Annotated in this window: 50 protein-coding genes (1 of these 50 running past the window's edge); 32 read left to right on the forward strand and 18 right to left on the reverse strand. The window is 42.1% G+C overall.

The genetic code is table 11. The annotated features are described in order from the left end of the window. Positions 1-301: 301 nt before the first annotated feature. The 3 genes from K358_RS0101610 to aceB form a co-directional block, all read right to left on the reverse strand. The gene (locus K358_RS0101610; protein WP_027695186.1) at positions 302-1036 is read right to left on the reverse strand and encodes a GntR family transcriptional regulator; all 735 of its coding nucleotides are present in this window, start codon (positions 1034-1036) and stop codon (positions 302-304) included. 85 nt (positions 1037-1121) lie between these two features. Continuing rightward, complete coding sequence (locus K358_RS0101615; RefSeq protein WP_027695187.1) at positions 1122-1553, reverse strand: GlcG/HbpS family heme-binding protein; 432 nt, start codon at positions 1551-1553, stop codon at positions 1122-1124. Between the two features lie 81 nt (positions 1554-1634). Then, positions 1635-3239 (reverse strand): malate synthase A, encoded by a 1605-nt coding sequence (gene aceB / locus K358_RS0101620; RefSeq protein ID WP_156888670.1) that lies wholly within the window; start codon positions 3237-3239, stop codon positions 1635-1637. 448 nt (positions 3240-3687) lie between these two features. Between aceB and gcl the strand changes: the two genes are divergently transcribed. The 10 genes from gcl (at position 3688) to guaD (ending at position 17244) form a co-directional block, all read left to right on the forward strand. Further along, entirely contained in the window at positions 3688-5463 is a 1776-nt protein-coding gene (gene gcl / locus K358_RS0101625) for a glyoxylate carboligase (RefSeq protein ID WP_027695189.1), read from the forward strand. 82 nt (positions 5464-5545) lie between these two features. Beyond that, positions 5546-6322: a hydroxypyruvate isomerase gene (gene hyi, locus K358_RS0101630; RefSeq protein WP_027695190.1), complete on the forward strand. Its 777-nt coding sequence runs from the start codon at positions 5546-5548 to the stop codon at positions 6320-6322. A 57-nt stretch (positions 6323-6379) separates the two neighbouring features. Continuing rightward, positions 6380-7276: a 2-hydroxy-3-oxopropionate reductase gene (locus K358_RS0101635; protein WP_027695191.1), complete on the forward strand. Its 897-nt coding sequence runs from the start codon at positions 6380-6382 to the stop codon at positions 7274-7276. A gap of 519 nt (positions 7277-7795) precedes the next feature. Then, positions 7796-8413 (forward strand): TetR/AcrR family transcriptional regulator, encoded by a 618-nt coding sequence (locus K358_RS0101640; protein ID WP_027695192.1) that lies wholly within the window; start codon positions 7796-7798, stop codon positions 8411-8413. 36 nt (positions 8414-8449) lie between these two features. Continuing rightward, positions 8450-9055, forward strand: a complete 606-nt coding sequence (locus K358_RS0101645) for a MarC family protein (protein WP_027695193.1) — start codon at positions 8450-8452, stop codon at positions 9053-9055. Between the two features lie 410 nt (positions 9056-9465). After that, complete coding sequence (locus tag K358_RS0101650; protein ID WP_027695194.1) at positions 9466-10665, forward strand: amino acid permease; 1200 nt, start codon at positions 9466-9468, stop codon at positions 10663-10665. A 264-nt stretch (positions 10666-10929) separates the two neighbouring features. After that, positions 10930-12426 carry a xanthine dehydrogenase small subunit gene (gene xdhA, locus K358_RS0101655; RefSeq protein WP_038149486.1) on the forward strand — a complete coding sequence of 499 codons (1497 nt, stop codon included), beginning with the start codon at positions 10930-10932 and terminating at the stop codon, positions 12424-12426. Then, positions 12419-14836: a xanthine dehydrogenase molybdopterin binding subunit gene (gene xdhB, locus K358_RS0101660; RefSeq protein ID WP_027695196.1), complete on the forward strand. Its 2418-nt coding sequence runs from the start codon at positions 12419-12421 to the stop codon at positions 14834-14836. The genes xdhA and xdhB overlap by 8 nt, the downstream gene beginning before the upstream one ends. Before the next feature lie 160 nt (positions 14837-14996). Further along, positions 14997-15878 carry a xanthine dehydrogenase accessory protein XdhC gene (gene xdhC, locus K358_RS0101665; RefSeq protein WP_051241129.1) on the forward strand — a complete coding sequence of 294 codons (882 nt, stop codon included), beginning with the start codon at positions 14997-14999 and terminating at the stop codon, positions 15876-15878. Positions 15879-15933: 55 nt separating this feature from the next. Further along, positions 15934-17244, forward strand: coding sequence for a guanine deaminase (guaD, locus tag K358_RS0101670; protein ID WP_027695198.1), 1311 nt, complete (start codon positions 15934-15936; stop codon positions 17242-17244). A 37-nt stretch (positions 17245-17281) separates the two neighbouring features. Here the strand turns inward: guaD and K358_RS0101675 are convergent, their stop codons facing one another. Beyond that, complete coding sequence (locus K358_RS0101675; RefSeq protein WP_027695199.1) at positions 17282-17872, reverse strand: outer membrane beta-barrel protein; 591 nt, start codon at positions 17870-17872, stop codon at positions 17282-17284. Between the two features lie 224 nt (positions 17873-18096). On the opposite strand from K358_RS0101675, the gene K358_RS0101680 reads away from it, so the two are divergent. From K358_RS0101680 to K358_RS0101705, 6 genes are all read left to right on the forward strand, one after another. Continuing rightward, positions 18097-19140 (forward strand): phospholipase A, encoded by a 1044-nt coding sequence (locus K358_RS0101680; protein WP_027695200.1) that lies wholly within the window; start codon positions 18097-18099, stop codon positions 19138-19140. A 190-nt stretch (positions 19141-19330) separates the two neighbouring features. Continuing rightward, positions 19331-19741 (forward strand): DUF7282 domain-containing protein, encoded by a 411-nt coding sequence (locus tag K358_RS0101685; RefSeq protein ID WP_027695201.1) that lies wholly within the window; start codon positions 19331-19333, stop codon positions 19739-19741. A 139-nt stretch (positions 19742-19880) separates the two neighbouring features. Then, the gene (locus K358_RS0101690; RefSeq protein ID WP_027695202.1) at positions 19881-20363 is read left to right on the forward strand and encodes a YehS family protein; all 483 of its coding nucleotides are present in this window, start codon (positions 19881-19883) and stop codon (positions 20361-20363) included. A gap of 107 nt (positions 20364-20470) precedes the next feature. Then, positions 20471-21415, forward strand: coding sequence for a hypothetical protein (locus tag K358_RS0101695; RefSeq protein ID WP_027695203.1), 945 nt, complete (start codon positions 20471-20473; stop codon positions 21413-21415). A gap of 158 nt (positions 21416-21573) precedes the next feature. Continuing rightward, positions 21574-22104, forward strand: coding sequence for a GNAT family N-acetyltransferase (locus K358_RS0101700; RefSeq protein ID WP_027695204.1), 531 nt, complete (start codon positions 21574-21576; stop codon positions 22102-22104). 105 nt (positions 22105-22209) lie between these two features. Continuing rightward, positions 22210-23415 (forward strand): HPP family protein, encoded by a 1206-nt coding sequence (locus K358_RS0101705; RefSeq protein WP_038149489.1) that lies wholly within the window; start codon positions 22210-22212, stop codon positions 23413-23415. 70 nt (positions 23416-23485) lie between these two features. Here the strand turns inward: K358_RS0101705 and K358_RS0101710 are convergent, their stop codons facing one another. Both K358_RS0101710 and K358_RS0101715 read right to left on the reverse strand, forming a co-directional pair. Then, positions 23486-24574, reverse strand: coding sequence for an AbrB family transcriptional regulator (locus K358_RS0101710; protein WP_342341424.1), 1089 nt, complete (start codon positions 24572-24574; stop codon positions 23486-23488). Beyond that, positions 24567-25424, reverse strand: a complete 858-nt coding sequence (locus tag K358_RS0101715) for an NAD-dependent epimerase/dehydratase family protein (protein ID WP_027695207.1) — start codon at positions 25422-25424, stop codon at positions 24567-24569. Before K358_RS0101715 ends, K358_RS0101710 begins: the two co-directional genes overlap by 8 nt. A gap of 34 nt (positions 25425-25458) precedes the next feature. Here K358_RS0101715 and K358_RS0101720 point away from each other — a divergent pair, with 34 nt between their 5' ends. After that, positions 25459-26040 carry a sugar O-acetyltransferase gene (locus tag K358_RS0101720; RefSeq protein ID WP_027695208.1) on the forward strand — a complete coding sequence of 194 codons (582 nt, stop codon included), beginning with the start codon at positions 25459-25461 and terminating at the stop codon, positions 26038-26040. Positions 26041-26076: 36 nt separating this feature from the next. Beyond that, positions 26077-26478, forward strand: a complete 402-nt coding sequence (locus tag K358_RS0101725; RefSeq protein WP_027695209.1) for a P-loop nucleotide/nucleoside kinase family protein — start codon at positions 26077-26079, stop codon at positions 26476-26478. Positions 26479-26486: 8 nt separating this feature from the next. Here K358_RS0101725 and K358_RS0101730 read toward each other — a convergent pair whose 3' ends face one another. Then, complete coding sequence (locus K358_RS0101730) at positions 26487-27494, reverse strand: AraC family transcriptional regulator (RefSeq protein ID WP_027695210.1); 1008 nt, start codon at positions 27492-27494, stop codon at positions 26487-26489. A gap of 184 nt (positions 27495-27678) precedes the next feature. On the opposite strand from K358_RS0101730, the gene K358_RS0101735 reads away from it, so the two are divergent. Then, entirely contained in the window at positions 27679-29127 is a 1449-nt protein-coding gene (locus tag K358_RS0101735) for a coniferyl aldehyde dehydrogenase (RefSeq protein WP_027695211.1), read from the forward strand. Positions 29128-29190: 63 nt separating this feature from the next. Further along, complete coding sequence (locus K358_RS0101740) at positions 29191-30912, forward strand: GMC family oxidoreductase (protein WP_211232222.1); 1722 nt, start codon at positions 29191-29193, stop codon at positions 30910-30912. An 84-nt stretch (positions 30913-30996) separates the two neighbouring features. Here the strand turns inward: K358_RS0101740 and K358_RS0101745 are convergent, their stop codons facing one another. After that, the gene (locus tag K358_RS0101745; RefSeq protein ID WP_027695213.1) at positions 30997-31659 is read right to left on the reverse strand and encodes a DsbA family oxidoreductase; all 663 of its coding nucleotides are present in this window, start codon (positions 31657-31659) and stop codon (positions 30997-30999) included. A gap of 109 nt (positions 31660-31768) precedes the next feature. Here K358_RS0101745 and pxpB point away from each other — a divergent pair, with 109 nt between their 5' ends. After that, a complete protein-coding gene (pxpB, locus tag K358_RS17885; protein WP_051241130.1) occupies positions 31769-32521 on the forward strand; it encodes a 5-oxoprolinase subunit PxpB in 753 nt (250 codons plus the stop codon). Then, positions 32518-33471: a 5-oxoprolinase subunit C family protein gene (locus K358_RS0101755; protein ID WP_027695214.1), complete on the forward strand. Its 954-nt coding sequence runs from the start codon at positions 32518-32520 to the stop codon at positions 33469-33471. The genes pxpB and K358_RS0101755 overlap by 4 nt, the downstream gene beginning before the upstream one ends. A 131-nt stretch (positions 33472-33602) precedes the next feature. Here K358_RS0101755 and K358_RS0101760 read toward each other — a convergent pair whose 3' ends face one another. The 3 genes from K358_RS0101760 to yccS all read right to left on the reverse strand — a co-directional run bounded on the left by K358_RS0101760 (position 33603) and on the right by yccS (position 38055). Next, positions 33603-34466, reverse strand: coding sequence for a DMT family transporter (locus K358_RS0101760; RefSeq protein WP_027695215.1), 864 nt, complete (start codon positions 34464-34466; stop codon positions 33603-33605). A 511-nt stretch (positions 34467-34977) separates the two neighbouring features. Continuing rightward, positions 34978-35367 carry a GreA/GreB family elongation factor gene (locus K358_RS0101770; RefSeq protein ID WP_051241131.1) on the reverse strand — a complete coding sequence of 130 codons (390 nt, stop codon included), beginning with the start codon at positions 35365-35367 and terminating at the stop codon, positions 34978-34980. A 486-nt stretch (positions 35368-35853) separates the two neighbouring features. Continuing rightward, entirely contained in the window at positions 35854-38055 is a 2202-nt protein-coding gene (gene yccS, locus K358_RS0101775; RefSeq protein WP_027695217.1) for a YccS family putative transporter, read from the reverse strand. Between the two features lie 308 nt (positions 38056-38363). Between yccS and helD the strand changes: the two genes are divergently transcribed. The 3 genes from helD (at position 38364) to K358_RS0101790 (ending at position 42679) form a co-directional block, all read left to right on the forward strand. After that, complete coding sequence (helD, locus tag K358_RS0101780; protein ID WP_027695218.1) at positions 38364-40514, forward strand: DNA helicase IV; 2151 nt, start codon at positions 38364-38366, stop codon at positions 40512-40514. 661 nt (positions 40515-41175) lie between these two features. Further along, positions 41176-41913, forward strand: coding sequence for an AbaSI family restriction endonuclease (locus K358_RS0101785; RefSeq protein WP_027695219.1), 738 nt, complete (start codon positions 41176-41178; stop codon positions 41911-41913). A gap of 130 nt (positions 41914-42043) precedes the next feature. Then, entirely contained in the window at positions 42044-42679 is a 636-nt protein-coding gene (locus K358_RS0101790; protein WP_027695220.1) for an HD domain-containing protein, read from the forward strand. Between the two features lie 274 nt (positions 42680-42953). On the opposite strand, the gene K358_RS0101795 is transcribed toward K358_RS0101790, so the two are convergent. Continuing rightward, positions 42954-44171: an NnrS family protein gene (locus K358_RS0101795; protein ID WP_027695221.1), complete on the reverse strand. Its 1218-nt coding sequence runs from the start codon at positions 44169-44171 to the stop codon at positions 42954-42956. 192 nt (positions 44172-44363) lie between these two features. Between K358_RS0101795 and norR the strand changes: the two genes are divergently transcribed. The 6 genes from norR (at position 44364) to K358_RS0101820 (ending at position 52662) form a co-directional block, all read left to right on the forward strand. Further along, positions 44364-45902 (forward strand): nitric oxide reductase transcriptional regulator NorR, encoded by a 1539-nt coding sequence (gene norR, locus K358_RS0101800; RefSeq protein ID WP_027695222.1) that lies wholly within the window; start codon positions 44364-44366, stop codon positions 45900-45902. A 126-nt stretch (positions 45903-46028) separates the two neighbouring features. Continuing rightward, positions 46029-46565: a hypothetical protein gene (locus K358_RS19165; protein WP_156888669.1), complete on the forward strand. Its 537-nt coding sequence runs from the start codon at positions 46029-46031 to the stop codon at positions 46563-46565. A 227-nt stretch (positions 46566-46792) separates the two neighbouring features. After that, a complete protein-coding gene (secD, locus tag K358_RS0101805) occupies positions 46793-48661 on the forward strand; it encodes a protein translocase subunit SecD (RefSeq protein WP_027695223.1) in 1869 nt (622 codons plus the stop codon). 2 nt (positions 48662-48663) lie between these two features. Continuing rightward, on the forward strand, positions 48664-49572 hold the full coding sequence (gene secF / locus K358_RS0101810) for a protein translocase subunit SecF (RefSeq protein WP_211232223.1): 909 nt from the start codon (positions 48664-48666) through the stop codon (positions 49570-49572). Between the two features lie 267 nt (positions 49573-49839). Further along, positions 49840-51510 carry a hydroxylamine reductase gene (gene hcp / locus K358_RS0101815; protein WP_027695225.1) on the forward strand — a complete coding sequence of 557 codons (1671 nt, stop codon included), beginning with the start codon at positions 49840-49842 and terminating at the stop codon, positions 51508-51510. 84 nt (positions 51511-51594) lie between these two features. Then, the gene (locus K358_RS0101820) at positions 51595-52662 is read left to right on the forward strand and encodes an FAD-binding oxidoreductase (protein ID WP_027695226.1); all 1068 of its coding nucleotides are present in this window, start codon (positions 51595-51597) and stop codon (positions 52660-52662) included. Between the two features lie 88 nt (positions 52663-52750). Here the strand turns inward: K358_RS0101820 and K358_RS0101825 are convergent, their stop codons facing one another. The 3 genes from K358_RS0101825 to K358_RS0101835 all read right to left on the reverse strand — a co-directional run bounded on the left by K358_RS0101825 (position 52751) and on the right by K358_RS0101835 (position 54106). Further along, positions 52751-53002 (reverse strand): DUF2999 family protein, encoded by a 252-nt coding sequence (locus K358_RS0101825; protein ID WP_027695227.1) that lies wholly within the window; start codon positions 53000-53002, stop codon positions 52751-52753. Positions 53003-53102: 100 nt separating this feature from the next. Next, a complete protein-coding gene (locus tag K358_RS19320; RefSeq protein ID WP_169716281.1) occupies positions 53103-53255 on the reverse strand; it encodes a hypothetical protein in 153 nt (50 codons plus the stop codon). Next, positions 53255-54106 carry a VOC family protein gene (locus K358_RS0101835; RefSeq protein WP_027695228.1) on the reverse strand — a complete coding sequence of 284 codons (852 nt, stop codon included), beginning with the start codon at positions 54104-54106 and terminating at the stop codon, positions 53255-53257. The genes K358_RS19320 and K358_RS0101835 overlap by 1 nt, the downstream gene beginning before the upstream one ends. Positions 54107-54260: 154 nt before the next feature. On the opposite strand from K358_RS0101835, the gene K358_RS0101840 reads away from it, so the two are divergent. Beyond that, positions 54261-54593 (forward strand): PBPRA1643 family SWIM/SEC-C metal-binding motif protein, encoded by a 333-nt coding sequence (locus tag K358_RS0101840; RefSeq protein WP_027695229.1) that lies wholly within the window; start codon positions 54261-54263, stop codon positions 54591-54593. 196 nt (positions 54594-54789) lie between these two features. Here K358_RS0101840 and yjfF read toward each other — a convergent pair whose 3' ends face one another. The 3 genes in view from yjfF to ytfR are tightly spaced (each overlapping or abutting the next) and all read right to left on the reverse strand, a layout consistent with a single transcriptional unit that may run on beyond the window. After that, a complete protein-coding gene (gene yjfF / locus K358_RS0101845) occupies positions 54790-55791 on the reverse strand; it encodes a galactofuranose ABC transporter, permease protein YjfF (protein WP_027695230.1) in 1002 nt (333 codons plus the stop codon). Next, the gene (ytfT, locus tag K358_RS17890; protein WP_051241132.1) at positions 55788-56819 is read right to left on the reverse strand and encodes a galactofuranose ABC transporter, ATP-binding protein YtfT; all 1032 of its coding nucleotides are present in this window, start codon (positions 56817-56819) and stop codon (positions 55788-55790) included. The genes yjfF and ytfT overlap by 4 nt, the downstream gene beginning before the upstream one ends. After that, positions 56816-57671: the 3' portion of a galactofuranose ABC transporter, ATP-binding protein YtfR gene (ytfR, locus tag K358_RS0101855; protein WP_051241133.1), read on the reverse strand. The gene runs 677 nt beyond the window's last position; the window shows 856 of its 1533 coding nt (coding positions 678-1533); its start codon lies off the right edge, out of view — the gene reads right to left on this strand; its stop codon occupies positions 56816-56818. The genes ytfT and ytfR overlap by 4 nt, the downstream gene beginning before the upstream one ends.

The following is a 57671-nucleotide window of genomic DNA, read 5'->3' on the forward strand; positions in this document are numbered from 1 at the left end:
GCCAGCGTTCAAACGAACTACTACATAGAGAGCTTTAGTTGCAGCTAAAGCCTGGGTCTCACATTACCCAAAAGCAGAGTTAATTTCCCATACAAACGTTTAAGGTTTCAAGATACTTTTCTAATCTGATAGAACCCTTTTAGAGCATCAGGTCTAACAAAATTTTGCTCAAAAACAACTTTCAGAAAATATCCAAAACAACCAGTACTATTCTTTATCCCTCTCCCACAAAACCAAAAAAGGCAGAGTTTAATCACTCTGCCTTTCTGATTTTATTGAATCTTGCTGAACAAGCGCTTGATTATGCTCTTGAGCGAATCACATTGGAGAACACGACATGTAAATCACTTGAAGTAGCATCATCGGTTAAGTTTAAATTGGCTTTGATGTGCTGTAAGTGATGTTCCATTAAGTGAATGGCGGTTTGCTTGTCACCGGCTTCAATGGCATTGAGTAGGTTGGTGTGCTCATCTTGAGAACAGTTACTGTTATTACTGCCTTCATACTGAGCAATCAAGAGTGAGGTTTGAGAAACTAGGCTGCGTAAGAAGTGTAATAACGGTGCGTTCTTCGCCATTTTAGCGAGCTCAATATGAAACTCACCGGAGAGGCGAATGCCTTTGCCGACATCGCCATTGGCTATCGCTTCGTTTTCACTAGTAACGAGATTACGCAAAACTTGCATTTGATGAGGGTGACAGTTTTCGGTTGCCAGTTCGGTTACTGCAAGTTCTGCAATTTCACGTGCTTTTAGAATTTGGGTTGCTTCATCTATGGTTGGAGCAGAAACGGTCGCGCCGCGGTTAGGTTTGATATCGACGACTTGCTCTAGAGAGAGACGTAATAAAGCACGACGAATAATGGTTCGGCTAACACCAAAGATTTCACTTAACGATTCTTCATTAAGCTTGGTGCTAGGAGGTAAACGTTGCTCTAGAATCGCATCAAAGATGTGGCAGTACACCACATCATCTTGAGTTTGATTATTGGCTTTCGCTTGAATTTTTGTATTCGATAACTTACTTAATTTAGTCATGGCCTAATCTGCTGAAAAGTGGTGGGCGTTAACAACATGAATAATAACAACGCCCATAGATTGTACATTATAGACCTTAGTTTATCTAAGTGTCAGATGAATACAACTTTGCATGCAAAATGCCATCCAGAGCACATTTTTCATCTAAGTCTGATAAATCGCCACTGATCCCAACTGCACCCAAAACCAGATTCGATTCATTACGAACCAATACACCACCAGGAACGGGGACCATATTACCATGAGCAAGTACATTGATCGCAGAAATAAAGGCGGGTCGGGCATCGGCATCTTGAGCCAACTTTCTTGATGAGCATCCTAATGCAAGGGCTCCCCACGCTTTTGCAATGGCAATATCAGGCCGCATCATGCTAGAGCCGTCTTGCCGTTGTAGGGAAACCAGTTTGCCACCACTGTCTAAAACCGCCACAGTGAGTGGAGCACTTTTTAAGTCTAATGCGGTGCTAAACGCACCTTGGGTGATACTTAATGCTTGTTGCAGTGTCAAACTCATGATCAGGATCCTCATTAATAAGGATGAATCACGCGTTCTTATACGTTTTGGCTCGATAAAGAAAGCGTGACTCACCACTGGTTATTAACAAAGAAGCGGGTAGCTCGGTAGAGTCAAGAACTCTGCAAAATCGTCTTGGGTCGATAAGGTATCGAACATCTTGGCCGTTTCTTCAAATCGTCCTTGAGCATAACGTTGCTCGCCAACTTCTTGTTTAATCGTAATTAATTCTTCTGCCAACAGAGTTCGGAAATATTCCTCTGTTACCACTTGGCCATCGTCTAGTTTCACGCCGTGTTTAATCCACTGCCAGATGCTAGCGCGCGAGATTTCCGCCGTTGCTGCATCTTCCATTAGGCCGTAGATTGGCACACAACCTACACCGCTGATCCAGGCTTCAATGTAATAAAGTGCGATACGAATATTTTTACGTAAGCCTTCTTCATTACGTGGCCCTTCACATGGCGCGAGTAATTGTTCTGCAGTAATGTTACCTACATGGCTGCTGTCAAAATCCATTTGATTGACTTGCCCACCCAATTTGTTATCAAAAATCTCCATTGCCACATCCACTAACTTCGGATGAGCAACCCAAGTACCATCATGACCGTTAGAAGATTCACGGTTCTTATCTTCTTCTACCTTGGTCAATACCTGCTGCATAACCGCAGGATCGGAATTTGGAATAAACGCTGACATACCACCCATCGCTAATGCACCGCGAGCGTGACAAGTTTTCACCAATAGTTGGCTGTAAGCGTTCAAGAATGGTTTGTCCATACCTACACTATGGCGGTCTGGCAAAATGCGATCTTTATGATTTTTCAATGTTTTGATGTAGCTGAAGATGTAATCCCAACGGCCACAGTTCATTGCCACAATATGATCACGCATTACATACAGAATCTCTTCCATTTGGAATACCGCAGGAAGGGTTTCAATTAATACTGTCGCGCGAATCGTGCCGATTTCTACCTTGAAGTACTCTTCGGTAAAGCGGAACACATCATCCCACCACTTGGCTTCTTCCATACTTTCTAACTTAGGAATGTAGTAGTACACGCCTTCGCCTTGCTTAGCGCGAGTTTGGTAGTTATGGAAGAAGTACAAAGCAAAATCCATTAAACAACCGGCAATTGGCTGGCCGTTATATTCAATATGACGCTCAGGTAGATGCAAGCCACGAGGGCGAGCCAGTAGCTGTGCAGGCTCTGCAACTAGGTCATATTGTTTATCTTTTTTCTCATCGTAGTAACTGATGGTGCCAGCATTGGCATCACGTAAATTGACTTGCCCATCTAACATGTTCTCCCACGTTGGAGAAGACGCATCTTCAAAACAGCACATGAAGATTTTCGCCCCTGAATTGAGGGCGTTAATCACCATCTTGCGCTCAACAGGGCCGGTGATTTCGACTCGACGATCCTGCAATGTTTTTGGGATCGGAGCGACTTTCCAGCTTTTATCTTCGCGAATGTTTTTGGTGTCTTCACGGAAATCAGGCAGCTCGCCAGCATCAAATTGCTTTTGACGTTCACGTCGTAGGTGCAGCGCTTGTTCTAATGGCGCGCTGAACTTCGTCACTAAGGCATTCAGAAAATCTAAAGCAGGTTCAGAAAGAATGGCCTTTTGTTGTTCTGTTGATAATTCACCAACCACATTAATCGCGCGCGATTGCTGGGATTGCATGTCTGTTTCACGGTCCTCAGTGCTGTGCATAATCGTCTCCTTTATGAACATGTACGAGCAGTCAATACGGGTAAACCCAAAAGCGTTGGGGCGATTTTGAGCTTTTATACCAATCACCTAATTAATTTGATTGGTATGAATCTTATCTACGTATTTCTTGTATTTGTGTTTATCTAAACAATATTGTGTACATTAATGTTTTGATTTCTTGTCTAGGTATATCCTCGTTTTCACAAAAGATCAAAGTTTATTTAACGTTTTGTGCACTCAAACAAAATGCACAACACTTGGTCGGATCAGTTTTAATTGCTTTGTAGGCAGTGGCTTAACTCAATATCAGCACTTTATTTAAAAATATTTTTGTTTTTTATTTGCACAATTCAAATTGTCGCGTCTAGACTGAATAATGTATTTTTAATTGTATACAATATCGAAAGGAAATTGAGTTATGGCTAAAATGAAAGCGATTGAAGCTGCAGTAGAAGTATTAAAAAGGGAAGGGGTGGATATCGCATTTGGTGTACCTGGTGCGGCAATCAACCCATTTTATGCAGCAATGAAAAAGATTGGTGGAATTGACCATGTACTGGCGCGCCATGTGGAAGGTGCTTCGCATATGGCAGAAGGCTACACCCGAACCAATGATAAAAATATTGGCGTGTGCATCGGGACCTCTGGCCCAGCGGGCACCGATATGATCACTGGCTTGTATTCGGCATCAGCAGATTCGATTCCAATTTTATGCATTACCGGTCAAGCACCACGCGCTCGTTTGCACAAAGAAGATTTCCAAGCGGTGGATATTGAATCCATTGCTAAACCAGTGACCAAATGGGCGACGACCGTTCTAGAACCAGCGCTAGTGCCACGTGCATTTCAACAAGCATTTCACATTATGCGTTCAGGGCGTCCGGGCCCAGTATTAATCGATCTACCGATTGATGTACAGCTGGCTGAAATTGAGTTTGATATTGATACCTATGAGCCGCTTGAGCCGTATCAACCAACCGCAACCCGCAGCCAAGTAGAAAAAGCGCTGACGATGTTAACTGAATCAGATAAGCCTTTGATTGTGTCTGGTGGTGGTGTGATTAACGCTGGCGCGAGTGCTGAGTTGCAAGAACTTGCCGAGATCTTAAATGTTCCGGTTATTCCAACGCTAATGGGTTGGGGCAGTATTCCAGATAACCATGAACTGATGGCTGGCATGGTTGGGCTACAAACCTCTCACCGTTACGGTAATGCAACAATGTTAGCGTCTGATTTTGTATTAGGTATTGGTAACCGCTGGGCAAACCGTCATACCGGTTCGGTCGATGTGTATACCCAAGGTCGTAAGTTTGTGCATGTGGATATTGAACCGACGCAAATTGGCCGCGTGTTCTGCCCCGATCTTGGCATTGTGTCAGATGCAAAATCCGCATTAACGCTGTTCTTAGATGTGGCGAAAGAAATGCAAGCGTCAGGCAAGTTAAAAGATCGTTCTGGCTGGGTTGGTGAGTGTATTGAACGCAAATCAAGCTTGTTACGTAAAACTCACTTTGAAGAAGTTCCAATGAAGCCAATGCGAGTTTATGAAGAAATGAACAAAGCGTTTGGTGAGGATACCTGTTACGTCAGCACCATTGGTTTGTCGCAAATTGCCGCCGCGCAGTTCTTGCATGTGTATAAACCTCGTCACTGGATCAACTGTGGTCAAGCTGGCCCACTAGGTTGGACGATTCCGGCTGCGCTAGGTGTTCGCGCGGCGGATCCAAACCGTCCGATTGTGGCGATCTCAGGCGACTACGACTTCCAATTTATGATCGAAGAATTAGCCGCTGGTGCGCAGTTTAATCTGCCGTATATCCATGTAGTAGTGAACAACTCTTACCTTGGTTTGATTCGTCAGGCTCAGCGTCAGTTTGATATTGATTACTGTGTACAGCTTGCTTTTGAAAACCAAAACGCACCAGAAATGGAAGGCTATGGGGTCGATCATGTCGCGGTTGTAGAAGGGCTAGGGTGTAAAGCGATTCGTGTTCGTAATCCTGAAGATGCGCCAGCCGCGTTTGAAGAAGCGAAGAAACTGATGGCAAAACACCGTGTACCAGTTGTTGTTGAATTCATTCTAGAGCGCGTAACCAACATCGCAATGGGTGTGGAAATTGACGGCATCAATGAGTTTGAAAGCTTAGCTGGAGAGCAGGGCGACGCCCCAACCGCGATTACTTTTAACCAGTAATGACACCATTGAAGGGCTGTCGAATTGGCAGCTTCTTCAATGTTTGAATATCTATTTTTAGTTGCAGAAAAAGGAGAAGGATATGCCTAAGTTTGCGGCAAATCTATCAATGCTATTTACCGAAGTGGATTTTTTACAACGCTTTGAACAAGCCGCACAAGCCGGTTTTCAGGGAGTAGAGTACCTATTTCCTTATGATTTTGAAGCCAGCACTATCAAAGGTGTATTGGAATCTAACCACCTAAAACAAGTGTTATTCAACCTACCCGCCGGTGATTGGCAAGCGGGCGATCGCGGTATTGCGGTTGATCCAAGTCGAGTAGAAGAATTCCAACAAGGCGTCACTAAGGCGATTCAATATGCCAAAGCGCTTGATTGTAACCAAGTCAACTGCCTTGCCGGTATCGTGCCAGATGGCGTGACAGCTCAGCAAGCAGAAGAAACCTTTGTGAGTAATTTACGCTTTGCCGCTGGAGCGCTGAAAGAAAATGGCATCAGCTTGATTATTGAAGCAATCAATACTCGTGATATTCCGGGCTTTTTCTTAACCAATACTAAACAAGCCCTCGACATCATTGAGAAGGTAGGCAGTGATAATTTGAATTTCCAATACGACATTTATCACATGCAAATCATGGAAGGCGATTTAGCGCCAACTTTGAGTGAGCATCTTGGCCAAATTCAACATGTTCAATTGGCGGATAACCCAGGTCGACATGAACCGGGTACTGGCGAAATCAACTACCCATTCTTGTTCAACCATTTAGATAGCATTGGTTACGACGGTTGGATTGGTTGTGAATATAAGCCGAAGACGACCACTGTCGAAGGCTTGAGCTGGATGAAAGAGCTCGCTTAAAAAGATGAATTTTAAATTTTCACTCAATTAAGAAAAACAGATTTTAAGGATGAGATTATGACTACACCAACAATTGCATTTATCGGTACTGGCATCATGGGCAAACCAATGGCGATTAACTTGCAGAAAGCCGGCTATTCGATTGTGGTTTCTGACCACTTTGTTGCGCCACCTCAAGAGCTAGTCGATGGCGGTGCGACCGTTGTACACAGTGGCAAAGAAGCAGCACAGCAAGCTGATGTGATTATTACTATGGTGCCAAATACACCAGATGTTGCCGATGCACTATTTGGCGACAACGGTATCGCGCAAGGTTTATCAGCAGGTAAGCTAGTAATTGATATGAGCTCGATTGCGCCAATTGAAACTCAAGAGTTTGCTAAACAAATTAAAGAGTGTGGCGCAGAGTACCTAGATGCACCGGTTTCTGGTGGTGAAGTGGGGGCAATTAATGCCACGCTGACGATCATGGTCGGTGGTAGTGAAGCGGCGTTTGAACGTGCCAAGCCTCTATTTGAAGTGATGGGACAAAACATTACGCTAGTGGGCGATAATGGCGCAGGTCAAATCTGTAAAGTCGCTAACCAAATTATTGTCGCGCTAAATATTGAAGCGGTATCCGAAGCCTTTGTGTTTGCTTCAAAAGCCGGTGCGGATCCTGCGCGAGTGCGTAATGCGCTAATGGGCGGTTTTGCTAACTCAAAGATTTTGGAAGTGCATGGTGAGCGTATGGTGAAAGGCACATTCGACCCAGGCTTTAGAATCGCCCTTCACCAAAAAGACTTAAACCTTGCGTTAACCGGCGCTGAGCAACTCGGTCTTGATCTACCGAATACTGCGACCGCTCAACAATTATTTGGCGAGTGTGCTGAGATGGATGGTTCGAACTGGGATCACTCTGCCTTAATCAAAGCCATTGAAGCGCGTGGTAAGCATAATATTCGTGGAGAGTAGTATTGTTGGTATTTAGAGGAATAGGCTTTAGATACCTTTGAATTTCGATTTTTTGCTATATACCCAAAGTAATTGGAGTTGCAGTGAGGCGACAAGTGAATGAATCCTCATGAGCATAGCTTGCCTATGTGATTGAGGTGAATGAACGCTGGCAACAAAGCTGCAGCTTTAATTACGAAGGGTATAACTGAGTGTTTGCATTGAACTGGCATGTTCGGTTTATATTTGGGAATAAACCTTTCATTCCGCAAGGACTCAGTTTTTACCGCACTTTTTGTCTCCTTTAGTGCGCCCCGAGTGGCTGAAAAATTAATCTTAGTTTTGTGTGCGACGGATTAATGAGGTAATGATGCCGCTCGGGACTTTTTAATCCCATGTTTATACCCAAGTGACTTAAAGCCTATTTCTGGCTACATCCCCATTTCTAGCTAATGGATTGGAAAAAAAGGATGAATTTCCTGCTCGCTATGATAAAACACTAATCACAACGGATTTTGGTAACAAGACGGGAGTGACTAAGTGGCAAAGGTGAGAGAACGAAATCAAAGCGTCATTATTGAAGCGGCCAGCCAGCATTTTGCTAAATATGGCTACGCAGCAACCAAAGTGGCAGATATTGCCAAAGAAGCCAACATTCCTAAGCCAAATATCTATTACTACTACAATTCCAAAGATAACCTTTATCGCGCGGTACTTGAAAGCGTGACTGTGCCCTTACTGCAATCGTCCAAGCCTATTCAAGAGCTTGATGATCCTATCGAAGCGTTAACCGAATATATTAAGACCAAACTGATTATCTCTCGCGATCATGCTTATGCTTCCAAAGTATTTGCGAATGAAGTGATGTCGGGCGGGCAATCTTTACCCAAAGATATTGAAGATGAATTGCAACAGCAGTCTGAAATGATCATTGCTAAGTTTCAGTCATGGATTGAGCAGGGCAGAATGGATGAGGTTTCTCCACACCATTTAATGTTTACTATTTGGGCGGCGACGCAAACGTATGCGGATTTCGGTTGGCAGATTTGTCGGGTGATGAATAAAAAGAAATTGGCACGTAAAGATTACGATGAAGCAGCGCAGTTCTTAACTTCAATGATCTTAAAAGGCTGTGGCGTTAATTCTAACAATAGTTAAAATAGTCGTTACTTACCGTATACCTTAAAGGTTGTTATGCAGCATTATACCCAAGCTATCATCACTATACTTGCTTTGGTCAACCCCGCCATTTGTGCGCAAATGTTTGCCGATGCCACACGTGGACAGAGTAAATCTCAACAATATAAAGAATCGATAAAGTCAGTGTTAACCATTGCGACTGTATTACTGATCGCAGCATTTGCGGGTACTTCGGTTCTTCAAGCTTTTGGCATTTCATTACCCGCTTTTTCATGTGCCGGCGGGGGTATTTTGATTTGGATTGGTGTGCAGATGATCATTTCAGCACAACGACCGCCGCTTCCTGCCTCAGATCTTCATTCGACAAGCAGCCATAAAACGACCGGATTAGTTTTATTTGCTGCAAGCCCCGGCACCATTACTGGGGTCATTACCGTTGCCGCATCGCATCATGATGCATTAATCCCTTATACCGCAGTGATCGGTGTAGCGATTGCTATGCTGGTTTTATTGGGTGTTTTGATGGCATTTATTGCGCTTTCTAAAGAGCAAAAAGAGCCAACCATGGTTAAGAAAATGATTACCAGTTATATGGGGGTAATTGTGATCGCGATGGGTGCTCAGTTTATGCTATCAGGTGTGAAGAACTTCTTATTCTAACCTTAATTAATGTATTTAAAATGTGAGTAACTTGTTGTGTTTTGGTTGCTAGCGACTTCGTCGTGCTTGTTGCTTTGCTCTGCGTTATTTTCCTGGTGAATTGATAGGCTATAAAATTTCGATTTTTAGCATTTTAATCTAAGTTTGATTCTGTAATAGCCAATAAAACCAATGATAAACTCTAATTTATAGATCATGATTAGCTTCATGCACTATTATTTTTTATATTTGCAGATAAATAGTGTTTAGTTTCAGTCTCAGGCAAATCCTACCTAAAAAAGAAAAATATTCTGTTACACTGCGCGTCTTAAAAAATACCCTGTATGTTTAATTTTTTAAAAAGCAGCGGATTACTCTGCTGATGCTTTGCCATATAGGATAACCAATGTAAAAGGACCGATGCAGTGAATATGAAATTATTCGGTAGTTCTTTGATTTTGTCGGGGACTGCACTAGGTGCCGGAATGTTAGGCATTCCAATGGCATTAGCTCAATTTGGCTTTACGGTTAGTTTAATTTTGATGTTAGTGATCTTTGTGGGTACCACTTATGGCTCTTTATTACTAACAGAAGCCTGTACCAAAACCGATCAAAATGGCGGTATGAATAGCGTTGCTCAGCTGTCTTTGGGAACCAGCGGAAAATTCGTCATCAACTTCTTCTTTTATATGCTGCTAATTTGTATTTTAGTTGCTTACATTCTCGGTATTGGTGACCTGTTCCATAACTTATTGGCGGGTATCGGTTTTGATGTTCCTCAATCGATTTGTTACTCGGTATTTACTTTTGTCATGGCGGTGGTGATCATCGCGGGTAAATCGTATATCGATATGCTAAACCGTGTTTTGTTCATTTTGATGATCACTATGTTGGTTACCGTTGTAGTGACACTGTTTACCAATATTCACATTGAGTACCTAGAGCAAACGCCAAACTTTTTATGGAAAGATGTGGTTAAACATAGCACCACTATTTTTACCAGTTTTGCATCTATGGTCGTGATCCCATCGCTGGTTATGTACAACAAAGAAGCGACACCTAAGCAGATGCGCAATATGGTTTTGCTTGGCTCTGTGATCCCGCTGATTTGTTATCTAACCTGGCTGCTGGCAATTATAGGCAACCTAGGTACGGCTGAAATTCGTCAGTTTGAAGATATTTCGCAGCTTATCGCGGCATTTGGCGGCTCGTCTGGCACACTTAAAACCATTATCGCTGTCTTTTCAGCCTTGGCATTAGTGACGTCGTTTCTTGGCGTGTCGATGGCGTTATTTGACCAAAACAAAGATGCGATTGCGGGTATTGTTAATCGTACTAAGCTAGAAAAGGGCAAGGTAACGGCTGGGTTAATTTTTGTTCTGACTTTCATTTTGCCACTGTTAGTGACCAATTTATTTTCAAACAAATTCCTCAATATGCTGGACTACGCTGGTATTACTTTAGTCTTCCTAGCGATTTGGGGACCGTTAGCCATGGTTTGGAATGTACGAAAACCAAGCTTTAAAGTGGCATCACAAGCAAGTGCTTATACGGCAGGTGGTGGTAACATTGCTTTAGTCGCTTCATTGTTGTTTGGCGCGTTTATTCTGGTTTCGACTTTCTTTAGTTAACCTAAAATAGTTTACTTGGGTATAGCAATATCCTTTCTAATGCCGGCCTAGTGTCGGCATTTTTGTTTTTTCAAGACCGAAGAGGAAAAATTAAAATACACCAAATCAAAGTGTTGCAAAATTGTTTAAAAAATGTGATCACCAAAACTTGACCGTTGAGTCAGGAAATCCAATACTTAATGCAAAGGAAGTGAGCTATAGGTTAAACGGTACGATAAAAAATCCGTTCTCCAATAGCGAATAAGTGAGCACAGGAGAAGCACTTTGATTACGTTTTTACTCAATCAAACACTGAAGCGTGAAACCAATATTTCACCAAATATGACAGTGTTAAATTACCTACGTACCGAGCTACATAAAACCGGCACTAAAGAAGGTTGCGGCTCTGGTGATTGTGGCGCATGTACTGTGGTACTTGGCGAGCTTGTGGATGGCAAGTTGCAATATCGTAGTGTCAATTCATGTTTGACCTTTGTGTCGTCATTACACGGCAAGCAGTTAATTACGGTCGAAGATCTTAAAAACAAACAATCACTTCACCCAGTACAGCAAGCATTAGTGGACTTTCATGGTTCGCAATGTGGCTACTGTACACCGGGTTTTATTATGTCGATGTTTGCTTTGAGTAAGAACAAACCAAGTGCGGATAAAGAAGATGTGATGGAATCATTGGCGGGCAACCTTTGTCGCTGTACTGGTTATCGTCCCATTGTCGATGCAGCTTTATCGTTAAGCTCAGACCAACCTTTACTTGATCAATTTGCCGAGCTTGAGCAACAAACCACCGCCAAACTTGAGAAGATTGAATCCAAAACTGCGCCTTTAGTTCTGGGCAACTTAACCAGTTTCTCACCAACCACGACCGATGAATTAGCCGAATTATACGAGCGTCATCCAAAAGCAAAATTGGTCGCTGGTGGTACCGACCTCGCGCTAGAAGTCACGCAATTCCACCGTGAAATTGAAACACTGATTAACGTCACTGGCGTTGCGGATATGAAAACCATTCGTGAAACCGAACAAGATATCGTGATTGGTGCCAATATGCCGCTCAGCGATTGTTACGCGACACTCGCAAAATATTACCCAGATTTTGGTCACTTACTGCATCGCTTTGCGTCATTGCAAGTACGTAACCAAGGTACTATTGGGGGTAATGTTGCCAATGCGTCTCCTATTGGTGACACGCCCCCTCTTCTTATTGCGCTTAATGCCCGTCTGAAATTGCGAAAAGGGCAGCAGGTTCGAGAAGTTCAAATTGATGAATACTTCATTAATTACAAAGTGACGGTTCAGCAAGAATCCGAATTCATCGAACAAATCATTATTCCTAAGCCGGATGATCTTGAAAATAATAACGATCAGCAGTTTTTCAGCGCCTATAAATTATCAAAACGTATTGATGATGATATTTCAGCCGTTTGCGGCGCGTTTAATTTCACCATTGAAAATGATGTGGTCGTGGATGCTCGCGTGGCATTTGGTGGTATGGCAGCAACGCCAAAACGTGCTGACTTATGTGAAAAAGCCTTAATAGGCAAGGCATGGGATAAAGCGACAGTTGAAGCAGCAATGGTGAAGTTGGCGGAAGATTTTGAGCCACTGTCTGACTTTAGGGCCAGTAAAGAATATCGCTCTAAAACCGCCTGCAACATGCTGCTCCGTTTTTTCCTAGAGCAACAAACCAAGGTCATGTCACAGCAAAACAGTAATAACTTTAAGCAACACAGCATTGAAACGAGGGTCACGTCTTATGTCTAATCATTCTCCAAAATTAAGCTACGACGAGCTACTCGCACAATATAAGCAAGATCTGAAAACTGGCGTAGGTAAATCAGTTAAGCATGATAGTGCCGATAAGCAGGTGTCAGGCGAAGCGGTCTATATTGATGATCGTTTAGAGTTCCCGAATCAGTTGCATGTTTATTGCCGTTTAAGCACCGAAGCGCATGCCAAGATTGTCAGTATTAATACCGATCCTTGCTACGAATTTGATGGTGTTGAGATTGCCATTACTAGTAAAGATGTGCCGGGTGAGTTGGATATCGGCGCAGTATTTCCTGGCGATCCATTATTAGCCGATGGCGTCGTGGAATATTACGGCCAACCGATCATTGCAGTAGCTGCAAAAGATATGGAAACCGCGCGTAAAGCAGCTTTAGCCGCTGAGATCGAATTTGAATCACTACCGGCTATTTTGGATGTTAAAGAAGCACTCGAGAAAAAGCACTTCGTGCATGAAACTCATGTGCAACAGCGTGGTGATTACCAAGGTGCACTCGCTTCCGCCAAACACGTATTAGAGGGCGAGCTGAATATTGGTGGTCAAGAGCATTTCTATTTAGAAACTCAAGCCAGTAGCGTCGTACCTGCCGAAGATGGTGGGGTGATTGTTTATACCTCAACGCAAAACCCAACTGAAATTCAAAAGGTAGTGGCAGAAGTATTGGGCGTTGCGATGCACAAAGTAGTGGTGGATATGCGTCGTATGGGCGGCGGCTTTGGGGGCAAAGAAACCCAAGCCAATGCGCCAGCTTGTATTGCTGCTGTGATTGCGAGCTTGACCCAAAAGCCAACCAAGATTCGTTTGTGGCGTAATGACGATATGATCATGACTGGTAAACGTCACCCATTCTACAACCAGTACCGTATTGGCTTTGATGATGATGGAAGCATTCATGGCGCAGAATTAATCAATTCCGGTGATTGTGGTTATTCGATTGATTTATCACATTCAATTGTCGACCGCGCAATGTTCCACTCAGACAATGCATATTATCTAGGTGATGCCAAAGTCGTGGGCAATCGCTGTAAAACCAATACCGCTTCCAATACCGCTTACCGTGGTTTCGGTGGCCCACAAGGCATGATGACTATTGAACACATCATGGATGAAATTGCCCATTATCTTGGTAAAGATCCGCTGGAAATTCGTAAAGCAAACTACTACGGCGGAGAAGGTCGCGATACCACTCACTACTATCAAAAAGTAGAAGATAACTGCTTACTCGAAATTACAGAAGAGCTAGAAAAAACCAGTGAATATCAAAAACGCCGTAAAGAAATAGCGGAATTTAATGCCAATAGTCCAATCTTGAAAAAGGGCATTGCATTAACGCCGGTGAAGTTTGGTATTTCGTTTACCGCCACGTTCTTAAACCAAGCCGGTGCGCTGATTCATATCTATACCGATGGCAGTATTCATCTGAACCACGGTGGTACGGAAATGGGGCAAGGTTTGAATACCAAAGTGGCGCAGATTGTCGCGCAAGAGTTCAGTGTCGATATCGATCAAATTCAAATCACGGCAACCAATACTGACAAAGTACCAAACACCTCGCCAACTGCAGCATCGTCGGGTACGGACTTGAACGGTAAAGCGGCGCAAAATGCTGCGATGACAATCAAAGCACGTTTGATTGAGTTTGCTGCAAATCACTACAAAGTGACTCCAGAAGAAGTCATATTCAACAATGGTGTAGTGGAAGTGCGTGATCAATTGATCCCGTTTGCTGAATTTGTTCAACAGGCGTATTTCAACCAAGTATCGTTGTCGAGCACTGGCTTCTACCGCACACCGAAGATTTATTATGATCATGAGAAAGCTTGCGGTCGTCCATTCTATTACTTTGCTTATGGCGCGTCGTGCTCAGAAGTGATTGTCGATACCTTAACCGGTGAGTACAAGATTCTACGTACTGATATTTTGCATGATGTTGGCGCATCACTAAACCCTGCGATAGATATTGGTCAGATAGAAGGCGGCTTCATACAAGGTGTGGGTTGGCTGACGACCGAAGAATTGGTGTGGAATGAAAAAGGGCGCTTAATGACTAGCGGCCCGGCAAGTTACAAAATTCCTGCCATTGCCGATATGCCAATCGACTTTAGAACCAATATCGTGCAAAACCGCAGCAACCCAGAAGATACCGTGTTCAACTCGAAAGCCGTCGGTGAGCCACCGTTTATGCTAGGCATGTCAGTATGGAGTGCGCTTAAAGATGCCGTACATGCAGTGGCATTAGAAAATGCTCAAGAGGGTGAAAGAGTGACGGTGCATCTTGATACGCCAGCTACACCAGAGCGAGTGCTATGGGCAATGGAGAAGGCGAGAGCGGGGAGTTCTACGGTGAAAGCGGCTTTAGCTGAGAACAATCGAGTACAAGCCTAAATGAGTATATGGTGTTTTTGATACTCGTAATAAATATTGCGTCATTCCAAAAGTGTTTTTGGTTGATTAACCATTACCGCCTACTGATGGAGATCCTGAACTACGCTCCTTCGTCGCTATTCAGGATGACGGCTTCATCTCCTATTACAAGGAAATAGCTATGTCTAGTTATGGAAGTGAACATTCGAACCCGACTAGCCAAGTCTCTTGGATCCAACAACTCGCCTTGTTAGAGCAACAAGGTGAAGAGTGTATTTTGGTTTCTGTATTGGAAGACAAAGGCTCAGTGCCTCGTGACGCTGGAACTAAGATGATCGTCACTCGCAAAGAGCTTTATGCCACGATTGGTGGCGGTCACTTAGAGCACCTTGCCACAAAAATGGCGCGTGAAATGTTGATGAAAATTGGTAATGGGCAAACGGATAATAAAATCCATATCGAACGCTTTAATCTAGGCGCACGCTTAGGGCAATGTTGTGGCGGCATGGCAACCTTGAGCTTTGAACCGATTGGTTTTAATCAACATCATCTCGTGTTGCTAGGGGCAGGGCATGTCGCCAAAGCGTTAGTGAATATCGTGCAAACCCTGCCGTTTAAAATTACTTGGATCGATGAGCGTGAAGCCGAGTTTCCAGCGCAGCTTGCCCCGAATGTTCATAAGCTAGTCAGTGATGATCCGGTGGGTGAAATTAAGCACATGCCAGCCAATAGCTACTACCTAGTGATGACGCATAATCATCAGCTTGATTTCGATTTAGCGCGTGAAATCTTAACTCACGATAAGTTTAGCTATTTCGGCATGATTGGCTCTCAAACGAAACGCAAAAAGTTTGATATGCGGTTAGCCCATCGCGGCTTTGAGCAAGGTATGATAGAAAAAATGCAATGCCCAATTGGGATTTCAATGGTAAAAGGAAAGCATCCTGCTGAAATTGCCGTTTCGGTGGCAGGTGAGTTAATTGCTCACTATCAAGGCGAAACATTAGAAGCCAAGCGCCCGTTAAATCATCTTTCATTAAAGAATAATGTCTTAGCAGGTTGAGCGACAAAAAGGAATACGCCTAATAGGCAAAGGATTGAAGAAAAGGAATCAATGAATGTCACAAGTCAAAACAGGTTATCGCAGTTCTATTATTCAATTGATTGCCGACCCAAGTGAAGTGGGTATCGAGCAAGCTTACCGTTATTTTGAAGACGGTTTGCTCGTGGTTGAAAATGGTTTGATTACCGATGTAGGCGATTATGTTGAAACGCTGGCCAAGCAAAATGGCGAGCTAGAGATGGTCAACTATCAAGATAAAATCATCACAGCAGGATTTGTTGATACTCATATTCATTATCCTCAAACCGGTATGATTGCTTCTTATGGCGAGCAACTTCTTGATTGGCTAGAAAACTACACTTTTCCCGAAGAAGAGCGTTTTAAAGACCCTGAATATGCCGCTAAAGTTGCGAAAATATTTTTAGACGAACTGGCCACCAACGGTACGACTACCGCATTGGTTTTTGGTACGGTGCACAAACAATCGGTTGATGTATTTTTCCAAGAAGCCAAGCGTCGTAATCTACGTATGATCGCCGGTAAAGTATTAATGGATCGTAACGCCCCAGACTACCTGACCGACACACCAGAATGCGGCTACCAAGATTCAAAAGAACTGATCGAAAAATGGCATGACAATGGTCGTTTATCTTATGCAGTAACGCCACGTTTTGCGCCAACCAGCTCGCCAGAACAGCTCGATATGGTGGGCAAGTTGCTGCAAGAATACCCTAGTGTCTACATGCACACGCATTTATCGGAAAACAAACAAGAAATCGAATGGGTGAAATCTTTATTCCCAGAGCAAGAAGGGTATTTAGATGTGTATGATCATCACGGATTATTGCACCCGAGATCAGTTTTTGCTCACGGAGTACATTTATCGGATTGTGAATGCCAACGCTTGTCAGATACGGGTTCTGCGATTGCATTTTGTCCAACCTCTAACTTATTTTTAGGCTCAGGTTTGTTTGATTTAAATCGCATTGAAGAGTTTGGAATTCGAGTAGGAATGGGTACCGATGTTGGCGCAGGTACGTCATTTTCACTGATGCAAACCATGAGTGAAGCCTACAAAGTTATGCAGCTGCAACAAAAGAAACTGCACCCGGTGAAATCGCTCTATCAAGCGACACTAGGCGGCGCAAAAGCTTTATATCTCGATGATAAAATTGGCAGTTTAGAAGTCGGAAAAGAAGCGGACTTCGTGGTGCTAGAACCCAGTGCAACCACGTTAATGAAGTTTCGCATGCAGCAGGCCAAAACCTTGGAAGAGAAGCTATTCGTGCTAATGAGCTTAGGTGATGACCGAACCGTACATGCGACGTATATTTATGGTGATTTGGCTTATAAGGCCTATACCTAAGTTACTTGGGTATAAACGTCTGTTGAATAGAAAACCTTCAAAAACGGAATACCATACCAACGTTAGACTGGAATTGGTTCATCCAGTCTGACTCAAATTTAATATAACAATTGCTTGAGCTTTGAGTCGCGTAACAAACACTTTCTGAATCATTATCGACCGATGTTCCAAGCCAACGTACCTGTCCGGTTACCGCAATATTGTCGGTAAATTTATACTCTAATCCAGCGTAAATACTTGCCGCAAAACCATACTTGTTATCCGCCCAATCCACATCGGTATAAGATCCACCCAAGCCTACCCCAACATAACCTAATGCATCATTATTGATTGGCATATTCAAGCGACTTTGTACCATCAAATATTGGATTGAAGAGTCATAATCCAAAGATTCCAATTCATTATCTTGATAGGAATAGAATAGTCCGATCTGACCATTTTCAACCGGTACTTCAATGGATAAGCCGTAGCTCTCACTTCCTTTGAGGTCATATTCATTGCCATTGGAATCTTCGACTTCGCCACCTAGTGTATAGCCAACCATTGGCGTAATAATCACATCAGCATAAGCCGTTGTCGAAGTCATTGCCGCGACTGCAACAACTAATAACCAGTTTCTATTTTTCATTGAGAAATCCTAATCACATTCCATTGTGTTTAATTTGCCACCAAGCTTTAATCTGCCTGAAAAGAAGAGTGAAGTAAATCCGGCGTGCTTTGGTGGCGATTAGACTCACAATATCATTGTTACCTTAATGTCTTATTTTTGTGATAAATAACTGTCATTTATATAATTTATTAATTTTACTTGGTATGCTGATTGGGTTTTGAAATAGTGAACAAGGATAAGTCATGAGACTGAATTCGCTACAAGTATTGTTGTTCAATGTGTGTTGTGTGCCATTGGTTTGGGCAGAAGATCCTGAACAATCAGGACAAGTGCCGGAAGGTAGTGTGTCGAGCGGCTATGATTTGTGTTTATTAGATAAAATTAAGCAGCAACAAGGCGATCAAACGGTTCAAAGTATCCGTGATGAATGCCAATTGGACATGGTTTCCCAAACCGATTCTGCGGGTAACAAACAAGAAAACTTAGCGGCTAACCGTCTGGAAACCGAGCGTGAAACCGCCTTTGAACCATTTGTTATTACCGCTCACCGTTTGAATTATCTTTTACCTGTTACTTACAGCGATAATATCAATGATAAAGCTTATGAAGGCACCGATTGGTCTGAAGGGCTTAAGCATGCAGAAGCAGAATTTCAAATTAGCTTTAAAGTGCCTTTAAACTATTCGGACTTAATGTTTGATGGTGACGGCTTATTCTTTGGCATGACGTTGAAATCATTTTGGCAGGTCTATGCCGACGACATCTCTCGCCCATTTCGCGAAACCAACTATCGGCCAGAACTTTTCTATGTGACTCCAACCGCTTGGACACCATTTGGCGGCACCACCGCTTTTGGCGTCGGTATAGAACATGAATCAAATGGACAGAGGCAGGATTTATCTCGCAGTTGGAACCGCGTTTATACTCAATTTTACTTTGCGAAGGATAACTTCTTAATTGCACTTCAACCTTGGTGGCGTATTCCTGAAAGCGAGAAAAATGACCCTAGTGATTCAAGTGGCGATGACAATCCAGATATTGAAGACTTCATGGGGCATTTTGAATTAACCAGCGTGTATAAGTGGAATGATTTAGAATTTTCCTTCTTAGGCCGTGAGAATTTTTCAACCCATAAAGGTTATGCCGAGCTAGGTTTAACTTTTCCTATTTGGGGTAAAGTTCGTGGTTATGCGAAATATTCAACAGGTTATGGCAGCAGCTTAATTGACTACAATCAAAATCAACAAAGGGTTGGCTTAGGGATTGCGATTACAGGGATCTTATAAGTTTATATTACTCACCTAATATTGATGATGGAGGCTCGCTATACATTTTATAGCGAGCCTTTTTTTTATTAAGAGAGAAATAATTGAATAAAAAGTGAACTGATTTCTAAATGGTGCGTATTGCTTATTGATTAGCAAGAAACAGTCAGCCGTCGTTTCTTTACATTTTGTTAAGAACAAGGGATTTAATATGAAAAAGCTTATACAAAATATTGGGTTAGTAGCGGTATTGCTTGGTGTTACACCTTTAGCTCTTGCGGATAATCGCGTTTGGGGTGATGACCAAGATGTTTCAGGTGGTACGGTGACAGCGAAGAAAATTCATGCAGATGCTAATGGCTGGCTGGTGGTACATCGAACCGATAAAAATATGAAGCCTGGTCCTGTTGTTGGCTATTCACCCGTGAAAAGTGGTGAGAACCATGATGTTACGGCGATCTTAACCGAACCTGTAAAATCAGGGGATATGTTAATGCTGATGCTTCACGGTGAAGCCGGTGGTATGAAAACAGGCGTTTTTGAGTACACACTTGGTGCCAAAGAAGATGGCCCAGTTCGTGTTGATGGTAAATTAGTCATGGTGACCGTGACCGCTAAATAAACATTACAGAGAATATCGCCACCTTGAATAATATAAATAGGTGCCTATCTTCAACTCTGCTAAAATGAATGAGTATTCTAGGGCTGCCAGATGTGCAGCCCTTATTTATTGAAATGACCATTTAACCTTAGGAACGATTTTGACTAATAACGACATTTTACGCCGTATCCGCTACGCTTTTGATTTTAAAGATGCTGAGATGATTGCCATCTACGCCGCTGCTGATCATGAAGTTTCACGTTCACAAATAAGCGCTTGGCTAAAAAAAGAAGAAGATGCGGATTTTGTAAAGTGTACCGATAAAGAGTTAGCAATTTTCCTAAATGGTTTAATTAACACTAAACGCGGTAAGCGAGAAGGTGAGCAGCCTCAACCGGAAAACCGTTTAACTAACAATATGATTTTCATGAAGTTGCGTATTGCACTGAACATGAAAGCAGAAGATATTTTAGAGACGCTGAAATTGGTCGATTTCAATTTAAGCAAGCACGAACTAAGCGCATTTTTCCGCAAGCCGGACAACAAGCATTACCGTGAGTGTAAAGATCAAATTTTACGTAACTTCTTGTTTGGTGTGCAGCGTCAATTGCGCCCGGAACATACTACTGAGTTTGAAGATTAAGAAGTATTGTATATCCAGTACTTGGATCTAAATTTAAGGGCTGATAACCTGCACTTTTTCAGGTTACTTCAGCCCTTTGTCATTTCAGTCTATCAATGGTTTTTCCTATGTCTCAATATACTTACATCGATATTCCATTCAATTTCAGGCATACCTGCTGGTTTTGTGGTGAGCCCGCTGCCAAGGCTTTTGATTTACCGAGAAACCCGAAAAATATCCACTTCTTAGCCCATGAACCGATGAGCATTCCTGCTTGTGATGAATGTGCAGTAGTCAGAGTTGCTAGTGACGTATCATCGATTTGGGCTGTGCGAGATCAAGTAAAGCGTTCTCTAATGGATAAGTACTCCGATCATCTTGCCATCGGACAAAATTGGACCGAACAAGAACTGCAAGAATCTGAATTCTCAGGCGCATTACTTGGTGGCTTTGGCGAAAGTGCTTGGAAGATGTATGAAATCGCGAGAGATCGCCTTTCTTATCAAGGTTGGACGGTGGCGATTGATAGCATTCCCGTAGAAGGTGAAGATGAAACCTATGGTTTTGAGTTTGATGGCGTGCGTTATATGTCGCTTAATACTTGTATCGAACACCTGATCAAATCATTACGTTTGGATAAAGAGTTATTGCCAAGCTTAGTTGACCTGCTTGGGCCAGAAAAACTCGATTACGCGCTAAAAATTGCCAAACTCAATAAAGCGATTATTGGTTATCAACGAGATAAGATTCTTGATGAAGTTCGCCAACAACTGGACGATCAAAATGAGATCGAAAGACAAGCCAGTTTTGCTGGAGATTACTCCCGAGTAGAAGCTGTTCATGTTGCAGATGGTGTCGCAACAGTGGAATCCATCCAATGGGCACTTAAAAACCAAATCATGACATTACCGTTATTATGCCAGCAAGAAGATGCATTTTTTGACGCTTTTGCTCATTTAGGCGGCCCGCAATGTTATCTCAACTATTACGGCTTGCAGCTGTATTTTGAAGCAAGACAAAACCCGCAATGGGTACAAGATAATGATCCTAATGCCGAGTGGTTTGTGGGGTAGAGAAGTGGCTGTTATTTTCTAATGCAGCCACTCATTAAAATTGTCATTTCTAATCTAATAATCACTTTCCTAATATCATCACAGTACTATGTCTCAAAACATGGCAAATTGAAGTATTGAATCCGATAACATCTGTATGGAAACAGGACTAGACCGGTATGGAAACTGAAAGACTCTATCTAAGCCCACCTCGTTTAAAAGACCAACCCGTTATGCTTGAAGCGATCTTAGAAAGTCAGGCTGAACTGAGTCAGTTTCTTGATTGGGTTCCTTTTGCTTTAACTGAAGAAGAATCGATAGAAGCGACCAAGCAAGCCATGGTTGATTTCAATCATTTTGAAAATGAATTGCGTTACTCCCTGTTAGATAAAAACTCAGGAAAGTTTGTTGGCATGATTGGACTGATTATTCGAGATAAAGGCGTCCCTTATTTTGAAATTGGTTATTGGTTGCGTAGCTCTTGTGTAGGGTTTGGCTATATCACTGAAGCCGTACAAGCGTTGGAGATTCATGCATTTGAGAATTTAAAAGCACAAAGGGTTGAGATTCGAGCTGCGGCGAGTAATAACAAAAGTCGTGCGGTTGCAGAGCGTGTTGGCTACCAATTAGAAGGCACGCTACATAACGAATGTCGACTTCCTTCTGGTGAACTTGATAATACCGTTATTTATGCCAAAACACGTTTGTAGTAGGGAAATGTTTACAGAGAGAGGAGAGTTTTCTTAAAAAGCTTGTTGCTGATATGTTGCTCAATTGTTTATCATGGTGCTTCATTCATAAATTGATACATTTAAATGCATTCTCTCGTTCATAAGATTTCTTCTCATAGTCAAAAAGTCTTTTCTCGTATCTTGCTACAACTTGGTATTAATCATGCCCGTAGTCAGGCGATTTCAACCATTCCTCTTGCTGAGCGAATGAAAGTCGCATTAACTGCATTCATTGCTATTTTTATCGTGGTGTTGGTGAGCCAGCAAGTACAAGATCAAGATGCCATGTTGGTGTTGCTCGGTTCGATGGGCGCTTCTTCTGTTATCTTGTTTGCTCTGCCGAGTAGTCCATTAGCTAAGCCTTGGCCGTTTTTGGTGGGTCATTCGATGTCGGCGGTGATTGGTTTTGTCTTGACGTTTTTTATGTCTGATTTAGCTTTGCTAGCCGCGACGACCATTGCTTGCGTGTTGATGGTGATGTATATCTTAGAATGTATGCATCCTCCGGCAGCAGCCACCGCGTTAGTGCCTGTTCTTGCAGCGCAACATACCGATGTCGAGATCAATATTCTCTATCCTATTCTGATTAATATAGTGGTGTTTTTCATCGCTAGTCAGGTACTCAATCGTTTAATCATGAAAAGGCGCTGGCTACCACCTAAACCTCACTATGATCCGGTGCATCTGCATAATGATCACACACCATTGAAACGTTTGGGTTTGCAATCGGAAGATTTAATGCAGGCCATTAACAGTTTTGACAGTGTATTAGCAGTCAGCCAAGAAGAATTAGAATCGATTTACCAACAGGCACAAAAACTCGCTTATCAACGCCGTAGCGGTGAAATTTTAAGTCGAGATATTATGTCTGCCGATGTCATCACTGTCGGGGAAGATATGCCACTTGGCATGGCGTGGAAGATCTTACACAAGCATAAAATCAGCATGCTACCTGTGGTGAATGAAGAGCGTGAATTACTTGGCGTGATCTCTAGTGTCGACTTTTTGAAGAATTTGTCCGTACCAAGCTATGCAGGGTTATTGAAACACTTGAACCGTATGCTGGTAAAACGCAAGCACCGAAAAGAAGTGAATAATAAAGTAAAGGATTTGATGGTAACGGATGTGATCGCAGTGAAAGATACCGACCATATCGTGGCATTGGTTCCACTGCTTTCCGATATCGGTTTACACCATATTCCGGTTTTGGATTCTGAGCAAAAGCTATGCGGCATCATTACGCAATCTGATCTGATAGGCGCGCTGTATTCAGTGAACCAGAAATCATAAGATCGCTGTATTTCAGCTTGAGTTTTTTCATTCTTCACCTTCAATAAGCAATTGGCGTAATGTACTCACCTTAAATCCTTTTATCTTCCGACAGCAAAGATTTACCTAAAAAGGCTGGCAGTAAATAGAGTAGGGTGAGTCGAATAATATGGTTCATCATTACAAAGGCTGGCTCTAATCCTAGTAGTATGGCGACCGCAGTCATCGACTCTAGGCTGCCCGGCACCCAAGATAAAGCCAGTACCGAGAATGAAATGTTGAGCAGTTGGCTGAAGATCAGCGCCATCACTAGCGTGACACTGCAACTGAGTAACGTCACCATCACACCAGAGCGAACACTATCGATGGTTTCTTGTAGCGTAATCCCTTGCATTCTGAGCCCCACAAAGCCACCAATCAGTGCCATTGAAATCAGTAAAAATAACTCCGGCATTTGGTAGATGTATTGGGGTAATGCTGAATTTAAACCTGCGGTGATCAGCATTGCCGTTAACATAAATGGTGCTGGTATGCCGATTTTATCGAGTAGTATTCCCGCGGCGAGTGCAGCAAGGCTAATTCCAAATAAAAGCAGATAAGAAGCACTTTGTACCTGGGTCAGTAACTCAGTAGGTGCTTCGGGGGTCGCCTGATTAAACATCGCAATAATACTGGCTAGAACCATTAAGAAGATCAGCCGAATTGAGTGGGTGAAAATCACTCGATAAGACGGTTTTTCTTGCGCATCGGTCATCACAATTATTGCAGCCAAAGCACCGGGAACCGCACCGAGAAAAGCTTCTGTACGACTCCAATTACAACGTTTGGTTAGCCAGAAATAGCCAATAACAATCTGGCTAGTCATACAGCATAAAAGCCCAATTAAGACGCCAATACTTAAACTTGAAAACCAATCATTGATATTGATGATTGCACCGATGCTGATGCCTAGCACAATTTGAATAACCGTGAGCATCTGCTTGGGAAATGAGAGTTTTGGATACACGCGACCGGCAATTAAAACCGCCAGCATTGCCCCGAGCATTTCGCCAATAGGAATGTGGGTTAAATAGCCAATTAACCCACCGAGTAGCGCAATAATAAAAGTCATCAAAGTTGGCATGTTTATTTCAGTATTCTGCTTAGAGATAGATTGGTTATTTAGAACAAGCTTATTGATAAGGCTTAAATTGCATTAAATCATCATATTGCAATGTGAGATTTAATGCTTGGCAGCTTGCTTGTGCATTAATCCATTTGTTGTGTTCACCGTTCTCGATAAATTGTGGAATGGTTAAACCTAAGTGCCTTGCCATGGCTTGATAATACTCTTCACGGCTAGGGTGCGAATGTGCTGCTAAGTGAAGTACTTTTTGAGATGGCCAGCGGTTTATGAGCGAATGAATCGCGGTGATAATGTCATGCTGGTGGATCAGGTTTACTGGCGTTAATCCATTTTCTAAAGGCTGACCTGTGGATTTATAGCGTTTGACAATATGCTTGGCTGGATGACGATCTGGCCCAATTAAACCGGATAGACGCAACACGACTAGGTTATCTTGCCACTCTTCCCTTAACCAATTTTCTAACCATACATGAGCATGACCAGATTCCGTATTCGGCGCGGTTGGTGTGTCTTCGGTTATCTCGCCTTGGCAATCGGCATAAACCCCTGTGGTGCTGATAAATAATACCTTTTTAGCGCCAGCTTGTTTTGCAATATGCGATAAGCTCTGTATTTTTCGTTTGAAATCTTCGGCACTATTAGGGTAACGACCTGGTGGTACATTGATCACCAGTAGATCTGTGGCAAAAGCCTGTTGTAGGGCGGCTTGCTGTTGAGTGTCTAGTTGGTTCTCATCTACAGGTAAAACCAAAGGCAAACCTTGAATGCCAACGGTCGCTAATGCTTGAGCATCGATATGAGATTGTTTGGTGCCGTAAACATTAAAACCTTGCTGAACCAGAGATTTTGCCACTGCGAGCCCAAGCCAGCCGCAGCCACAGATGGTGATTTGTTGTTTATCCATATCGTTTTTCATCCAAATTGAGTTAAATCGTACTATGTCCCAAACCATTAATGATTTTACCGTAAAAACTTTGATTGATAGTGAATTGATCGAGCAGCAAATGCAATGCAAAGAATGGCTTTATGACTTTAATCATTCACGCCCAAAAGAGCAGGATCTAAGAAAAGAATTGCTGGGCAAAATTTTGAATAACTACCAAGGCACTCATATTGAGCCGCCATTTTTATGTGATATGGGAAGAAACTTCACCATAGGCAAAGGTGGCTTTATCAATTATGGCTTAACGGTATTGGATATTGCCCCCGTTACGATTGGTGACTACGTATTGATTGCGCCGAATGTGCAACTTTGTGCGGCAAGTCATCCGATTATCTTACGTGAGCGTATTGAACCGTTCGCTTGTGGCGATCCGATTACCATTGGTGATTGTGTCTGGATTGGCGCCGGTGTGATTGTATTGGGTGGCGTAAACATTGGCAGTAACAGTGTGATTGGCGCAGGCAGTGTGGTGACAAAAGATATTCCCGACAATGTGATTGCAGTGGGTAACCCATGTCGAGTGATTAAAACCATCGATCATGGCAAAATGCCTACTCAGAAGATATTGATGCTCTAATCGAAAAGTATCAGCTCGAAGGTTGGGATTAATCCGTTGTCAGAATCAAAGAACACTCAAACATTAATGCTTATTCGAGGTTTGCCGGGATCGGGGAAATCCACATTAGCTAAACAGTTATCGCAAGAACAAGGCTCAGTACATTTAGAGACCGATATGTACTTTGTTGAAGCGGATGGCGAATATCGTTTTAACCCGTTAAAGCTCGAACAAGCGCATCAATGGTGTCAGCAACAAACCGAACACCATTTAAAACAAGGTCAGTCAGTGATTGTGTCGAATACTTTCGTGCGTCACTGGGAAATGAAAGCCTATAAAGAGATTGCTAAGAGTTGTCAGGTGGAATTAGTGATCCATGTATGTAAAGAAAACTACGGCAGCATTCATGATATAGAGGCGACTACTATCGCCAAAATGAAAGCCAAATGGCAGCCTTAAATCGCAATCTACCCCATTGGGAATAGGTTTTGATTTCGCCATTGACTGGGTGTTTGTTTAAACCAAGCTTTAAAATTTCGACTAAAAACAGCTAATTCACTATAGCCTAGTTTTAATGCGATCATCGTCAGGGATAACTGTGGCTGTTGCAGCAACTTGATGGCTTCTTGTTGTCGTACTTGCTCGATAATTTCTCGGTAACTGGTATTTTTTTCCGTTAATAGACGTTGTAATTTCTTCGGGTGGATTCCCATGCAAAGCGCAATATTATTTTTATTACACTCTCCAGTTGCTAGTAATGATTTAATTGTTTGATGAATAAATTCAGTCGCGTTAACACTAGGCTTTGATTGAACCAAATTTTCACTCGAAAACGTTAGATTCAGTTCACCAGTAGACGTCGCTGGTTTTTGTATTACTAAAGATTTTGGCAAATAAATGGCATCTTGCTCTGCATTAAACACCATCTTGCAGCCAAACTTGTCTTCAAAATAGCGGGTATCTTGCTGAGGGATAGGTTGCTTAAAAGTCATTTTATGTACGGTCGCTTGGTAACCGAGCAAATCAGAAAAAATATTAAAACAAGCGGCTAAGGTAAATTGAGCTTTTTGAGCAGTAAAGTAACGTTGATGAAGATGGTTAAATTCAACTTTATAGTGATTTTCGGTTGGAGTGATGGCTAATGAAAAGCCTTCAGCGTGGAGATGAATGTATTTATTTAAACAACCTAATGCTTGCAATATCGAACCTTGACGCAGCATATAGTTTTTCATCATCCCTAAATTTTGTACTCTTTGCTTTAATCCTAGCTCTAAGCCAAACATATCGTTATCACATTCAATTTTCGCAAGCTCTAATGCTTTTAAAAAATGTTCATAGTAGATAAATGTATCAGGGTCTCTTAATTGGCTTTGAACAACACCGGCGCTTTTTAACAGTAATGTTGGGTTTTGACCATAACTTTTGACAACCTCTTCAAAGCCTTCTAAGCAAGCGGCACGAATAAAACAAGTCATGTATTTTACCTCCGATGTTAAGCCAATGTGATCAAATTCTACTTATTGTTCTTTCATGTCCTAAATAATCAAGTGTGCGTCCTAAAAAGTCAAATCGATTGCTCTGTCTTAATATAAACTGAATCATATATTGATAATTTTAAAGATATGAAATCGAGAAAAACCAGCATTGAGGTAACGTAATATGAATCAAACCGCAGAACAGCTTTTAGAAGAAAACCCAATCGAGAACAGTGTGATGCTTCAAGAAGCATTAACACTTCAAAAGCAAGCATTTAATCAGTATGGGCAGGAAAGTTATCAAGAGCGTAAAGCGCATTTGCAAAGCCTAAAAAGCCTTCTTATGGATAACCGTGAAGCGATTTCAGAGGCAATTAATAAGGACTACGGAAATCGTTCTCATCATGAAACGTTATTTGCGGAGGTGATTACGGTTGCTGATGATATTTCATCGACGATTAAGCATTTAAAGAAATGGATGAAAGTACAACGACGTAAAGTTGATCATACCGTTTATTTTGGTGCGAAAAACCGAGTGATTCCTCAAGCTATTGGTGTCGTTGGATTTATTGTTCCATGGAATTTCCCAATTAACTTAAGTTTTTCCGGTTTATCTGCCGCTTTTGCTGCGGGTAACCGTGCGATGGTAAAAATGTCAGAAAATTCGATTCACTTAACTGAATTATTGAAAGAACTTACGCCGAAATATTTCAAGCCAGAAAAGTTACAGTTCTTTACTGAAACAGGGACGGTTGGTATTGAGTTTTCGAAGTTACCTTTTGATCATTTAATGTTTACGGGCTCAGGAGCAACTGGTCGTAAAGTGATGGCCGCTTGTGCTGAGAACTTAACCCCTGTGACATTAGAACTGGGCGGTAAGTCTCCAGCGGTGATCGATCCTAAGTACCCAATGACGAAGGCCGTTGAGCGTATTATGTTTGTAAAACAGTTCAACGCTGGGCAAATTTGTACTAACGTTGATTATACGTTTGTTCATGAAACACAACGCGAAGCGTTTATTAAAGAGTCTGAAAAATGGGTCGTAAAACATTGCCCTGACATTCAGCATAAAGATTACACCTCAATTATTGATGACACCGCTTTCCAACGTTTGTTGGACACAGTTGAAGATGCCAAGAATAAAGGGGCAACAGTTGTCAATTTAAGTAATCAACCAGCCGATCCCGTTACACGTAAGTTTCCCGTAACCTTCATTCTGGATGCCACCGACGACATGATCATTTCGCAACGGGAGACCTTTGGCCCGATTTTAATGGTGAAGACTTATCAGCAACCAGAAGAGGTCATTGATTATATTATTCAACGTGATCGCCCATTAGCCTTCTACCCATTTAGCAATGATAAAGTTTTGGTCGATCGTTATATTCAATCGGTCTTATCCGGTGGCGTATCAGTGAATGATGCATTATTCCATGTCGGTCAGCACGATTTGCCATTTGGCGGGATTGGCGGCAGTGGTATGGGGCATTACCACGGTTATGAAGGGTTCTTGACCTTTTCGAAATTACGTCCGGTCTTTTACCAAGCCAGTTTTTCGAGCATTAAGTTTATGGCTCCCCCTTATGGAAAATTCGCCACAAGAGTGATGAACTTAATGGCGAAAATTAAATAATAAAACCAATACGTGAAACAAATCGAATAATAAAAATTATAAGAAACAAAAGGATGAGGCAATATGATGGAACATAATAACTTTGATTTTGACCAAGTAATTATTGGTTCAGGTTTTGGTGGCTCAGTCAGTGCATTACGCTTAACTGAAAAAGGCCACCGTGTCCTTATTTTAGAAATGGGCAAACGTCGCAATGATAAAGATTTCGCTAAAACGAATTTAGATAAAAAGAACTACATGTGGATGCCGCAAATCGGTTGGAAGGGGGTGACGAAGTTTACTTATAACAATAAAGCCAGCATCATTCACGGCATTGGCGTGGGCGGGGGCTCTCAAGTTTATGCGAATGTGCACCTTATTCCTGAAGATGAAGTATTTTCGTCTCCTGCTTGGAGTAAAACCCGTTCTGATTGGAAAGATACCCTCGCACCTTATTATTCACTCGCTCAACGTATGTTGGGTACAACCCATAATGAATATACCAATATTGCCGATGATACTTTAAGAGAAGTCGCAGAAGAGATGGGCTACGGTGATAGCTTTAAAACCGTTGATACCGGCGTTTTCTTCCCTCAATCAGAAGGTAAGTTCGGCCAGTCATTTAAAGATCCTTACTTTAATGGCGATGGCCCTGAACGTTCAACTTGTAAGTTATGCGGTAGCTGTATTATTGGTTGTCGCTACAATGCAAAAAATACCTTGATGAAAAACTATCTGTATTTTGCCGAGCGTAACGGAGCAGAAATTCGTCCTGAGTCGACTGTGACGAAAATCGAACCACTAGGAAGCAAAGATGGCAGTGATGGATATTTAATTACCGTTAAAGAGAGTAATGATAGCGGTAAGCGAGAGTACACCATTCGTACCCGTGGTGTTGTTGTCTCGGCCGGTGTGATGGGCACGATTCCGTTATTACTTCGAATGAGAGATAAGCTTAAAACGCTGCCCAATATATCGAAAAACTTAGGTCAAGAAGTTCGCACCAACTCGGAAACATTAACAACGGCCAATAATATGAATGCTAAGGTCAGTGAGGGGGTGAGTATCAGTTCATTTATTTCAGTGGATGATACAACGAACGTGGAAATTACTCGTTTTCGTGAAGGTTCAGATGGGACATGGTTATATCTACCCTATGTCCCTATGGTGACAGGGCAAGGCATGGTACGAATTGGAAAAATGCTGAAAAATACCCTTTTGCACCCAGTCAAAACCTTCAAAGTCTTGAGACCAAAAGGGAAGGCTGTGAATTCAATTTTGTTATTAGTGATGCAAAAGTCAGAAGCGTTTGTTCACTTCGAATGGCGTAGAAAATGGTATCGAGGCTTTAAAAAAGATATTACCTTTGTACAAAATGAGGGAGATACACCTCTTAAAGTGTCATTTCCAGCAGCAGAAAAAGCAACTAAGCTGTATTCTGAAAAACTGGGAGGTGAGCCGGGTTCTGCTTTAGCTGAAATAGTCACAGGCGCACCAATGACCGCCCATATTATGAGTGGTGTGGCGATTGGCACGGGCCCAGAAAATGGTGTGGTGGATGAAAGTGGCCAAGTATTTGGTTATAAAAATCTACGAGTGATTGATGGCTCGATTATTCCAGGGAACCTTGGGGTAAACCCCTCACTAACCATTACAGCGCTGTCTGAATATGCAATGAGCCGTATTCCTGTGTTTAATCAAGAACGCGCAAATAAAATTAAGCCGATCCATTTCTCTGAACCGTTAGCCGGGCAGGTGTCCAAATTAAAAGGTTCGGGTGATTTGGTCGCAATGATCCAACAGTAGGTTGATGTGATAAAAATACCCCTTGAACGTTTTGCTCAAGGGGTAATTAATATTCAGTTGAAATGTAGTGATTGTCTGGAGAGGCTATTTTTCAGAAGAATCTTCGCTAAGATAATGCTTCAATATTTCTTCATAGCTTTCGACGCTTTGTGCACCGGTTAAGCCTTTTTCATTGTTAAACACAATCGTCGGCACGCCAGAGATATCCATTTCACGCCACTGATCTTCAATTACATCTAACTTATCGTGTTCAGCGGTATCATGCAGGTAGGCGATCATTTCATCGACTTCTAAACCCACTTTCTCACCGATATCCAGTAGTACGTCAGTATCAGAAATATTTTTGCCATCTGTAAAGTAAGCGGTGAAAAGGGCAATTTTAAGCTGAGTTTGTAAGCCTACTGAGTGAGCGTAGTCTAATAGAATATGACATTGGCGAGTATTGTAGATTCGGGTTTCATCGGTAAAGTTAAACTCGAAGCCGACAGATTTTCCAAACTCGATTAAACGTTGACGATTTTGCTCACTTTCTTCGGCTGAAGCGCCATATTTTCTCGCAATATGCTCACGTAAATTTTCGCCTTCTGGCGGCATATCTGGATTTAGCTCAAACGGATACCATTCAATATCAATACGATCTTGCCAGTTGTTTTTAACTACGGCATCTTTAAGGTGTTTAACCCCAATGACGCACCATGGACAGACCACGTCAGAAATAATATCAATTTTGAGTTTCGAATTAGACATACCACTACCTTGTCGGAAATTTTAATATTCGATTCATTATGAAAGATCCAATGCTACAGTCAAGTTGTAAGTGATCTAGTAGGACAGAGAATGAAATGCAAGGAATCGCATGAAAACACAGATAATCAGTGAAAATACCATTATGGTGTATTTTACCAACACTATTAATGCTGAAACTTCAGAGAAAGTGACTCAAGCGCTCTATACTCTGCAAAGCTCGCTGGGCGATTTTATCCTTGATGCGATTCCTTCCTATCACTCGATTCTTATTACTGTCGATATTCTACAAACGGCAATGGCCGATTTTCAGCAGCAAGTTGAAGTGTTACTCAATCAGCCTTCTTCTACTTCAATTTCGTTGCAACACTTAGAAATCGAATTGCCAGTCTATTACGGTGAAGATGTCGCGTTAGATGCCGCTGAAGTTTGTGAGCATAGCGGCTTGTCATGGGCAGAAGTGGCAGAAGTGCATAGTCAGATAACTTACCGAGTCTATGCGATTGGATTTGCACCGGGATTTGCTTATTTAGGCAATCTAGATAGTCGTTTGCAAATGCCGAGAAAAAGTACACCACGCTCACGAGTTCCTAAAGGCAGTGTCGCCATCGCTGAGCAGCAAACCGCTGTCTACCCTAAAGCTTCACCCGGTGGTTGGCACATTATTGGCCGTACGCCAATCTCGCTGGTGGATTTTGAGCGAGACAATTTATCGCTGTTTTACATCGGTGCACAGGTTCGCTTTAAAGCTATCTCACGTCAGCAGTTTCTCGATATGGGCGGAGATCTTGATGAAGATCTTGGTTTAACAGGACAGCCTGATTCGGGTGGATTGTCTGGTAAAGATAAGAGGGCAAAATCATGACATTAAAAGTACTCAATGCCGGCCCTTTAAGTTTGCTGCAAGATACTGGGCGAATGGGCTTTCAAGGAATAGGCGCAGCAGTCGGTGGGCCGATGGATGAACATGCCTTTCACTGGGCCAATCATCTACTTGGTAATGATGTGAATGCTGCGCAAATAGAGATTACTCTAGGTCTGTTTCAATGTGAGTTTAAACAGCCGACACAAATAGCACTGGCTGGCGCGGATATGTTTGCCGAACTGGATGGCGAGCCAATCCAATCTTGGGCGAGCTATCGCGTTAAAGCCGGCTCTATTCTAAAGTGTAAAACTTCCCGGAAAGGTGTTCGAGCTTATCTCGCCATTCAACATGGTTTTGACGTCGGCCAAGTATTAGAAAGTTGCTCTACTGTGATGCGAGATGACATCGGTGGTTTAGATGGCCGAGGTGAACCGCTAACTAAAGGGGATGAAATTGCTTATCGCGTAGCTAAGTACAATCGACTACGCCAAGTGCCAACAGAATTTATTCCGCACTATCCAGAATTAACCGCCACAACGACTCCTGGCATACTAGATATGATTGCCACTTATCAATATGAGCAGTTTTCTCAAGCCGCCCGACAGCAATTTTTTAACGGCATTTATACCGTCAGCTCAAACAGTGATCGTATGGGCTATCGATTATCCGGTGATAGCGTTGAATATGACGGTGAAAGCTTAATTTCCGAAGGTATTGCACTCGGCGCGATCCAAATCCCAAGCGATGGTCAACCAATCGTGTTAATGGCGGATCATCAAACCATAGGCGGCTATCCGAAAATCGGCTGCCTAACCAGAACAAGCATCAGCAAACTCGCCCAATGCCCACCGGGTACAAAAGTGCAGTTTCAATTGGTTAAACGCGAGAAAGCAGAACAGCAATACCGGGAAATGTTGAGGTTTTTTGTAGGGGAAGTAACAACCTTATAATCTACTTATCACGCGGAGAGTGTTGGAATTGTTTTTCGTTATGCGTGAACTACTAAACATAAAGCGACCACAAATCATTCCCTCCCTTTAACTAGTAAAAAGGCTCACAGTCAATCCTGAGAATAAGCTCGTTACTGGCTTAAGCGCAAGATGAGAATACCGACTACGGCGGCTGTAATACCGATAACTTCTTGACGGGTGAAAGGCTCTTTCAATATTAAGCGAGTGTATAGCAAAATAATTAAAATATTCATTGCTGAAATTGCCGATACCAAACCGGTTGTGCCCAAAGAGAAAGCACTTAATATCGCGACCATCCCGGCCATATTGGTTAAGCCGACCGCCATACCACAACCGAATGTTTTAAGTTCTGACCAAGAGCCTTTGTGGTTCGTTCTAAAATTCGAGCGGCTTTTAAGCCAACTCATAGCAAATAGCAGGCTACCAAAACCAAACATTAAGGTTAGAGTGGCAAATATGTCAGCATCTAATCGAGTCGATTGTTTTCCTAACATGTCATTAAATGAAAAGCATAAGGCGGCAAGTAGCCCCCATTGCGCTCCTTGTAAGTTGGATAAGGAAATATCATTCGAATAACGGATAATATAAAGTCCAGAAAATATCACTGCAAAACCTACCATTTGTACAGTGGTTAAGGTCTCGTTCCACAATAAGAAAGCAAATAAGACGACAAATAAAGGTGGAAGCCCTGAAAGTACGCTGATCAATGAGGCCTTACCCACCGAAAACCCTTTATGCAGAGCTGCGTTTGCCATAAAAGATCCAAAACCAAGGGCCAAACCAACACCAACCTCAGCCCATGATTGCCATTGTTGTCCGAGCATATACATGGTGGTTCCACTAATCATAAATCCGACAAAAAACACCCCAAACAGCATCAGGTCACGATGCAAGTTTTGGCGTGATGTCCATTGGTACATGATACCTCTAGCTCCAAAAAAAGTGGCGGCGAGTAAGGCGTAAACTATCCACATAATTGATTCTCTTTAAAAGTCTGGTTGGACGTCATGGTGATATATTTGTCAATATAATTAAGTTTTCATGATAAAAAAGCATAAGCGTAAGTGCTCAAACATTTATTGGTTATATAGGTTTCATCATAAACAGTAATACTTCGTTGTAAAAGGTCGATTAAAGTTTAAATGTTAAAAAATTCAATTGGTTACGTTTTATGTGTTAGGTTTGGGTTTTTTAACAACTCTGACAAATCAGTGTTGATGAGCACATACAAAAAGCTGCGTTTAATCACGCAGCATCATAATGTGTATGAATTCTATAGTATTATTTCTTTCTTTTTCTTATTACCGCTTCAAATTCTGACTCTCTTTTTTGTCTTCTTTTCTCTTTTAAAGTTAAATTTGGTTTTTTCTTTTCATTTCTAGACATGATATCACCTATTGATTAAGTAAAAATTAATATTTAAGATTAAATTTAAAGCTTCAATAGAAAATTACCTCCATAAAAATTTAACAATAACTATACTTGTTAAGAATCAATGTTATTTATAGACTTTTCAGGCTTTACGCAAGTTATCTCATATCTTCTTGTTTTTCCTAGTATATATAAATTGAAAGTATCATTAACCTCTAACCCTAATATAGAGGAACCGAGTGGAGAATAGATTGAAATTAATCCATTATTAGGATTGTTCCTTTTATTGCATACTAGTATTACGTGAAACTTTCTATTTCGACTTACATCGAATAAATAAACACGGTCACCTTTTTTTATTTTATGTTTAAAAGATTCTCCTTTCGATAATAACTCAATCTTATCTAAAATTGTAAGTAAAGTAGCAGGGGATTGAATGCTAAAAAAAACACTAGTAAGTAATTTATACTCAAGGTAAAGAAATAAATTATTAAAAATTTTCATTGCCTCCAAATTGAAAGAGGAATTGGTTAAAACTTCACTTGGTTAAAAGCATCCTATAAAACCTATTAACTAATTTAAATGTTTAGGGGGAAATAACAATATATTATATTGGTAATAATATTTATTTTTAATTTTATTATATCAATAAGTTATACCTCTACTTGTTCACATGAAAACAACAGGTTAATTTTTTATTTTGTTAAATAAGAAGTTAGTAACTAATTTGAATAGATTATATCAAGACAAAAAAAAGCTTCAAATTTAAAAAAGTAAAATAAATCAATTATTGGATGGAAATAATAAAAAAACCATTTTTTTGATATAAAAGAGCAAGCTTGTTTTTTAAAAAAATCTTTTATCCGAAAAACCATGAAATACAGGATAAAAAACCACTTAGATTAAATGTAAAAACAAAAGCTAGAACATGCTGATCTTGAGTCATTGCGTTTTGAACGCGTAGTGAGGCGTTATGTGCTCAATGTTTCTTTAATCACCATTAACCGCTGCTGTTGGCAACCTTACCGAAAACTTATTTGCCAGCGAGTACATCTCCGGCAACATGCGGTAGATTAGATGAAGTTGCTGTAAAATTAAACGCACGGCATCTTCATCACCTTCTCGCCATTCACTTAACTTTTTATCTAATTCGCTATTGAACGTATCTAAAGTGATATCACCATTTTGGTAGTAAAGCTGTTGCTCTAGTTGCTCTAAGCTTTCATGAATACCTTTGTGGGCTTCTAATATCAGTAGGTGGGTTTCTTTGTCATCAATGCGTTTTCGATGTGCGCCGAGTGCTGAAATATAGCTGAGCATCGCGTGGTTAAGCGTTAAGAAACGGAAACTCTCATCAATCGCTTTTTTGTATTTATCGGGTTCTGCCAACATATTACTGATGGTGGTGCTGAGCGTAGCATCCATAGTATGAGCAGTACGTCGAGCAAGGCGGTAGTTGACGTCATCGCGTTTACCAATTCGATATTGAGCAATGATTTGTCCGAGATAATTTTTATTAGCTTGTACCGCTTCCGACATCACTCGATGCAGTTTTTTGGCTTCCCAGTCTGGCAGAATATAACGCACCGCAAACACCGCTAAGCCACAGCCAATTAAGGTATCCGCAAGGCGAGGCAAGATCACCGCATAGCCTTCACCTAATTGGTTAAAACAAAACAGTACCAGCAAGGTAATGAAAGCGGTCGCTGAGCCGTAGTTATTCATTCTAAAAGCGAAGAATAACGTGCCGGATAACACTAAAAAGACTAATTGGCTTTCTTGTGAAGGGAACAAAGTTAATAGCGGTACACCGACGAGTAGGCCCGCAATGGTGCCGATCACTCGCCCGGTCAATTTTTGTCTGGTGGCACTAAAGTTAGGCTGGCATACAAACAGGCTGGTTAGCATGATCCAATAGCCACGCTCTAGACCTAGCCCTTGAATCACCCCGTAACCTACGGTTAATACAATCGACATACGTAGCGCGTGGCGGAACAGCATTGAATCACGATGTAAATTATTGCGAATACGTTGCCACATGACTTTTGGTGTATGAGCGGTCGTATCGTGTAATGAGTAGTCGTTGGCTTCGTCGCTAGTATTTTCTGGCGTGAACTTAGACGCATCTGGATTGCTGACGTTTGATAGCTGCTTTTCTACGGTCACCATATTATTAAATAGGTAGAAAAGCTGGCTTAATGGGTACTTCCACTCAGGGCGGTTTTGATCTTTTAGGTACTGCATTGATAACTGCAATTCATCCAGCGCCCAGATGGAATCACCATCGTATTTATAAGCTTTCCCTGCTTCCAATGCTTCAGAGATCTCACGACAGGCTTTCGCTTGAGTTTGCATTAAATGCTTGAAGCGGAACAGCACATCACTACGCGAGAAGTGCTCGGCTAAATCTTGATAGCGATAATGAGTCGAGCTGATGCGTTCGTGAATATCTTGCGCTAAAAAATACAGCTGTAAATAACGGTCACTTGGGCCATCAACATGTCCACGTTTAGAGCGAGTGAGTAGGGTGCTTTTGGCTTGGTTTAAAGCATTAACCGTCGCGGAGTTCAGCTTACTTTCTAAGATACGGTAAGGCTGTGGAGTTAAACCAGAAACCGGATGAAACAACGAACTTTTCGCTTCAAGGTAGTTAGCCAATTCTTCAAATACATTGGCTAAGCCTTGCTGTACAGGCTGCATTGGCCAAAATATTTGCCACAACATTGAAAGTAGGTAGTACCAAGCGGCACCGGCTAGCAAGAGAGTAGGTTGATAGACAATGTTGTCGTATAAGTGGTAGCCCAGCATGGTGTAGATCGCGATCAGTAATGAACCAAAGGCAATGCTGGCATAACGTGGGCCAATTGCGCCGAGCATAATAAAACCGAAGGTACTAGTGAACAGACCAATGGCGAATAATGGCGGATAGGGAAACAGAATTTCTATTGAAAATGAAGCAATCGCAAAACAGATGAAAGTTAAGATCAGCGCCCGAATTCGTCCCATGAAGTTATCATCGGTTTCGGCTAGTGCAGCCGCAATAATACCTAAGATCAGCGGCGTGATTTCAGTAGAGTAGTCGTAATACCAACAAGGCAGTACCACACCTAAAAGCGAGATAAGAATTCGAATGCAGTAGTTAACGGTTTTATCAGACCAGTAATGTCGGAGTTGTTGCATCGAATTTGTCATAAAGCGCGATATTGTCCTAGGTGAAGTTACAAGTGACAGTCTATATCCAAGTCACTTGAGTATAGAGGCCTTTCGTTACGCAAACTATATTCTGTTGTAATAACAGCAAAAAAACTTCGCTCTGTTTGATTGTAAGCAAGTTTTGCGCCAGTCTGCCTGATTTTTATCCGTTTTAGAGTAAGTTTAAAAAAGCGATGACCCAAGCCCTCTTCCTTTCACACTAAAACCCGTTAGAATATCGGGCTATACCCAAGTTACTTGGGTACATCTTCTTATTCAAAACTTTACTGATCGCATAAGGAAAGTTCATGCAATTAAGCGCTAGCCGTTTTGCTCAATTTTTTATTCAAGATGAATACCAACAAGTTGAAGTGAAAGATCAGTGTATTACCTTATCTTCGCCAACCGATGAGTTGCAAATCCCATTTGCAGCGTGGAATGGTGAGGTGACAGTAGAGCGAGGCTTAATCTGGGGAAACTTGTATTTTCATGCCCATGAAGAAGAGGAAGATGAACAAATTCAATGGCTCGCACAAGGTCTACCTTGGTTTGATTGCCAGCAATTTGCTCAATTGGTAGTCGCAGAATATCGTCGTTGGCAGTTGAACCAAAGTGAATCATTAGCCGAGTTATTACCAAGCTGGCTAGAGCAGCTAAAAGAATTGGTCAATCAACCGGGGTATTTAACTCATTCATCACTTGAGTTCTGGATGAAGGGAATTTCCGGCGATCTAGCGAAAAAAGAGTTATCTCTGCCAGAAGTGATTCATATTTTCCCAAGTCATAATGAATGGGAAGGTGACGATCAATTCCAGCACCATACTCCCTCTTTAATGACCGGTTTGAAACGTTGGCTCACTCACCCGAAAGCCTCATTAGAGCAGCGCAATCAAACCTGGCTGGCCAATCAAGAAATCGAATGGAAACCTTACTTCCAAGAATGTGAACGTTCACCACTTAATGCTTCTCAGCAACGCGCAGTATTATTAAATGATGATCATACCCTGATTCTAGCCGGCGCAGGCTCAGGTAAAACCAGTGTTTTAATGGCGAAAGTCGGCTACTTATTACAGAGTGGTCAAGCAAAACCAGAAGAAATGTTATTGGTGGCATTTGGTCGAGATGCTGCCAAAGAAATGCAACAACGCATCAAAGAAAAGTTTGCCGAACAAGGCGCTCAGATCAAAGTGCAAACCTTCCATCAATTAGGTTTAGATATTATTAAATCGGTTGAAGGTAATCAGGTTGAAATCTCACCGCTCGCCACTACGCCAGCCCAAAAGACCGCTTGGTTCTCTCAGTGGTTAAAAACACACTGGATGACGGAAACCAACTTTAAGCGTTGGCAGAAGCACTTAGCCGAATGGCCGATAGCCTTTTTGAAAGGGGATGTAGAGCTCGGCTCGCATGTTGAAAACCCGAAATTATTGGCGTGGTTAGAACAGCAAGTCGATCAACTTTCCGTCCTTCAATTACCGAAAAAACAGCTGCAAGAGCGTTTAATTGAGTTAGAGAACTACCCTCAACTAAACAGCGAATTAATGTTGGCTTGGCCGTGTTATCAAGCGTGGCAAAAAATGCTCAAAGAAGAGAATCAAATCGACTTCAACAGTATGATTTCTAAAGCCACTCAATATGCGCGTAATGGTAAATTTAAATCGCAATGGCGCTTTATGATGGTCGATGAATATCAAGATATCTCACCGAGCCGTTTAGATTTATTAACTAACATTTGCCATGGTAGTGTTCATAAAACTCAACTAGGGGAAACCACGACTCAGCAACCTTGTTCATTGTTTTCCGTTGGCGATGATTGGCAGGCAATTTATCGTTTCGCAGGGGCGGATGTAAACTTAACCACCGGCTTTAAGAAGCGTTTCCCTAATGCGCAGATTCATTATCTAGATACCACTTATCGCTTTAATAACCAAATTGGTGAGGTGGCGAATCGCTTTATTCAAGCCAACCCTTATCAATTAGAAAAAAACTTGATTAGCCATAAGCAACAAAAGCAAAAAGCAGTGACGATTGCGCCAATGCATACGTTGGAAGCGATTTTAAGTGACTTAAATAATCAAGTGAAATCACGCAAGAAGGTATTAGTGTTAGGCCGCAATCATTATCATGAACCGAGTGATTTAAAGACACTACAAAAACGGAATTTACATTTAGATATCGAATTTAAAACCTGCCACGCCAGTAAAGGGCAAGAAGCCGATTATGTGGTGATAGTCTCAGTCGATGAAGGGCAATTCCCAGCGGTTGAGCGTCAGCAGCATTTACATGATGCGTTGTTATCTACCGGTGATGTGTTCCCCAATGCAGAAGAACGTCGCTTGTTCTATGTAGCGATGACCCGAGCCAAAGAAAAGGTGTGGATCTTACACAATGCGAACCCATCAACCTTCATCAAAGAGTTAAGAGCAAACCGTTATCCGGTGGTGGTGAAAAAGCGATAAAGCACACTGCTAAGTCGAATAGAAAGAAAGCCGATAAATGTCAGTTTATCGGCTTTCTTTATTTGGTCAGTTGTCTATTTTTAAATGTTTATGTCTCAAAGGAGTTTGGCGTAATCAACCCCATCCCCGCTTCCCCTTATATCAACTCCTGCTGCCAAGTGGCTTCATCTACCAAGGGGAAGAGCTGATCTTTGTCGCTTGTAATTGCAATTCCAACCCCAAATTCACCGCACATTATTAGCCCGTCATTTCAGCCGAGCCTAAGCGAGAGCTGGAATCTACTAATCACGCGCTCAATATTAGAATGTTTTTTCTTTACGCAGATACCACTAAACAACAAACGATCACAAATAACTCCCTCCCTTTACCAAAGAAAAATGCTTGGCAGCAAGATTTACAGCCAAAGGAGGGAGGGTTGTGTGAGTGAATTATGCATGGTTTGGAATTAGAACAATTGGATTTTTAGTTAGAAAAGCTAGGTCTGTATGAATTAAAGATATAGCTCCGGATTTTATGCTGCGTAAATATGAGGTGAACTCATACTTTATTAATAAATTTAGTTATTTAGCTTGCTGTTCAAAAAAGTGACTGAGAAAATAGACGGAAAGACTGTATGGATTTTTTCCGTCTATTAAATTGTTATGTGTGTTGAGGTTGCTAAATGAACTGGAAATATAACTATCTCGTGGATCAGATCCATAGAACTTCGTATAAAAAACACGAAAATTTTATAGTCGGCTCACTGTTACACGATCCGGAACTAGAAGACCTCAAGCCATGTACACAATTTTATGTGGATAGAACTGATGGAGGTTACTCATTGCTAGACTTATTTTATCCGCAAATAAATTTAGCTATTGAAATTGATGAGCCCGCTCATGAGAACAACATTGAAGCTGATAACAAACGACAAACTATAATAGAAGAGAAACTCGAATGTGCTTTCTTTCGAGTTAAGGTCAAAAATGGAAATGTTCCAAATCAGATACAAAAACTTAAAATCAAGATTAAAGAACTTAGAGCGGATGCAAAGAAAAAAGGCAGTTGGGAAAATTGGAAAGAACCAGTTCGGTTAAATCTATCTAAAGCTAAAGCCACACAAAACAACACCTTGTTCTTGAAAATTAAGGGGGAAATACCACCGGATGAATTGTTGGCTAGACAAACTGGTTACTGGCGAATTGATAAACGAAAACAACAAAAAATAAATACTGTCGTTGTTGTACACGATTCTATTGTGACGAAGGTGTTCGGAGAAATAGAGTGGCATGTATGGAAGGAAAACCCTACGAAAGTAGGTTATACAGGTGTGGAAGTTAAGACCAATATTGAACTGGGAACAATTATTGAAGACTGGACCTTTCAACAAACAGTTACTTATTCTCATGATGTCTATTAAACACATAACAAGCAATTCAAATGGACGCGTCGAGTTTGGCATTTTGGACTCGGAGTTTTACGTGTTTGGTGATTTTAATATTTAGCGCCATTTAATCGGACGTTAGCTGTCAATCAGAAAAGGATAAACTGTGCCAGAAAATATAGAGTTACAGCTATTGAGCTTTATTAAGAACGAGATGGTTCAAGACCCCGCACATGATATAAGTCATGTTCAAAGGGTAGCCCAAACAGCTAAAAAACTTTGCGAATTAGAAGGGGGTAGCTTAGATATTGTTTTACCCGCCGCCTATTTACATGACTGTTTTTCTTTTCCAAAAAATCATCCCGATAGGGCGACAAGTTCAGAAATTGCAGCAGATAAAGCGGCTAAGTTCTTAGTGTCAATCGACTACCCATTGCAATATATTGAACCAATTAAACATGCCATTGTTGCGCATAGCTTTAGTGCTGGGGTCAAAGCTACTACCTTAGAAGCTCAAATAGTACAGGACGCAGATAGACTTGATGCACTAGGTGCAATCGGTATTTCACGGTGTATTCAAGTAAGTGCGAGTTTTGGTGCAAGTTTATATGATGCGAATGACCCATTTTCAGAAAATCGACCACTAGATGACAAGGCTTATACTTTGGATCATTTCCAAGTTAAGTTGTTTAAGCTTGCGGCGGAAATGAATACATTGGCTGCAAAAAGTGAAGCTGAGATTAGAGTTAAATTTATGAGGCTATATATTGAACAACTCAGTACTGAAATGAAAAGCAGCTAACAAGGGGCTATGGTTTCAATATACTTCTCTAATCCTATACGAACGATTTAATGCTATCCACTAAATCGTTCCTACCCAAAACCAAATCAAGCCCGCATCAAACTTGATCCCTCTCCAACCTCAGCGTCGACTATATCGGGTAGTTAAACTCAATACGTTGGTCGCCATCAATGAAGCCAGTGTGGTTACTCCAGTTAGCAAAATAGCGCCAGAATTGCTCTGGCGCTTGATTTAGACATTGAAACTTAGCTGGGGATCTAGGTAGAGATCCAGATTAACCAGGGTGCCCATCAGCTCTTGGGGTTAGGAGCATTTTGCCAAATTTAAACACAAAAACAGCAAAAGCGTAGATCCACAGCGCGGCTGAAATATTCACAAAGGTAAACAAGTGCTCAGGCCAAATCGCCACCCCAAAGCCACGAACAACTACAGCAACCACAAGCGCTAAGAATGCATGCCACATACTTGGGCCTTCGTAAATAGCACGTCCGGTATGGCCCATCGTTACTCGGGCGATCATCGCTAGAATGACTCCACCAATCGCACCAATGGCAAATACATGGATCATGTTGTGGGCAAAGAATTGTCCGTTCGGTAGTAGGTTAAATAAAGCCAATGCTTTAAAAAGTAAGCCGACTGGAATACAAGCATATGAAGCGTGTAGCGACCAAACCAGAGGCTCTTTATAAGTCGTCCAAGGTTTCCAACGCAGGAAACGAATTGCTTGGAAAACCGCGGCGAAGACCATTAAGTAAGGGCCAATTTGGTTAAAGGTAATCGGAAAAAAGCTGAGGATAAACAGCATCATTAAAGGTGTGTTCGCCAGTGCATCTAACCAGATTAATGTGGGTGGTTTTTCAAACTGCATTTTACGTGCGGTAAAGAATGGGATCACGCGTCCGCCCATAATCGAAATCAGCAAAACGAACCACCAGATCATTGCTTGCCAAACTGCAATGCTTTGAAACGGTGGCATGCCTTGCTGATCTGTAAAAGGAAGGGTGGCGTAGCTGGCAAAGTTCGCCACAATCGCTAACACAAAGAAGGCTAGAAATATCAGGTTGCGATAGCCTTTGCCTTTGAGCACTCGAATCGATATTTCATAGGCGACTACCGCTAAAAACAACGCTTCAATCGAAGAGGTTAGCCACAACGGAACCGGAGCCCAGAATAGTAGCCTAGGCAATAGCCACAGTAAGAACACAAAACCGAGACGCTTATCTTTGGTGCCGTTAACTCCCGTCCAGTTTTGTACTGCGGTTAATAAGAAACCCGCCACGATTGCCATTGCAAAACCAAATATCATTTCATGCACATGCCACCATAACGCTGGAACTTGCAGGGCACTTGGTTGACCATGTTGGAATGCGTAGACCCAGACTGCGATAGCAATTGCAGCGTATAAACTGCCGAATAAAAAGAACGGTCTAAACCCCAAACGTAAAATGGGCAGGATTTTCTCTTCTTTACTTTTGTCGGTGATATTTATCATCAATAGTGATCTCGTAAAAAGTGCTTATGGTAATTTGCTAGTAATAATGACTAAGCAGTTTCCGTGCCACTTTTTAATTTATTGATTTTACTGGATTATAGGAAAATAGATCAAGAAATGGTGTTGTTAATTTTACATCATTGCTATAGTAAAAAAATAATGCCCTAAAATAAAATTGTTAAGAGAGTTAACATGTCCCAGTCAATCGAACAGGTTTTGCTCAATATTGCAGTTAACCTGAATGCTCATCAGCCGACTTATCAGCATTACCAAAAGTTACTCGATGCATTGCAGCAAGTACTGCCGTGTGATGCGAGTGCTTTATTTATTTTAGATGATGCGCAAAATTTAGTGCCGGTGGCGATTAACGGTTTATCGATGGAAGTGTTAGGGCGCAAGTTCCCACCGCAAGAGCACCCTAGACTAGAGATGATCATGCAAAGTCGTCTACCGGTTCGATTTCCTGAAAGTTCAAGCCTACCAGATCCATTTGATGGACTGCTTAGCGAAGATGATGAAGCAAGTATTGACGTGCACTCTTGTATGGGGTGTAGCTTATATGTAGGCGAAGCATTGGTAGGTGTGCTAACGATTGACGCGTTAGCTTCGGGGGCATTCAAAAAAGTTACCGATGAGACGATTGCCACGTTTGCAGCCCTTGCGGCCGGTATTGTGCGTAACATTAGTTTGTTTGATGCCCTTGAAAAGGCCAATCATCAACAACGTTCAATCAACCAACTACTTATCGATGAAGCGCGCGATAAAGGCGGAAAACTGGTAGGCGTGAGCCCGCAAATTGTCCAGCTACGTAATAGCATTAAGATGGTCGCACAATCGAATTATGTAGTGCTGATCAGTGGTGAAACGGGGACTGGTAAAGAGCTGGTGGCCCATGAGGTTCACGCACAAAGCAGTCGTAGTGATAAACCCATGGTATATGTGAACTGTGCGGCGTTACCAGAATCGATTGCAGAAAGTGAGTTGTTTGGTCACGTAAAAGGAGCATTTACTGGTGCCAACTCAAACCGCGCGGGTAAATTTGAATTGGCCGATGGCGGTACTATCTTTTTAGATGAAATCGGTGAGTTGCCAATTTTATTGCAAGCCAAATTATTACGTGTGATTCAACAAGGGGAAGTACAACGAGTAGGGGCTGATCACAACAGCTTTATTGATGTTCGAATCATTGCTGCTACTAACCGAGATCTTCATAAAGAAGTAGAAGAACAGCGATTCCGTTCTGATCTTTTCCATCGCTTAAATGTCTTCCCAATTCATGTGCCACCACTACGTGAAAGAGAAGGGGATATTGCGGTTCTAGTGGGACATATTCTCGACCGAATTCGTAGCCAATTCCAAATTAAAACTCTGCATCTTCACCCTAGAGCCTTGACGTTATTGGAAAAACAACCGTGGTTAGGTAATGTTCGCGAACTTGAGCATTCCTTGATGCGCGCAGGTCTCCACGCGGTTCAAGATCAAGCTGAATTGATCAAACCACAGCACTTTACGAGTGAATTTGTTGATATTCCTAAACGCCAAAATTCCTCACAATCTAGCTTGGCGATGCCCAATGAACCCATTGCTTTAAGACAAGCGGTAGAAGCGTATCAAAAGCAATTGATTGAACATGCTTTGAAGAAAAATGATGGCGTATGGGCGCAAGCGGCGCAGTTTCTACAAGTTGACCGAGGGAATTTGTATAAGCTAGGTAAGAAGCTAGGGCTATAGGCGCGAAATGGAAGAGGAGGGCCAAATTAATTAATACAAAAAAAGTAGTCAAAAACCGATATACATGTTGATATTTTATTAATGAAGCCCCATTCTGTTGGGAAATTTACTTCTGAAGAGCTAAATGTGAGCATAATTCGGTTTCTGATACTGTGCCTGTTTTTGGGTTGCACTAGTTTGGTTGGTATTACTGCCGCCAAGGCTGAGCACGCCTCTAACTTACAGTTGGTTGATTTATCGACAGATTCTAGCTCTTTTGAACTTAGCTCCTTTGCTGCTCTTTCTTTGGAGCAGGGCGAGTCGCCGACATGCAAGGTTCAATCTTTGCCTGTGTCGAACTCACATAGTGTACCTAGCGTTACGTCATCCCATTGTCTCGATCTCACCTCTTCGAGTGATGTAAGCCAGCCAATTTATATTAATGGCTTCTCTCTTAGATTTGCTCATGGCAATTTTAACAGCGATGAACTGACACCTGATTATGTGAAAGTCTTTGAATTTTCAGAAGTGTCATTTACTTCAAGTGCTCGGCATTATGTCGAACGCTTTACACCTCAGCATCAGTGGATGATGCACATTAACTCCCACTCATTGCGGCTTTCTGCTTGGAAAGACAGCAACCTACAGTATATACCTCAGCAATACGCCCATTTATTTGCCTAATCAGCTTGGAGTGATCTTTTCACCCTTAGCTTGAGTTGCGGTCGTTATTATTTAGCTATTTTACGTGAATATTGGTTCCGTAATCGCTTTATTTCTCGGCTACTTGGCGACGGTTCTATTTCATTATTTTGAGTCTTTATATGACCCAGATAGACTAGATCTTGCCGCTGTGTCATTAACGCTCGATATCTCAAATTGAGTGCCGATGACTTATTTAGGTAAATAAAATGAATGTACATAAATCTCGCGCCTCTGCTCGGCGCACCTTAAACCAATACTCTTATTGGCAATATGCGGTGTTAGTTGTCACCATTTCGATCATGCTATTAAGCGCCTTGCCTTCTTGGTTTGGGGAATCACCTGCGCTGCAAATTAATCAAGGCAGTGATTTGGTAAATAAAGCTAATCAGGTAAATAGCGTCCAATTCGAACCATTAAAACTACAGCAAGCCCTTACTAATCAAGGGATTGACTTAAAAGAAATTAAGCAAGATAAAACGACGACTTGGGTCATACTGTCGGATTCAGAACAAATGGCACAGGCTAAAAAAGTATTGCTTGAGATGGCAGGTCAACAGGGGAAAGGCAAGGACATTCAAGTTGCTTTAGCTTCAGTGGCTAATGCGCCGCAATGGTTAACGAGCCTTGGTTTTAAACCGATTTCACTAGGATTAGATCTGCGTGGTGGGGTGCAATTTCTGCTCGATGTGGATATGAATTCAGTCTACCAAAATCAAATCGATGAAATGCAGCAAGGGATCAGTCACTTCTTGATGGATAACCAATTACGTCGAGCAAAATTCAGTGATATTTCACAGAATGGATTGACCGTGACACTTGCCAGCGCGAAACAAGTATCACAGCTACGTGACTTTATTCATGGGCAATATCCGAATTGGAAAGTTATCAATAAGAATAATCGCCTTACCTTAACTCGCTTGGAAACCGAAAGTGTCGCGCTACGTAATCTAACGGTTCAGCAAAATTTGCAGATTATGCGTAGCCGAATTGAAGAATTAGGTATTACGGAAGCATCAGTACAAAGGCAAGGGGATCAACGCATTCGTATTGAGTTGCCCGGTGTACAAGACCCTGCTCAAGCCAAAAATGTCATTGGTGCAACGGCAAGCTTGGCGTTTTATGAAGTACTGACTACTCAATCTGAAGGCGGAAAAATCTTGCCAGATCAAAATGGTCAGTTGGTTCGCGTTAAATCATCTCCCGTATTAACTGGTGAACATATTGTTGATGCACGGGCTAATTTCGGCGAAATGGGGATGCCAGAAGTGAACATTAGCTTGGACAGTCAAGGCGGAAAAATGATGGCAGATTTCTCAGGTCGTCATATTGGTAAGCCAATGGCAACAGCGTATAGCGAATACTCACGTAACGAAGAGGGGGAAGTCGTACAAACCAATAAGATCATTAGTATCGCGACTATTCAATCTGCACTCGGCTCTAAGTTCCGAATTACGGGGGCAGGTTCAATGCAAGATGCACAAAGCTTAGCGTTACTACTCCGAGCGGGTTCATTAACGGCGCCAGTGACCATAGTGGAAGAACGTACGATTGGACCAACACTTGGGGCTGAAAATATTACGAATGGCTTTTCTGCCTTAGCGTTAGGTTTATCACTTACATTGCTATTTATGGCGGTTTGGTATCGCCGATTAGGTTGGGTTGCAAATGTGGCCTTGCTAGCCAATATGGTGATGCTATTTGGTTTACTCGCCTTGATTCCCGGCGCGGTATTAACCTTACCCGGCATTGCAGGCTTAGTTCTCACCGTCGGCATGGCGGTTGATACTAACGTGCTTATCTTTGAGCGGATCCGCGACAAATTAAAAGATGGCAATAGCTTAGCCAAGTCGATAAATGACGGATTTAGTAGCGCAACTAGCACAATTTTCGATGCGAATTTTACCACCATGATTACCGCTATCGTGTTGTATTGCATTGGTAATGGGCCAATACAAGGGTTTGCTTTAACGCTAGGGCTAGGGTTACTGACCAGCATGTTTACTGGTATTTTTGCTTCGCGCGCAATGATCAATTGGTTTTGGGGTAAAGACACCCGCCGTAATGTGAGTATTTAATCATGAGTAAATTAATCAATATGAAAAATGCCAATAAATGGCGTTATGGCACTAGTGTAATTTCTATTTTATTAATGTGTGTTGCGCTGTTTTTCATTACCACAAAAGGCTTTAACTGGGGGTTGGATTTTACTGGTGGCGTAGTAAGTGAAGTACAATTAAATCCACATATCACCAGCAGCGAATTGAGCCCATTATTAGAAGTGGGATTAGGTCAAAAAGTCAGTGTGATTTCTGGTGAAGGGCAAGGGCGTTGGATTATTCGCTACAGCATTCCTGAGAGCACTCAGCAGGCTGCGGAATCAATTGAAACATTACTAGCGCCTTTACACGCAGAGACTAAAGTGTTGAATACCAGCATTGTTGGCCCTCAAGTTGGTCAAGATCTGGCAGAGCAAGGTGGCTTGGCTTTACTTGTCTGTCTGCTGTGTATCATGGTGTATTTAAGTGTGCGATTTGAGTGGCGTTTAGCGTTAGGTTCGCTGGTGGCCTTACTGCATGATGTGGTCTTTGTGCTGGGGTTCTTTGCGCTCAGCCAGATGGAATTTAACTTAACCGTGTTAGCGGCTATTCTAGCGATCTTAGGTTATTCGCTGAATGATTCCATCATCATTGCCGACCGCATTCGTGAATTGCTACGTATGAAACCGAAAGTCGCCACTGCGGATATCAATAACCAAGCTATAGCAGCGACGTTTAGCCGCACTATGATCACCTCCGGTACGACACTATTAACTGTTTCAGCCCTATGGCTACTTGGTGGTGCGCCATTGGAAGGTTTTTCCATCGCAATGTTTATCGGCATTATGACTGGAACTTGGTCATCTATTTCAGTCGGAACCTCTTTACCTGAAGTCTTGGGGTTAAAGGCCGAGCATTACCAAGTGATTGCGCTATCTGACACGCCATAAATATCAACAATAGCTCTTTTACTGCATGTTAATTTAAGGTGCGGTAAGAGGGCTTGTTTGGTTCTTATGCTTTTTAGTTGAATCTCGATGTTAAAATAACATCGTTATGTTGTAATTATTACAACTTCAATGCAGGTTAATGGCTTGTTAAATCATTAACAATCAATAACTTAAAAGTTGGCACGCAAAGTGCAATACAGGAATGAATTTATTATTAGCCCCAAATGATAGGGGCGATGATGTTAATCATTACTGGAGCTTTAAATTATGTTTTGTATTCAATGTGAACAAACGATCCGTACACCGGTTGGCGATGGCTGTTCTTATGCGCAAGGTATGTGTGGTAAAACCAGCGAAGTCTCTGACCTGCAAGATATCTTAGTCTACGTATTGCAAGGTGTGTCTTTCTGGGCGGATCTTGGTCGCAAGTTTAATATTGTGGATACAGAAATCGATGAGTGGGCACCTCAAGCTTTCTTCTCTACCTTGACTAACGTGAACTTCGATGCAGATCGTATCGTTGAGTTTTCTAATCAAGCTTATGCATACAAACTACGTCTAGAAGAAAAGGTACGTGCAGCGGCAACGTTAGCCAATGAAACACTACCTGAGTTAACGCCAGCGGCTCAATTTGCATTACCAACAGCTCGTGAAGAGTTATTAAAATACGCACCTCTGGCAGCAGTAAACCGCGGCCATGAAACGGTTGACCCAGATGTAATGGGGTTACGTTTATTAGCTTTATATGGCTTAAAAGGTGCAGCAGCTTACATGGAGCATGCGCGTGTACTTGGTCAAACTGACGAAGCGCTTTTTGCTGAATATCACCAAATCATGTCTTGGTTAGGTTCTGAGCCTCAAGATCTTCAAGCGTTGCTAGATTGCTCAATGCAAATTGGTTTGATGAACTACAAAATCATGGAAATCCTAGACCGTGGTGAAACAGAAACATTTGGTCACCCAGCACCAACTCAAGTGAACGTTAAGCCAGTAAAAGGCAAATGTATCCTAGTGTCTGGCCATGACTTACATGATCTAGAAAAAATCCTGCAACAGACTGAAGGCAAAGGCATCAACGTTTACACTAACGGTGAAATGTTGCCCGCTCACGGTTACCCTGAATTAAACAAATATCCTCACCTAGTGGGTAACTACGGCAGTGCTTGGCAGAACCAGCAAAAAGAATTTGCTAACTTCCCTGGCGCAATCGTAATGACGTCTAACTGTCTGCTTAACCCTGAAGTAGGTCAATACAACGACCGTATCTTCACACGTAGCATCGTAGGCTGGCCAAATGTGACTCACATTGTGGGTGATGATTTCTCTGAAGTAATTGAATGTGCATTAGCGCAAGAAGGCTTCAAGCACGATGAAATTGAGCACATGATCACGGTTGGTTTTGGTCGCAATGCATTGATAGAAGCGGCTCCTGCGGTTATCGATCAAGTGAAGCAAGGCAACATCAGCCACTTCTTCCTAGTAGGCGGTTGTGATGGTGACAAAGTGGAGCGTAACTACTTCAACGAGTTCACGAAACAAACACCAGATGACAGCCTAATTCTAACGCTGGCTTGTGGTAAGTTCCGCTTCAATAAAGAACAACACGGTGAAATCAACGGCATTCCTCGTCTATTAGATGTGGGTCAATGTAATGATTCATACTCAGCAATCCAATTAGCACTAGCATTGGCGAAAGAGTTTGATTGTGGCGTGAATGATCTTCCTCTGACTTTAGTTTTATCTTGGTTCGAGCAAAAAGCGATTGTGGTTCTACTAACACTTCTTGCGTTAGGCATTAAAGGTATCTACACAGGTCCAACTAAACCTGCGTTCTTAACTGATAACCTAATGGCAGTGATGCAAGAGAAGTTTGACCTACGTGGAATTTCAACGGTTGAAGCTGATCTAAAAACGATTTTAGGTGAAAAAGCAGCGTAATGATGTGAGTTAATGCCACCTTGATTAACCTTCAAGGTGGCATACATATCGAAAGCAATAGTCGAAACATAGTAGAGATAAAAAATGAACCAATTTGAATGGCCAGATAATCAACCCGCGACCTTTATTTGCCAACGTAAATGGCAGGAAACACCAAATTGCGTTAGCGTTACTTTAGTGGCAGAAAATCAGGATTTAGAAACGACATTTGATTTTATTCCCGGTCAATTTATCACGCTTGGTATTGAGGTAGAGGGTAAGACGGAATACCGCGCCTATTCATTAAGTTCAATGCCGAATAAAAACGCATTACAGCTGACCATTAAACGCGTTGATGGCGGCAAAGTTTCCAACTATATCGTGGATTCTTTACAAGAAGGTCAAACGGTATCCGTGTTAAAACCTGCCGGAGAATTTCATATAGAGCAACCACATGGCGAACGCATTGTATTGCTCAGTGCCGGTTGTGGGATCACTCCGGTTATGTCGATGGCGAAAACGCTGTTAGCAGATAAATCAGATGCCACGGATATTCATTTTATCCATGCGGCAACAGAACTTGAGCAAGTGATCTATCATCAAGAACTACTAGAAATGGAAGCATCACATGAGCGTTTTCATTTTGATGTAATGTTAGAAAATGCCCAAGGATCAGAGTATTTAGAAGGGCGCTTAACACAAGCGGCTTTAAAACAGTTCTGCCCGGATATTGCGGAGCGTAGCGCATTTTTATGTGGCCCGATTGGCTTTATGAATGCGATGCAAGAAAACCTATCTGAGCTTGGCATGAATATGGATAACTTTTATCAAGAAAGTTTCACGCCAGCCGAGTCAGAACAACCTGATGTTGAAATCGCTGAACAAGCTGATAAAGCACAAGCGATCAGTAATGCCACGGTATTTGTACCCGCGTTTGGCGCTCAAGCCGAAGCGAAAATTGGCAGTGCATTGATTGATGCCTTGGAAGCGGCCAAAGTACCCGTGATTGCTGCATGCCGCAGTGGTATTTGTGGTTCATGTAAGTGTCGTGTGGTAAAAGGCGAATTTACTCGTACTAGCACCGCGACTTTAACGGAAGATGAGATAGATAATGGCTTTGTTTTGGCATGTTCGTGCCAAGTCGAGTCAGATGTGGAAGTGGCGTTAAACTAACCATTTCATTCCTCGTGATAAATATAAAAAAGGGTCGCTATCAATAATAGCGACCCTTTTTAGTATCAAGGTTCGATATGGAATTAAATCACTTCTGAAGCTTTTCTTTTGCTTCTTCTACCTTTGAGTAATCCAAACCCAACTCATCTACGGCATCTTTAATTAATGCAGGGTTTTGCATTACCTGAGCCATCAGCATTTGAAGTTTTTCTTGTGGTAAACCTAGTTGGCTAATAGTTGCCATTGCCGCTAATGGGTTTTCAGTGAGCTGCTGAAAAATATCACGGATTTGTTCATCGGCAATATTGTGTTCTTTTAATAATGCTAAAATTGGGTTCATGATTGTCTCTTTCAATTGCTAAATAGATTGGTAATATTTTATACCTAAGTGACCTCAAGATGCTATTTGAAGCGCCCCTGAGACCATATTAATTGCTAGGTTATTTTAAATTTCCACCAATCCCAATGCTTGGGTTGACATAAACAGGGCCAATTTTAAATGGTGCGCCAATATCTAGGCTTGCGTAAGGCGTACAAGAGGCGATCAGCAAGACTGCAGCCGTCGCAAGAATAATACGTTTGATATTTTTCATTACTTCATCTCCTGTATAACAAAGCCTGCACCCGCTGGATCTCGGATGATTGCCACTGTACCGTTACGTACTTCTTTGGTTGGAGCCATTAAGACATAACCACCGTTGCTTTCCACTTTCTTAACAGTCGTATTGATGTCGGATACTTTTATGTAGTTAACCCAAGTGGTCGCTACATCGGCATTAGGCTTTTTCACAAACCCAAATGCTGGTTGTTCATTAATGGCTAAATATGGATAGCTATGGCCTAACAAGGTTTTATTACTTGCTTTAAAGTCGCCCAATTTTTGATAGAAACTTTGGCTTTGGGCAATGTTATCGGTCCAGATTTCTTGCCAAATCCAATTTCCTTCTTGTTTAGAAAGAGGAGCTGGATCGCCAGTAAAGGTATTTAAAATCGAGAATACCGCGCCTTGCGGGTCTTGAATAACGGCAAGTTCACCGCGACCTTTTAATGTGGTTTTCTTGATTAAGGTTTTACCGCCAGCCTGTTCTGATAGGCTTAATGTGTTATCGACATTATTGGTGGAGATCACCGGTAGCCAATAATTGGTGCTGCTGTTACTTGGCATTTTCGCCATGCCTGCAATGTTTTGGCCTTGGTAGGTGATTAGGCTGTAGTCATCATTCACGCTTTCAAAATTCCAGCCAAATACATTGTGGTAGAAAGGTTGAACTTTGTCTGGAGCAGTGGTGGCAAGATCTCGCCAAATGATGGTGCCTACCGCTTTATTATTGCTATTCGCTAATGCCGGGAGAGTGAGAGAAGGGGATTGACTACATGCAGTAACCAATAAAGCCAGTGAGCAGGTGACTGGCACGGTTAACCATTTCATTGAAAAGGGTTTCATTACATTATCCTTTAGTTTTCATTTACCTATTAAGATAGCATTGAAGGAGATAAACGATCATATTTTATTTAATGTTCAATTGCTCTGCGTTGTTGCGTAAAACAGCGTATACTCGCCGCCAAGCACGTTGCTTCAATATTTTAAGTGGTAAACCATGTCCAAGTTATTCTTTAAAGGCCGTATTGATACGCGCCAAAATCACGTTATGTCTGGCTATAACGTCAACCGTGAAGTCAAAGCGGGAAGCGCAGAGTCTCCTTTATCGCTAAGCGTTCAAACCGAAGCACGTCATGCTGAAGTATTAGAAATCTTAAGTCAGAATAAACTGGTTGCAGAGATCAAGATCGATGCCTCTCAAGATGAAAATATTATTGAGCTAGAAACGATTTTGAATAAGCCGAAAACCACGACGTTTGAAAAAACGCCAAATCGCAATGATCCTTGCTCATGTGGTAGCGGTAAGAAATACAAAAAATGTTGTGCTTAATATCTCGCTCTTGAGTAATAAAATCCTCGGCTGATAAACACAATTGATAAGAGTAGGTGAGTGCTAACAGTGCTCGCCTATTTTTTATCTGTAGTCTTTGAGCATGAGTGAGTATTGAAAGATAACCATTCGATAGGCGAAAAAAAGGCGGGCCTATGATACCCGCCAAAAGGTGAGGAAGCGTTAATTGTGGGGATTAATTCACTGCCTCAATTTTTGTTTGATTGGCCGATTGTACATTTCTACGCCGCTCGGAAAGGACGACGAGCAAACGTTGTAGGCCAATGAAACAAAACAGTAAAATACCGATGATAATTTTGGTCCACCAAGAGCTTAAGGTGCCATCAAAGGTGATGTATGTTTGGATCAATCCTTGAATTAATACGCCAAACAACGAACCTAAAACAGTACCTACGCCACCCGATAATAGGGTGCCTCCGATAACTACCGCTGCAATACCATCAAGTTCAACACCGACTGCTGCAAGCGGGTAGCCTGCCGACGTGTAAATGGAAAACACAATACCGGCTAAAGTTGCTAGTAGGCTCGACAGCATATAAATACGGATGTTGGTTTGACGAACCGGAACGCCCATCAAGGCGGCAGACTGAGCATTACCGCCAATCGCATAGACGTTATTACCAAATCGAGTTCGGTGGGCTAGGTAGATCCCAAAGGCGACAACCGCAAGCATGATAATGGCAATTAAGCTTAATCGACCGCCCCCCCAAATCTTCCACGATGCTCGGGATAGTTCTCTAAACATTGGATGTACGATGGGAATCGACTGCTCTGAAATAATAAAACTGGCACCACGTAAAAAGAACATACCCGCCAATGTAATGATGAAAGGTGGGATTTTTAAGGTATCAATAAACCAGCCCATCAGTGCGCCAAACATGGCACCCATCGCAAGCACAATAGGTATTGCGACGACTGGATTGACTCCCCAGTCACCGACCATTTTAGCGAGCAGTACTCCAGTAAAGGCAACTACGGCGCCAACCGAAAGGTCGATCCCTCCCGAGAGGATCACGAAGGTCATGCCGACCGCGATAATTCCGAGAAATGCATTATCGGTTAAGATATTGCAAATTACTCGAGTGGTTAAAAAGGCAGGGTACTCGACTAGGCAAATGATATAGCCTAGGAAAAACACCCCAATAGTGATCATTAAAGGTAAGTGGCGCTTAATCATGATTTACCTCTCTTTAATGAATTTAAAACCGTAGAAGATTGCAATACGAGAACGACGAGAACCACTAAAGCCTTCACGATTAAGTTCCATTGCGGCTGGTAGCCAGAGAGTAATATTCCGGTATTTACGCCTTGGATAATCAGCGCACCAACTAAAGCGAGGAATAAATGAAAGCGGCCGCCCATTAACGCGGTACCACCAATCACTACCGCTAATATCGCGTCCATTTCCAACCATAAACCCGCATTATTGGCATCGGCTCCTCGAATATCGGCGGCGACAATAATGCCGGCAATGGCTGCCATTAATCCGCTCAACATGTAAGTGGAAATCACGATAACCGGGGTGTTTACGCCAGCATTTTTGGCGGCACGGATATTAATCCCGACCGATTCAATAAATAAGCCGAGCGCAGTTTTTTTGGTAAGCATCCAGATAAACAAAGTACACAGTAGTGTGATAACGACTGGGGTTGGGAAGTAGAGGAAAGAACCACTGCCTAACCATGCTAAAGCGTCGTTATTGAAGGTGATGATTTGCCCTTCAGTAATCAGCTGAGCGATACCTCGTCCTGCCACCATCAATATTAAGGTGGCAACAATCGGCTGAATTTTAAATACAGCGACTAAGAAGCCATTCCATAATCCACAGGCAAGACCTGCTGCCAGCGACGCTAAAATTACCACCGGGATGGAATATTCTTGAGCGGCTAAGCTGGCCATAGTCGCACCGCTGATCGCCATGACCGCGCCAACCGATAAATCGATCCCGCCAGTGGCGATCACGAGTGTCATACCTAGGGTAAGTAGGGCAACTGGAGCACAGCGATTTAAAATATCAATCACACTGCCAAATAAGCGTCCATCTTGGATATGAATTGAGAAGAAACCATCCGAGACAAGGCTGTTGATCAGCAAAACTAAAATTAAGGCTGCAATTTGTGGTGCGCCTTTAGGCACCTTGAATTTGAACTTTGAAGGTTGTTCTGGTTTTGGTTTTAGAGAATCTTGAACCGTTTGGGACCTCATGCTGCACCTCCTTGGGCAATAGCTTGCATGATTGCAGGAACCGTTAATGTTTCGGTTGGAATTTCTGATACTTGTTTTTTATCTCTCAGCACAATCACTCGGTCTGCATAACCGACCAGTTCTTCAAGCTCGGAAGAGATAACTAACAAGGCGAGCCCATCTGCGCACAATGACTCAATTAAACGAATGATTTCAGCATGTGCACCAACATCAATCCCGCGGGTCGGCTCATCTAAAATCAAGAATTTCGGTTTGGTTAATAACCAACGAGCAAGTAGAACTTTTTGTTGATTACCGCCAGACAGAAATTCTATCGGTTGTTCCATATTTGGGGTTTTAATACCTAGCTGCTCAATAAAGCGTATGGCGATGGTTTCTTGTTCTTTCTGCGAAATAGGTTTGAACCAACCACGTTGTGCTTGCAGCGCGAGGATAATATTTTCTCTCACCGAGGCTGCGCCAATAATGCCGTCGGTTTTTCTATCTTCAGGACAAAAGCCTAAACCTGAGCGAGAAGCTTTTCTGGCGGAATGAATGGTGAGTTTTTCGCCTTTGAAAGTACATTGGCCACTGTCATTGGGTTGAATACCAAAAATGACTTCTGCGGTTTCGGTTCGGCCCGAGCCGAGTAAACCTGCCAGTCCAACGATTTCTCCGGGATACACATCAAGATCAAAAGGATGAATGGTGCCTTTCTTGCCGTAATTTTTAAGCTGGATAGTAGGCGTATCACTTAAGCGGGTTTTACCAGCACGTTTCAGCGCGTTATCAGCAAGATCTTTACCTAGCATCATTTTGATTAATTCAATACGTGGTAGATCTTTGGTGACTCGTGTCCCTATAAACTGCCCA

The sequence above is a fragment of the Vibrio litoralis DSM 17657 genome (genome assembly GCF_000426765.1).
Lineage (GTDB): Bacteria > Pseudomonadota > Gammaproteobacteria > Enterobacterales > Vibrionaceae > Vibrio > Vibrio litoralis.

Coding starts and splice junctions, on each gene's coding strand:
- K358_RS0101610 (WP_027695186.1), bottom strand. CDS start 1,036: ATGACTAAATTAAGTAAGTTATCGAATACAAAAATTCAAGCGAAAGCC.
- aceB (WP_156888670.1), bottom strand. CDS start 3,239: ATGCAATCCCAGCAATCGCGCGCGATTAATGTGGTTGGTGAATTATCA.
- gcl (WP_027695189.1), top strand. CDS start 3,688: ATGGCTAAAATGAAAGCGATTGAAGCTGCAGTAGAAGTATTAAAAAGG.
- hyi (WP_027695190.1), top strand. CDS start 5,546: ATGCCTAAGTTTGCGGCAAATCTATCAATGCTATTTACCGAAGTGGAT.
- K358_RS0101635 (WP_027695191.1), top strand. CDS start 6,380: ATGACTACACCAACAATTGCATTTATCGGTACTGGCATCATGGGCAAA.
- K358_RS0101645 (WP_027695193.1), top strand. CDS start 8,450: ATGCAGCATTATACCCAAGCTATCATCACTATACTTGCTTTGGTCAAC.
- K358_RS0101650 (WP_027695194.1), top strand. CDS start 9,466: ATGAAATTATTCGGTAGTTCTTTGATTTTGTCGGGGACTGCACTAGGT.
- xdhB (WP_027695196.1), top strand. CDS start 12,419: ATGTCTAATCATTCTCCAAAATTAAGCTACGACGAGCTACTCGCACAA.
- xdhC (WP_051241129.1), top strand. CDS start 14,997: ATGTCTAGTTATGGAAGTGAACATTCGAACCCGACTAGCCAAGTCTCT.
- guaD (WP_027695198.1), top strand. CDS start 15,934: ATGTCACAAGTCAAAACAGGTTATCGCAGTTCTATTATTCAATTGATT.
- K358_RS0101675 (WP_027695199.1), bottom strand. CDS start 17,872: ATGAAAAATAGAAACTGGTTATTAGTTGTTGCAGTCGCGGCAATGACT.
- K358_RS0101680 (WP_027695200.1), top strand. CDS start 18,097: ATGAGACTGAATTCGCTACAAGTATTGTTGTTCAATGTGTGTTGTGTG.
- K358_RS0101685 (WP_027695201.1), top strand. CDS start 19,331: ATGAAAAAGCTTATACAAAATATTGGGTTAGTAGCGGTATTGCTTGGT.
- K358_RS0101695 (WP_027695203.1), top strand. CDS start 20,471: ATGTCTCAATATACTTACATCGATATTCCATTCAATTTCAGGCATACC.
- K358_RS0101700 (WP_027695204.1), top strand. CDS start 21,574: ATGGAAACTGAAAGACTCTATCTAAGCCCACCTCGTTTAAAAGACCAA.
- K358_RS0101705 (WP_038149489.1), top strand. CDS start 22,210: ATGCATTCTCTCGTTCATAAGATTTCTTCTCATAGTCAAAAAGTCTTT.
- K358_RS0101715 (WP_027695207.1), bottom strand. CDS start 25,424: ATGGATAAACAACAAATCACCATCTGTGGCTGCGGCTGGCTTGGGCTC.
- K358_RS0101720 (WP_027695208.1), top strand. CDS start 25,459: ATGTCCCAAACCATTAATGATTTTACCGTAAAAACTTTGATTGATAGT.
- K358_RS0101730 (WP_027695210.1), bottom strand. CDS start 27,494: ATGACTTGTTTTATTCGTGCCGCTTGCTTAGAAGGCTTTGAAGAGGTT.
- K358_RS0101735 (WP_027695211.1), top strand. CDS start 27,679: ATGAATCAAACCGCAGAACAGCTTTTAGAAGAAAACCCAATCGAGAAC.
- K358_RS0101740 (WP_211232222.1), top strand. CDS start 29,191: ATGATGGAACATAATAACTTTGATTTTGACCAAGTAATTATTGGTTCA.
- K358_RS0101745 (WP_027695213.1), bottom strand. CDS start 31,659: ATGTCTAATTCGAAACTCAAAATTGATATTATTTCTGACGTGGTCTGT.
- pxpB (WP_051241130.1), top strand. CDS start 31,769: ATGAAAACACAGATAATCAGTGAAAATACCATTATGGTGTATTTTACC.
- K358_RS0101755 (WP_027695214.1), top strand. CDS start 32,518: ATGACATTAAAAGTACTCAATGCCGGCCCTTTAAGTTTGCTGCAAGAT.
- K358_RS0101760 (WP_027695215.1), bottom strand. CDS start 34,466: ATGTGGATAGTTTACGCCTTACTCGCCGCCACTTTTTTTGGAGCTAGA.
- K358_RS0101770 (WP_051241131.1), bottom strand. CDS start 35,367: ATGAAAATTTTTAATAATTTATTTCTTTACCTTGAGTATAAATTACTT.
- yccS (WP_027695217.1), bottom strand. CDS start 38,055: ATGACAAATTCGATGCAACAACTCCGACATTACTGGTCTGATAAAACC.
- helD (WP_027695218.1), top strand. CDS start 38,364: ATGCAATTAAGCGCTAGCCGTTTTGCTCAATTTTTTATTCAAGATGAA.
- K358_RS0101785 (WP_027695219.1), top strand. CDS start 41,176: ATGAACTGGAAATATAACTATCTCGTGGATCAGATCCATAGAACTTCG.
- K358_RS0101795 (WP_027695221.1), bottom strand. CDS start 44,171: ATGATAAATATCACCGACAAAAGTAAAGAAGAGAAAATCCTGCCCATT.
- norR (WP_027695222.1), top strand. CDS start 44,364: ATGTCCCAGTCAATCGAACAGGTTTTGCTCAATATTGCAGTTAACCTG.
- secD (WP_027695223.1), top strand. CDS start 46,793: ATGAATGTACATAAATCTCGCGCCTCTGCTCGGCGCACCTTAAACCAA.
- secF (WP_211232223.1), top strand. CDS start 48,664: ATGAGTAAATTAATCAATATGAAAAATGCCAATAAATGGCGTTATGGC.
- hcp (WP_027695225.1), top strand. CDS start 49,840: ATGTTTTGTATTCAATGTGAACAAACGATCCGTACACCGGTTGGCGAT.
- K358_RS0101820 (WP_027695226.1), top strand. CDS start 51,595: ATGAACCAATTTGAATGGCCAGATAATCAACCCGCGACCTTTATTTGC.
- K358_RS0101825 (WP_027695227.1), bottom strand. CDS start 53,002: ATGAACCCAATTTTAGCATTATTAAAAGAACACAATATTGCCGATGAA.
- K358_RS19320 (WP_169716281.1), bottom strand. CDS start 53,255: ATGAAAAATATCAAACGTATTATTCTTGCGACGGCTGCAGTCTTGCTG.
- K358_RS0101835 (WP_027695228.1), bottom strand. CDS start 54,106: ATGAAACCCTTTTCAATGAAATGGTTAACCGTGCCAGTCACCTGCTCA.
- K358_RS0101840 (WP_027695229.1), top strand. CDS start 54,261: ATGTCCAAGTTATTCTTTAAAGGCCGTATTGATACGCGCCAAAATCAC.
- yjfF (WP_027695230.1), bottom strand. CDS start 55,791: ATGATTAAGCGCCACTTACCTTTAATGATCACTATTGGGGTGTTTTTC.
- ytfT (WP_051241132.1), bottom strand. CDS start 56,819: ATGAGGTCCCAAACGGTTCAAGATTCTCTAAAACCAAAACCAGAACAA.